Source organism: Pseudoalteromonas sp. SR41-7 (assembly GCF_014163935.1).
Taxonomy (GTDB): Bacteria; Pseudomonadota; Gammaproteobacteria; order Enterobacterales; family Alteromonadaceae; genus Pseudoalteromonas; species Pseudoalteromonas distincta.
Genome location: NZ_JACJEF010000007.1, coordinates 173,015 through 230,685 on the forward strand (window position 1 = coordinate 173,015; position 57,671 = coordinate 230,685).

49 protein-coding genes and 2 tRNA genes (2 of these 51 running past the window's edge) are annotated in these 57,671 nt (G+C 38.1%); 19 read left to right on the forward strand and 32 right to left on the reverse strand.

Annotated features, from left to right (window positions below; translation table 11 throughout):
- The 23 genes from H5092_RS11950 to H5092_RS12060 form a co-directional block, all read right to left on the reverse strand.
- Positions 1–1,878: the 5' portion of an ABC transporter ATP-binding protein gene (locus H5092_RS11950; protein WP_182733570.1), read on the reverse strand. Its footprint begins 36 nt before the window's first position; the window shows 1,878 of its 1,914 coding nt (coding positions 1–1,878); its start codon is at positions 1,876–1,878; its stop codon lies beyond the left edge, outside the window.
- Positions 1,879–1,893: 15 nt separating this feature from the next.
- The gene (locus tag H5092_RS11955; protein ID WP_182733571.1) at positions 1,894–2,133 is read right to left on the reverse strand and encodes a glutaredoxin family protein; all 240 of its coding nucleotides are present in this window, start codon (positions 2,131–2,133) and stop codon (positions 1,894–1,896) included.
- Positions 2,126–4,243 carry a bifunctional 23S rRNA (guanine(2069)-N(7))-methyltransferase RlmK/23S rRNA (guanine(2445)-N(2))-methyltransferase RlmL gene (gene rlmKL, locus H5092_RS11960; protein WP_138489126.1) on the reverse strand — a complete coding sequence of 706 codons (2,118 nt, stop codon included), beginning with the start codon at positions 4,241–4,243 and terminating at the stop codon, positions 2,126–2,128. Before rlmKL ends, H5092_RS11955 begins: the two co-directional genes overlap by 8 nt.
- Positions 4,244–4,334: 91 nt before the next feature.
- Positions 4,335–4,865: a cell division protein ZapC domain-containing protein gene (locus H5092_RS11965; RefSeq protein ID WP_182733572.1), complete on the reverse strand. Its 531-nt coding sequence runs from the start codon at positions 4,863–4,865 to the stop codon at positions 4,335–4,337.
- Between the two features lie 117 nt (positions 4,866–4,982).
- Positions 4,983–5,993, reverse strand: coding sequence for a quinone-dependent dihydroorotate dehydrogenase (gene pyrD, locus H5092_RS11970; RefSeq protein ID WP_182733573.1), 1,011 nt, complete (start codon positions 5,991–5,993; stop codon positions 4,983–4,985).
- A gap of 120 nt (positions 5,994–6,113) precedes the next feature.
- Positions 6,114–10,955: an NAD-glutamate dehydrogenase gene (locus tag H5092_RS11975; RefSeq protein ID WP_182733574.1), complete on the reverse strand. Its 4,842-nt coding sequence runs from the start codon at positions 10,953–10,955 to the stop codon at positions 6,114–6,116.
- Between the two features lie 208 nt (positions 10,956–11,163).
- Positions 11,164–13,485, reverse strand: coding sequence for an RND family transporter (locus H5092_RS11980; RefSeq protein WP_182711197.1), 2,322 nt, complete (start codon positions 13,483–13,485; stop codon positions 11,164–11,166).
- Positions 13,485–14,480 carry a YCF48-related protein gene (locus H5092_RS11985; protein WP_182695649.1) on the reverse strand — a complete coding sequence of 332 codons (996 nt, stop codon included), beginning with the start codon at positions 14,478–14,480 and terminating at the stop codon, positions 13,485–13,487. The genes H5092_RS11980 and H5092_RS11985 overlap by 1 nt, the downstream gene beginning before the upstream one ends.
- Positions 14,481–14,606: 126 nt before the next feature.
- Positions 14,607–15,971, reverse strand: coding sequence for a DUF1329 domain-containing protein (locus tag H5092_RS11990; protein WP_182733575.1), 1,365 nt, complete (start codon positions 15,969–15,971; stop codon positions 14,607–14,609).
- A 13-nt stretch (positions 15,972–15,984) separates the two neighbouring features.
- Positions 15,985–18,084 (reverse strand): DUF1302 domain-containing protein, encoded by a 2,100-nt coding sequence (locus H5092_RS11995; protein WP_182674349.1) that lies wholly within the window; start codon positions 18,082–18,084, stop codon positions 15,985–15,987.
- 252 nt (positions 18,085–18,336) lie between these two features.
- Positions 18,337–18,558 (reverse strand): DUF2835 family protein, encoded by a 222-nt coding sequence (locus H5092_RS12000; RefSeq protein WP_010552655.1) that lies wholly within the window; start codon positions 18,556–18,558, stop codon positions 18,337–18,339.
- Positions 18,559–21,153, reverse strand: a complete 2,595-nt coding sequence (pepN, locus tag H5092_RS12005) for an aminopeptidase N (protein ID WP_182733576.1) — start codon at positions 21,151–21,153, stop codon at positions 18,559–18,561.
- A 47-nt stretch (positions 21,154–21,200) separates the two neighbouring features.
- Positions 21,201–22,664 carry a Na+/H+ antiporter NhaC gene (gene nhaC, locus H5092_RS12010; RefSeq protein WP_002961908.1) on the reverse strand — a complete coding sequence of 488 codons (1,464 nt, stop codon included), beginning with the start codon at positions 22,662–22,664 and terminating at the stop codon, positions 21,201–21,203.
- 181 nt (positions 22,665–22,845) lie between these two features.
- On the reverse strand, positions 22,846–24,870 hold the full coding sequence (gene prc / locus H5092_RS12015) for a carboxy terminal-processing peptidase (RefSeq protein WP_165723491.1): 2,025 nt from the start codon (positions 24,868–24,870) through the stop codon (positions 22,846–22,848).
- 26 nt (positions 24,871–24,896) lie between these two features.
- Complete coding sequence (proQ, locus tag H5092_RS12020) at positions 24,897–25,547, reverse strand: RNA chaperone ProQ (RefSeq protein ID WP_002961909.1); 651 nt, start codon at positions 25,545–25,547, stop codon at positions 24,897–24,899.
- 15 nt (positions 25,548–25,562) lie between these two features.
- The gene (locus H5092_RS12025) at positions 25,563–25,841 is read right to left on the reverse strand and encodes a hypothetical protein (protein WP_002961910.1); all 279 of its coding nucleotides are present in this window, start codon (positions 25,839–25,841) and stop codon (positions 25,563–25,565) included.
- Positions 25,841–26,299: a GAF domain-containing protein gene (locus tag H5092_RS12030; RefSeq protein WP_002961911.1), complete on the reverse strand. Its 459-nt coding sequence runs from the start codon at positions 26,297–26,299 to the stop codon at positions 25,841–25,843. The genes H5092_RS12025 and H5092_RS12030 overlap by 1 nt, the downstream gene beginning before the upstream one ends.
- Positions 26,300–26,427: 128 nt before the next feature.
- A complete protein-coding gene (locus tag H5092_RS12035; protein WP_002961912.1) occupies positions 26,428–26,808 on the reverse strand; it encodes a hypothetical protein in 381 nt (126 codons plus the stop codon).
- 173 nt (positions 26,809–26,981) lie between these two features.
- The gene (locus H5092_RS12040) at positions 26,982–27,230 is read right to left on the reverse strand and encodes a hypothetical protein (RefSeq protein WP_182719810.1); all 249 of its coding nucleotides are present in this window, start codon (positions 27,228–27,230) and stop codon (positions 26,982–26,984) included.
- 13 nt (positions 27,231–27,243) lie between these two features.
- Positions 27,244–28,056 carry a CPBP family intramembrane glutamic endopeptidase gene (locus H5092_RS12045; protein WP_182733577.1) on the reverse strand — a complete coding sequence of 271 codons (813 nt, stop codon included), beginning with the start codon at positions 28,054–28,056 and terminating at the stop codon, positions 27,244–27,246.
- Positions 28,057–28,174: 118 nt separating this feature from the next.
- Positions 28,175–29,071, reverse strand: a complete 897-nt coding sequence (locus tag H5092_RS12050; protein ID WP_259395140.1) for a LytTR family DNA-binding domain-containing protein — start codon at positions 29,069–29,071, stop codon at positions 28,175–28,177.
- 370 nt (positions 29,072–29,441) lie between these two features.
- Positions 29,442–29,532: transfer RNA gene (locus H5092_RS12055), tRNA-Ser, on the reverse strand.
- Between the two features lie 83 nt (positions 29,533–29,615).
- Positions 29,616–29,706: transfer RNA gene (locus H5092_RS12060), tRNA-Ser, on the reverse strand.
- Between the two features lie 251 nt (positions 29,707–29,957).
- Here H5092_RS12060 and H5092_RS12065 point away from each other — a divergent pair.
- From H5092_RS12065 to H5092_RS12095, 7 genes are read left to right on the forward strand one after another with little or no spacing between them, the layout of a single operon-like run.
- Positions 29,958–30,623: a Bax inhibitor-1/YccA family protein gene (locus H5092_RS12065; RefSeq protein ID WP_008133668.1), complete on the forward strand. Its 666-nt coding sequence runs from the start codon at positions 29,958–29,960 to the stop codon at positions 30,621–30,623.
- A gap of 55 nt (positions 30,624–30,678) precedes the next feature.
- Entirely contained in the window at positions 30,679–31,032 is a 354-nt protein-coding gene (gene tusD / locus H5092_RS12070) for a sulfurtransferase complex subunit TusD (RefSeq protein ID WP_024596911.1), read from the forward strand.
- Entirely contained in the window at positions 31,029–31,385 is a 357-nt protein-coding gene (gene tusC, locus H5092_RS12075; RefSeq protein WP_182696472.1) for a sulfurtransferase complex subunit TusC, read from the forward strand. The genes tusD and tusC overlap by 4 nt, the downstream gene beginning before the upstream one ends.
- On the forward strand, positions 31,382–31,648 hold the full coding sequence (locus tag H5092_RS12080; RefSeq protein ID WP_182733578.1) for a DsrH/TusB family sulfur metabolism protein: 267 nt from the start codon (positions 31,382–31,384) through the stop codon (positions 31,646–31,648). The genes tusC and H5092_RS12080 overlap by 4 nt, the downstream gene beginning before the upstream one ends.
- A gap of 3 nt (positions 31,649–31,651) precedes the next feature.
- Positions 31,652–31,981 carry a TusE/DsrC/DsvC family sulfur relay protein gene (locus H5092_RS12085; RefSeq protein ID WP_182733579.1) on the forward strand — a complete coding sequence of 110 codons (330 nt, stop codon included), beginning with the start codon at positions 31,652–31,654 and terminating at the stop codon, positions 31,979–31,981.
- Entirely contained in the window at positions 31,981–32,667 is a 687-nt protein-coding gene (locus H5092_RS12090) for a pseudouridine synthase (RefSeq protein WP_165723496.1), read from the forward strand. The genes H5092_RS12085 and H5092_RS12090 overlap by 1 nt, the downstream gene beginning before the upstream one ends.
- Positions 32,660–33,097, forward strand: a complete 438-nt coding sequence (locus H5092_RS12095; protein ID WP_033028398.1) for an NUDIX hydrolase — start codon at positions 32,660–32,662, stop codon at positions 33,095–33,097. The genes H5092_RS12090 and H5092_RS12095 overlap by 8 nt, the downstream gene beginning before the upstream one ends.
- Before the next feature lies 1 nt (position 33,098).
- Here H5092_RS12095 and H5092_RS12100 read toward each other — a convergent pair whose 3' ends face one another.
- A complete protein-coding gene (locus H5092_RS12100; protein WP_182733580.1) occupies positions 33,099–34,370 on the reverse strand; it encodes a sensor domain-containing diguanylate cyclase in 1,272 nt (423 codons plus the stop codon).
- A gap of 361 nt (positions 34,371–34,731) precedes the next feature.
- On the opposite strand from H5092_RS12100, the gene mnmA reads away from it, so the two are divergent.
- From mnmA to H5092_RS12125, 5 genes are all read left to right on the forward strand, one after another.
- Positions 34,732–35,832: a tRNA 2-thiouridine(34) synthase MnmA gene (gene mnmA / locus H5092_RS12105; protein ID WP_002962705.1), complete on the forward strand. Its 1,101-nt coding sequence runs from the start codon at positions 34,732–34,734 to the stop codon at positions 35,830–35,832.
- A complete protein-coding gene (gene hflD, locus H5092_RS12110; protein WP_007375707.1) occupies positions 35,832–36,434 on the forward strand; it encodes a high frequency lysogenization protein HflD in 603 nt (200 codons plus the stop codon). Before mnmA ends, hflD begins: the two co-directional genes overlap by 1 nt.
- 31 nt (positions 36,435–36,465) lie before the next feature.
- Positions 36,466–37,836 (forward strand): adenylosuccinate lyase, encoded by a 1,371-nt coding sequence (gene purB, locus H5092_RS12115; protein WP_149602566.1) that lies wholly within the window; start codon positions 36,466–36,468, stop codon positions 37,834–37,836.
- An 88-nt stretch (positions 37,837–37,924) separates the two neighbouring features.
- Positions 37,925–39,082: a cupin domain-containing protein gene (locus H5092_RS12120; protein WP_182733581.1), complete on the forward strand. Its 1,158-nt coding sequence runs from the start codon at positions 37,925–37,927 to the stop codon at positions 39,080–39,082.
- Between the two features lie 154 nt (positions 39,083–39,236).
- Positions 39,237–39,695 (forward strand): GNAT family N-acetyltransferase, encoded by a 459-nt coding sequence (locus H5092_RS12125; protein ID WP_182733582.1) that lies wholly within the window; start codon positions 39,237–39,239, stop codon positions 39,693–39,695.
- 61 nt (positions 39,696–39,756) lie between these two features.
- On the opposite strand, the gene H5092_RS12130 is transcribed toward H5092_RS12125, so the two are convergent.
- The 3 genes from H5092_RS12130 to H5092_RS12140 form a co-directional block, all read right to left on the reverse strand.
- On the reverse strand, positions 39,757–40,203 hold the full coding sequence (locus tag H5092_RS12130) for a DUF4826 family protein (RefSeq protein WP_024594685.1): 447 nt from the start codon (positions 40,201–40,203) through the stop codon (positions 39,757–39,759).
- 117 nt (positions 40,204–40,320) lie between these two features.
- A complete protein-coding gene (locus H5092_RS12135; RefSeq protein ID WP_182733583.1) occupies positions 40,321–41,724 on the reverse strand; it encodes a M28 family peptidase in 1,404 nt (467 codons plus the stop codon).
- Positions 41,725–41,898: 174 nt separating this feature from the next.
- Positions 41,899–42,312, reverse strand: coding sequence for a hypothetical protein (locus H5092_RS12140; protein WP_002962719.1), 414 nt, complete (start codon positions 42,310–42,312; stop codon positions 41,899–41,901).
- Positions 42,313–42,461: 149 nt separating this feature from the next.
- Here H5092_RS12140 and H5092_RS12145 point away from each other — a divergent pair, with 149 nt between their 5' ends.
- Complete coding sequence (locus H5092_RS12145) at positions 42,462–43,259, forward strand: hypothetical protein (RefSeq protein WP_182733584.1); 798 nt, start codon at positions 42,462–42,464, stop codon at positions 43,257–43,259.
- A 6-nt stretch (positions 43,260–43,265) separates the two neighbouring features.
- Here H5092_RS12145 and H5092_RS12150 read toward each other — a convergent pair whose 3' ends face one another.
- Complete coding sequence (locus tag H5092_RS12150) at positions 43,266–43,670, reverse strand: GFA family protein (RefSeq protein ID WP_182719801.1); 405 nt, start codon at positions 43,668–43,670, stop codon at positions 43,266–43,268.
- 224 nt (positions 43,671–43,894) lie between these two features.
- Here H5092_RS12150 and H5092_RS12155 point away from each other — a divergent pair, with 224 nt between their 5' ends.
- Together H5092_RS12155 and H5092_RS12160 are read left to right on the forward strand one after the other, a co-directional pair.
- Positions 43,895–44,731 (forward strand): hypothetical protein, encoded by an 837-nt coding sequence (locus H5092_RS12155; RefSeq protein ID WP_182733585.1) that lies wholly within the window; start codon positions 43,895–43,897, stop codon positions 44,729–44,731.
- Positions 44,732–44,828: 97 nt separating this feature from the next.
- Positions 44,829–46,676, forward strand: a complete 1,848-nt coding sequence (locus tag H5092_RS12160) for an ABC transporter ATP-binding protein (protein WP_182724414.1) — start codon at positions 44,829–44,831, stop codon at positions 46,674–46,676.
- A 127-nt stretch (positions 46,677–46,803) separates the two neighbouring features.
- Here the strand turns inward: H5092_RS12160 and H5092_RS12165 are convergent, their stop codons facing one another.
- The 3 genes from H5092_RS12165 to H5092_RS12175 all read right to left on the reverse strand — a co-directional run bounded on the left by H5092_RS12165 (position 46,804) and on the right by H5092_RS12175 (position 51,081).
- Positions 46,804–47,223, reverse strand: a complete 420-nt coding sequence (locus tag H5092_RS12165) for an MAPEG family protein (RefSeq protein ID WP_002963227.1) — start codon at positions 47,221–47,223, stop codon at positions 46,804–46,806.
- A 189-nt stretch (positions 47,224–47,412) separates the two neighbouring features.
- A complete protein-coding gene (locus H5092_RS12170; RefSeq protein WP_182733586.1) occupies positions 47,413–49,800 on the reverse strand; it encodes a diguanylate cyclase in 2,388 nt (795 codons plus the stop codon).
- 177 nt (positions 49,801–49,977) lie between these two features.
- Positions 49,978–51,081 carry an endonuclease/exonuclease/phosphatase family protein gene (locus tag H5092_RS12175; RefSeq protein ID WP_182733593.1) on the reverse strand — a complete coding sequence of 368 codons (1,104 nt, stop codon included), beginning with the start codon at positions 51,079–51,081 and terminating at the stop codon, positions 49,978–49,980.
- A 459-nt stretch (positions 51,082–51,540) separates the two neighbouring features.
- Here H5092_RS12175 and H5092_RS12180 point away from each other — a divergent pair, with 459 nt between their 5' ends.
- The 4 genes from H5092_RS12180 to H5092_RS12195 all read left to right on the forward strand — a co-directional run bounded on the left by H5092_RS12180 (position 51,541) and on the right by H5092_RS12195 (position 57,394).
- Positions 51,541–53,832, forward strand: coding sequence for a peptidase U32 family protein (locus tag H5092_RS12180; protein WP_182733587.1), 2,292 nt, complete (start codon positions 51,541–51,543; stop codon positions 53,830–53,832).
- Positions 53,833–53,842: 10 nt separating this feature from the next.
- Positions 53,843–54,502 carry a glutathione S-transferase gene (locus H5092_RS12185; protein WP_182733588.1) on the forward strand — a complete coding sequence of 220 codons (660 nt, stop codon included), beginning with the start codon at positions 53,843–53,845 and terminating at the stop codon, positions 54,500–54,502.
- A gap of 135 nt (positions 54,503–54,637) precedes the next feature.
- Positions 54,638–55,900, forward strand: coding sequence for a valine--pyruvate transaminase (locus H5092_RS12190; protein ID WP_182733589.1), 1,263 nt, complete (start codon positions 54,638–54,640; stop codon positions 55,898–55,900).
- Positions 55,901–56,194: 294 nt separating this feature from the next.
- Entirely contained in the window at positions 56,195–57,394 is a 1,200-nt protein-coding gene (locus H5092_RS12195; RefSeq protein ID WP_182733590.1) for an Nramp family divalent metal transporter, read from the forward strand.
- A 103-nt stretch (positions 57,395–57,497) separates the two neighbouring features.
- Here H5092_RS12195 and H5092_RS12200 read toward each other — a convergent pair whose 3' ends face one another.
- Positions 57,498–57,671: the final stretch of a hypothetical protein gene (locus H5092_RS12200; protein ID WP_182694343.1), read on the reverse strand. It continues 279 nt past the right edge of the window; only the last 174 of its 453 coding nucleotides appear in the window; its start codon lies off the right edge, out of view — the gene reads right to left on this strand; it ends in the stop codon at positions 57,498–57,500.

A 57,671-nucleotide genomic window follows, 5' to 3' on the forward strand; every position in this document is an offset into this window, starting at 1 on the left:
CTCAAGGGCAGCTTCAAGGTAAGACTCAAGTTGTGCTAAATGGTTCAATGCTTTAGTTGTTACATCACTCTCTTGTTTAAAAAAGTTAGCGTCACTCACTACAGCTTGTTGAGCTTCAATTTCAGCTTCTAGTTTTTCCATTTTATTCGGTAGTTGCTCTAATTCAAGTTTTAATTTGTAAGAGAGTTTATTTGTCTTAGCTGCTGGTTTTGCAGCTGGAGCGGCTACTTTTTCAACTTTTTTTACTGGTTGTTGCTGAATTTTTTTTTCTTGTTCAGCTAAGTAACCTACATAAGCTTCATAGTCGCTATAACCACCGACGATATCTGTTACTTTACCATTGCCTTCAAATGCCCATACACTAGAACATGTATTATCAATAAATTCTCGGTCATGGCTTACAATCAGCACTGTACCTTGATATTGATTAATAATGTCCTCTAGTAACTCTAACGTTTCAATGTCCAAGTCATTCGTTGGCTCATCGAGAACAAGTATATTAGATGGTTTTAAAAACAGTTTAGCTAATAACAGTCTATTTTTTTCACCACCAGAGAGTGCTTTAACCGGGGTTCGAGCGCGGGCTGGAGGGAATAAAAAGTCTTGCAGGTAACCTAAAACATGACGTGAACGACCGCCCATCATCACTTCTTGTTTACCTTCGGCAACGTTATCTTGAACAGTTGCTTCTTCGTCAAGTTTTTCACGGTATTGGTCAAAGTAAGCAAACTCTAAATTAACACCTTGCTTAGTAATACCACTATCTGGTTCTAAATCACCAAACATTAGTTTTAATAGTGTTGTTTTACCAATACCATTTGGGCCTACTAAGCCAATTCTGTCGCCACGCATTACAAGTGTCGAAAAATCATCAGCAATAACTTTGTCTTTAAATGCATGGCAAAGGTTCTTAGCTTCAAATACCAACTTACCTGAGCGATCAGCTGTTTCAATATTAAAGTCAGTTTTTCCAACTTGATCAACACGTTGCTTGCGCTCATTACGTAGCTGTTTTAGCTCTCGAACACGCCCTTCGTTACGCGTTCTTCGCGCTTTAACACCCTGGCGAATCCACGTTTCTTCTTCAGCTAAACGCTTATCAAACAATGCATTTTGCGCTTCTTCTACTTTTAAATCATGCGCTTTTTGCTCTAGATAAGTCGCGTAATCACCTGGGTAGGAAATAAGTTTACCGCGATCTAAATCTAAAATACGCGTAGCGACAGCGCGAATAAACGCACGGTCATGCGATATAAATACAATGCCGCCTTTAAATTCTTTTAAAAACTGTTCAAGCCACATTACACTTGCCATATCTAAATGGTTTGTTGGCTCATCTAGTAATAATAAGTCAGGCTCACTTACAAGTGCACGCGCAAGTGCTACTTTACGTAACCAGCCACCAGAAAGAGACTCAAGCTTAGCCTCTGGTGTTAATTCTAATTGTGTCAAAACTAATTGAATTCGGCTATCAAAACGCCAACCATCAGCGGCTTCAAGTTGGTTTGATAAACGTTCAAGTTTATTTAATAACTTATCAGTACATTGTGTTTGCAGTTCGTTGCTAACATGATGAAAATCAATGAGTAGGTTAGCGATTTCTGGCATACCCTGTGCGACGTAATCAAATACAGTTCCGCTTGCACCTTTTGGTGGATCTTGCTCTAAACGAGAAATTCGAATACCACCAAGCTGATTTATTTCACCATCATCTAAAACAACTTGTCCATCGAGTACTTTTAATAACGTTGACTTACCCGCGCCATTTCGACCAACTACACACACTCTTTCGCCACTTTCTATAACAGCGTCTGCTTTGTTAAGCAAAGCATGTGTACCAAAAGCAAGTTGTGCTTTTAAAATTCTTATTAAATCCATAGTTCTTATTTGCTCTTATTCTGCTTGTGCTAAAAATTTGCGCACAGAGTGTAAAGTAAAAGGCCAATATAATTTCTCGCCTTTTTCACTTTTTAATACAGGAATAGTAATTTGATACTCAGCAATAAGCTGCTCATCAGTCATAATATCGATTAGTAATAACTCACTGTTGTCATTTAGTACATCAGTGATAAGTTGCTCAGCCTGTTCGCACAAGTGGCAACCATCAGTATGATATAAAATCCATTTAGCCATGCGTAATTAGCCAGCTATTATGGATTTTTTTATTACGTTTGAAGTCTGGTGATAGCGTTTTATCTGAGATATTAACGGCTTTTAAACCTAAACCAATCAGGCCAACTTCATCCATTACAAAACCACGTTTGTTATTAGAGAAAATCAAAGTACCTGATGGACTTAAGATCTTTTTAACCCACGTTAATAATTTAATGTGATCACTTTGCACATCAAACGCGTCTTTCATACGTTTTGAGTTTGAGAACGTTGGAGGGTCTAAAAATATCAAATCATATTGTGCTGTCGCATGCTCTAACCATTTTAAACAATCTGCTTGTTCAAAACGGTAACGTGTATTACTGATATTGTTTAAATCGAAGTTATCTTGGCCCCATTTTAAATAGGTTTTAGATAAATCAACTGTTGTAATTGCTTTAGCGCCACCAAGTGCAGCATGCACAGAGGCAGTACCTGTGTATGCAAACAAGTTTAAAAAGCGCTTATCTTTCGCATTTTCTTGAATATAACGACGCATTAAACGGTGATCTAAAAACAAACCTGTGTCTAAGTAGTCAAATAAATTAACTTTAAACTTAGCACCAAACTCTTCAACTACCATAGTGCGGTTTTGTTTAGACATGGCCGTATACTGCTCTTCGCCCTTTTGCTTTTTACGCACTTTTACAGCAATATTTTCAGGTGAGATATCAAGTTGTTGCGAAGTCAATGTTATTACGTCTTGCAGGCGTTTTTCTGATGTTTTTTCATCAATTTCTTTAGGCGCTGCATATTCAAAAATAACCGCAGAATCACCGTAAATATCTACAGCAACATTGTACTCAGGGATATCCGCTTCATAAACACGATAAGCGTCTACTTTATTTTGTTTAAGCCAGTTTTTTAAGCCTTGCTTATTCTTTTTCAATCTATTTGCGAATGACGTAGAGCCCTCAAAATTAAGCGCTTTTTTATCATCGGTAGTCAAACTTACTTGCTTATCATCTAATTGATATAAGTTAAGTTCAACATCAAGTGGGCCATTTTTAAACTTATAACGCTTAAGGCGCACAAGTTTTAAAAGTTTAAATAAGCTCTCGTCCATACCTAGTAAGGCAAGTTTCCAATGATTAAAGTGCTTTTTAAAGCCAACACCTAAATTACGGTGTAAATCAACAAGCTCAGCCATAGAACCAATACGTTCACCATAAGGTAAGTTTGAAATTACAACACCCGGTAATTTTGCAACAGCAGTAAGTTTAGTTGCGTCGCTTTGCTTAAACTTAATAACATCATCAAGCTCAGCACGTTTGGCATTATCAATCGCTTTATTTAAAACTTGTTCATCGTAATCGTGGCCAATTAACCACAATTTAGGATCGGTAATGTTAGCAAGTAACTCTTCTTTAAGTTCTTTAAATTTAGCGGCTCTAAAACTAGGTAAACGCTCAAAAGCAAAGCCTTCACGAAATAATCCCGGTGCTTCGTTTCGTGCCATCCCAGCCGCTTCGATTAAAATAGTACCCGCACCACAACATGGATCGAATAAAGGTTGTTTTACATTATCAAGCCAACCACTTCGTTTAATTAATGCAGCAGCTAAATGTTCTTTAATTGGTGCTTTACCTTGACCTTGACGGTAACCACGTTCAGACAAACGAGGGCCCGAATAATCTATATACATAGAAACGCCGTAACGATTTAATCGTGCAACAACACGCACATTTGCATCTTGCTTATCAACGTTAGGACGCTGCTCGTATAAATCATTAAAGTAGTCAACAATCGCATCTTTTATTACAAGACCCGAAAATTGTGTGTTTTTTAATGAGTCATTGGTACCGTTGAAGTCGACAGCGAATGTTTGAGTTGGTCCAAACCACTCTTGCCAAGGTTGCGAGCGAGCAAAATTATACAGGCTATTCTTGTCATCTACGCCTTCTTTTTCTTCAATAAGCATAAGCACACGCGTTGCAAAACGACTTGATAAACAAACCTTTTGCGCCAGTAATGAGTCAGCCTCAAAACGAACAGAACCAACAGTTTGCTTAGACACAGTTGCGCCAAGTTCTGTTAGTTCATCAACCAATAAATTTTCGATTCCGATAGAAGTAAGTGCGATAAATTGCAAAGTAATAACCCTTAATAGCTAATTGCGCAGGATTATAACATAGGTTGGGCGACAAACACGCCATAAAGACACGCTTAAGACTTAAATTTGGTTAGGCGGTTTGATTTTGATATTGCTGATTTAGGATGGGGTGGACTCGATTATTCAAAATACGGATTACTTCAAATTGTGCTAAAGATAAATTTTCGTCTAATTTAAAGGTTGCGCTTAAATTTAAGCAAATAGATGCATCAGGGCAATGCTCTACAATTAAAAAATCGCCAGTCTGCGATTTAGATATTAATTTTACTATTGCTTCTACACTTGGCTCTGTTCCAGTGTACTCTTCAAAAAACCAGCTTTTTGATAAAACGGGTTTTAAGTGATACTTAACGGCGGTTGCATTTAGCGATATTTGACAAATTTGAGCAGCAGACCACAATTCAAACCCATCTAAATAGTTATAAACTTGTTCATAAAATGCAGCATCTTCTAAACTAAAACGTGGATTTTTAAAAACAGAATCGGTGAGTTGTCTTAACTTATAGGGCGTACATAATTGCATGTCGTCATTTAAATCAAGTAACAAACGATTTTTATTAGGACAAGTAATCCACTGCCATTGCTTTGATGCTTGTAACATTTACTCCTCCTTGGGTATGTTGAATAATTATTGCTCACAGTATAACCGCTTTTGACCACTTTTAAAATGCTTGCTTAGAACATTTATCGAACGATCAAAAGCTTAGATAACTGATCCTTATAAGCCGTTAACGATCGACTTTACCAATTGTGGACCTTTGTAGATGAACCCAGTATAAACCTGGACTAAATTTGCGCCTGCATCGAACTTTTCTTTTGCTGATTGCGCATCATCTATTCCGCCTACTCCGATGATTGGTAACTTACCTTGTGTTAAGCGTTTCAATTCACTCACTACCTCTGTAGAACGCATTCTAACTGGGTGACCTGATAAACCGCCGGCTTCTTCTGCATATAGCTGGCCCATAACTGCAGCTCGCTCAAGCGTGGTGTTGGTGGCAATTACACCATCGATTTTATTATTTAAAAGTGACTCACTTACTTGCTCTATTTGAATTTGATCTAGATCCGGTGCAATTTTTACAAGCATAGGCACTTGTTTATTGTGCTTTGCAACTAAATCTAGCTGTTCGTTTTTAAGACTTTGCAGTAAATCATCAAGTGTAGCGCCATATTGCAAATCACGTAAGCCAGGTGTATTTGGTGATGAAATATTTACCGTAATATATGAGGCATGTTCAAATACTTTACGCATACAATGAATATAGTCATCTTTACCTTGTTCATTTGGCGTATCTTTATTTTTACCAATATTAATACCGAGTATGCCGCTGTATTTTGCTGCTTTTACATTTGCAACTAAGTTATCAACGCCTTTATTATTAAAACCCATACGGTTAATAATAGCGTTTGATTCTGGCAACCTAAAAATACGAGGTTTATCATTACCAGCTTGAGCACGCGGCGTAATAGTGCCAACTTCAATAAAACCAAAGCCCATTTGGCTGAATGCATCAATACATTCCGCATTTTTATCAAGGCCAGCTGCTAGCCCTACAGGGTTTTTAAATTTCAGACCCAAAAAATCGACTGGCTTATCAGAAATATTTTGCGACCAAGCTAAATTTAAAGGTGTATTGGTAAAACGACGAAGATTATTAAGTGCAAACTCATGCGCCCACTCCGCATCACGGGTAAACATAAAACGGCGAGCTAAATCATAAAACATCAATATAATCCTCTTTTTAAATTTTAGACAAAAAAATACCTCAGACAAGGCTGAGGTATTGTATAACAATTTTAACAATCAGTTATTTATTTACTAAACAATTAACTGGTTAAAGCTAAATTATTTTCCTGATGTATCACAATTGTGGCTTAACAACATAAGTTCACGAAGTGCGACCGAGAACTTAGCAAAGTCGTGGCTTTGTGATGTTTTAAACTCAGCCAGCATTTGTTTCCAGCGTTGAAGTAATAAATCTTGGCTATCCATCCACTCGTCTATTTGACTATCAACATCGCTCTCATCACCTTCAAAGCTATTTAATACAACTTCAGATAACGTACGTTGCTGCCAATCAAGCTCTTCTCGATAAGACGAGCGAGCAAGTGCTTGCCAATGATTTGCTACTGGTTGCTTAGTTATTTGCTCTAAGAACCAATGCAGACCCATTCTTGCACCTAGTTTAAAGTAAGTATTGGACACCATCGAAATACTCTTACCTGAACTATTCGCAACTTCTGCTAAATCCATCACAGAGAATAAGCTTGATAAAGAAACAATACGATTAGCTATATCTGTTGGAACGCCCGCGTCAATTAACTTATTGGCCTCAATTACAATACGATCATTTTCTTTTACAATCATATACGTATTTAAGTTATCGCTTAAATCTTTAAAGGTTGGCGCAAAGAATTCAATTCCTTGTTCAATAGTTTGTGACTTATTACGGTGACGTAAGAACCAACGCGTTGCACGGCGCACAGTACGACGAAGTTGGTAAAGCATTTCAGTTTGAACTGCTGCTGGTATTTTATTATCAAGTGCACTAATAGAAGACCATGTTTCACGCATTTCAAATATTTCGCTAGCAATTGAGTAACACATTGCTATCTCAGCTTCATTAGCACCAGTTTCTTCATGCATACGTACCATGAAGTTTAAACCCATATCGTTAACGATACTGTTAGCAAGTTTAGTTGCAATAATTTCTTTACGAAGTGGGTGGTTGTTCATCGCATCGTTAAACTTCTCACGCAATGGACGTGGGAATGACTTAACAAGCAATTGGCGATAGTAAGGGTTTTCAGTAATTTCATCACTTACTAAAGACTCTTTTAATACCATTTTTGCGTAAGACACTAGCACTGAAAGCTCAGGACGAGTTAAGTCTTTACCTGCAGCGGCGCGTTCTGCCAATTCTTCATCACTTGGAATAAATTCGATAGCACGGTTTAACTTGCCTTCTTTTTCAAGCGCATGAATAAAGCGAATCTTTTCTTTGAGCGTTGAAGTTCCTTTAGACTGCGTAATTGAAATAGTATGTGTTTGACGGTAACAGTCTTTTAATACTAATTCAGAAACTTCATCTGTCATTGAGTAAAGTAGCTCATCACGTTGTTTACGTGTTAGGTCACCTTCAGCGACTAAGCCATTAAGTAAAATCTTAATGTTAACTTCGTTATCTGAACAGGCAACACCCCCTACGTTATCAATGAAGTCAGTATTAACACGACCACCTTTAGCTGCAAATTCAACACGACCTAATTGCGTTGCACCTAAGTTACCGCCCTCACCTATTATTTTAGCGCCTAAATCTCTACCATTGATACGTAGTGCATCGTTTGCACGATCCCCTACATCGGCATCAGTTTCTTTAGAGTGTTTAATGTATGTACCAATACCGCCATTCCACAGTAAATCAAACTCCATCATTAATGAGGCTTTCATTAACTCATTTGGTGTCATACTAGCTTTTTTAGTGCCCAACATTTTTTTCATTTCTGGGCTAAGCGTAATTGATTTAGCTGCACGAGAGAACACACCGCCACCGGCAGAAATTAGCTCTTTATTGTAATCTTCCCAAGAAGAACGCGGCATATTAAATAAACGTTCGCGCTCAGGGTAAGATGTAGCAGCATCTGGATTAGGGTCAACAAAAATGTGCATATGGTTAAAGGCAACTTGTAGACGAATATGCTTAGATAACAGCATACCATTACCAAATACATCGCCTGCCATATCGCCAATTGCTACGACTGTAAAGTCGGTAGATTGACAATCAATATCCATTTCACGGAAATGTCGTTTAACTGACTCCCATGCGCCTTTTGCTGTGATACCCATTTTCTTATGGTCATAACCAACCGAGCCACCAGATGCAAATGCATCACCTAGCCAGAAATTGTATTCGTTAGCAATGCCATTTGCGATATCAGAGAAAGTAGCGGTTCCTTTATCGGCTGCAACTACTAGGTAAGCATCATCTTCATCGTGACGAACAACATCGCGCGCTGGTACTATTTCACCACGCTCAATATTATCAGTAATATCTAAAAGACCACGGATAAAGATTTTATAACACTCTTGGCCTTCTTTGATAAACGCTTCACGCTCAGTCGGTAGTTGTTTACATACAAAGCCACCTTTAGAACCTACAGGTACGATTACCGTATTTTTAACTTGTTGTGCTTTAACTAAGCCAAGTACTTCAGTACGGAAGTCTTCACGACGATCTGACCAACGCAGACCACCACGTGCTACTTTGCCGTAACGTAAATGCACACCTTCTACGCGCGGAGAATAAACAAAAATTTCAAACGCAGGTAAAGGAAGTGGTACATCAGGAATTAAGCTAGGTTGTATTTTAAACGACACATAAGACTTAAACTGTCCGGCATCGTCTTTTTGGAAATAGTTAGTACGCAGCGTCGCAACAATCATATCTACGTATAAACGTATAATACGGTCATCATCAAGGTTTGCTACATTTTCAAGCTCTAAATAAATTTGCGTGCTTAGCTTTTCAAGTGTTTTAGCACTTGCAGGGCTTTTAACTGAGAACTTTTTAGCAAACAAGTTAACAATTTGCGCTGCGATATTTGGATAATTTGCAAATGTACTTTCTATGTAGCTTTGTGAGAAAGTTACACCAATTTGACGCATGTACTTAGCGTACGCACGTAAGATAGATGCTTCGCGGCCTGTTAGGCCACCCATTAACACTAAACGGTTAAAACCATCGTTTTCAAGACGGTTGCCCCAAACATTTGTTAATGCAGCACGAAAACGTGCTGAGATTTTATCAAAATCTGCCATCCCTTTGCTGTCAATAAGCATCGAGAAGTCCATGATCCAGTTGATACGACCATCGCTAGTTTTAACTGAATATGGTGTTTCACCAACAACACGAAGGCCAAAGTTTTCAAGCATTGGCATGACATCAGATAAGTGAATCGGCTCATCTTTATGGAATAAGCTTAATCGTACAATATTGCTGTTTGCTTCTTCTTGAGGACGATAAAACAGCATTTCTAGTTTGTTTTCATCGCTAAGTAGTTCTAACTTTTCAATATCAACAACCGCAGCACTTGGAAGCACTTCATCTTTGTATGAGCGTGCAAACGCGTTACAGTATTTACGATTTAAATCGTTACCACGAGCTTCACCCGCAGACTCTAAAAGAGCAGATTGAAGTTTATCTTCCCACGTACGTGCAGCTTCTACTAAATTGTTTTCGATGTCTTTCACGTTATATTCGATCTTGTTGTCGGTCACACGAACGGTGTAATGAGTACGCGCCAGTGTTGACTCAGAGAAATAAGTAGTAAATTCGACTTTATCGTCAGAATTAAATGCATTAGCTAATATATCTTGCGTTTCACGACGAAGAGCCGTGTTATAACGCTCGCGAGGTACATAAACCATACAAGATAAAAAACGACCATACGCATCTTTACGTACAAACAAGCGACACATATCGCGCTCTTGTACTTGTAACACACCCATAGCAACTTCAAGTAGCTCACCTTCGCGCGCTTGAACTAGCTCATCACGTGGGTAGGTTTCTAAAATATTTAAAACAGCTTTGTAAGCGTGAGTACCTTTAGCAAAATCACACATTTCCATAATGCGATTAATTTTACTTTTTAACACAGGTACATCAGTAGCACTGTTATTGTAAAAGCTTGATGAGAATAAACCGATAAAGCGGTCTTCACCAATTACATTGCCTTCATCGTCAAAACGCTTAATGCCAACATAATCAATGTAAGCTGGACGATGAACACGAGAAACAGAGTTAGTTTTTGTTAAAATCAGTAGGTTGCTGCTACGAGCTTCTTGACGTGCAACTTCAGGTAATTCTGATAATAAGCGAGTGTGTTCTTCAGTAGAGTTTTTCATCAAGCCTAGGCTTGTATCCATTTTACCTTTTAGTTGGTAATCACCTTGAACTGGGCTTAACTCATATTCACGGTAACCCATTAGGGTAAAATTATCTTTAGCTAACCAATCTAAAAACTCAGTTGTTTCTGAAACTTCATCTTTACTTTTATTATGATGACGTTTAGGTAACTCTTTAGTCACTGCAATTAATTTTTTACGGATTGGTTGCCAATCATCAACAGCAACTGATACATCAACTAGCACAGACTCTAATTCTTTTTTGAAAGACTCAATCACAGAAGAATCTGTTTGACGGTCAATTTCAATAAAAAATACTGTTTTAGTAGATGAAGATTCTTGCTCTGCTTTTAAATTTGATAATCCAGAAATTTTAGCGTTTTCATCACGCTTAATTTTTAATGGGCAGTGAAGTAATAAGTGAGAGGCGATATTTTCACGAGTCATGGCCATACGAACAGAATCAACTAAGAACGGCATATCTTTAGTGATAATTTCAACGATTGTATGTGATGACTGCCAGCCATCTTTTGCCACTTCTGGATTGAAAACGCGGATAACTGCGTCGTCAGTAGTATTTTTTTCTAGCGAGTTCCAAAGGCTTAATGCTGCGCCATATAGGTCACTATCGTTGCGGTTTGCCAAATCCTCTTTAGACATATTGCTGTACAAGGCTTTGGCGAATTTCTCAACGAGTAACACATTATCAGCGCGAACTTTTTTCTGGATCAGCTTACAGACATTATCTAGGATAACCGAGGCTTGGCCTTCATTTCGTGTCATTGTATGTTCCTTAATCTATTACTGCTAAAAGCAGAATATTTGTACAGCGTATTATTAGCGTGGAGTCAGTTAAATTCTAACCCTTTTACAGCTAATAAACAGCCTTTTCGATGAAAACATTTTAAGCATTTCAGCTATTTGGTCATCTATTCACAAAATATAGATATAAATGGCCATTACTGGCCATTTAGGAGCAAAAGTATTCACATTATTTTTTCTGGTCAGTCCAGAGAAGGCTACCAATTGCGGGTAATAACAACACTGCACCTAACATATTCACTAAAAACATGAAGGTTAATAGTATACCCATATCAACTTGGAATTTAAGATCTGAGAATATCCAAGTGCTCACACCAATAGCTAATGTAATACCAGTAAATAGAACCGCGCTGCCACGCTCAACAAGCGCATTACGATAAGCAACACTAAGCGGTACGTTTTGCTTAAGCTGCCCCATCATCGACGACAGTATATAAATACCGTAATCAACACCAATGCCTACACCTAATGCAATTACAGGTAAAGTAGAAACTGTTAAGCCTATTTCCAGCTGTACCATAAGTGCTTGGGCAAGGGTTGATACAATATAAAGCGGTAATACTACGGCTACTGTTGCTTTTACGCTTCTAAAGCTCATTAAACATAAAATAATAACGGCACCATAAACGTAAAGCATCATGGGTATTTGTGCTTCTGATACAGACTCATTAGTAGCCGCCATTACGCCCACAGGTCCTGACGCTAATTTAAATGCTAGTTTTTCAGTGCCCTCTTCTTGTGCAAATTGCTTAACACTCTTAATTACGGTATCGATAGTTTGTGCTTTATGATCATCTAAGAATATAATCACTGGCATAACTGAACAATCACCGTTAAGTAAGCCTGTACTAGTTTCAACTCGAGACGTTGACTGTACTAAGCTTGCTGAATTTCGTGGCAAACTCTGCCATTTTAAATTGCCTTCGTTGTAGCCCGCGTTAACCGATTGAGCTACAGAGCTCAAACTTACAGCAGACTGCACACCGGCCACATTCTCAACTTTGTATTGAAAACGGCTTATACGCTCCATCACATCATGCTCAGTACATGCTGCAGGATACGCCTCTACAATTACTTTTAAAATATCAGACGAGATAGTGTACTTATCCGAAATTAAAAACGTGTCTTGGTTATAACGGGCATCTTGATGCAGAGATGGCGCGCCTGCGTGTAAGTCACCTATACGCATTTTATCTGCTTGCCAGTAGCCTAGAGCAAATAAAACAAGGGTAAAACCGATAATCATTTTAGCGATTTTAGGATCGGTTGCTTTTACTAAAATGTCTCTGATCTTATCAAGTATATTAGGCTTCTCAGCATCACCAGATTGAATATGTACACTGTTTTCAAAGTTCATGTACGACGCCCAAACTGGCAGCAAAATTAAATTTGTAAATATAATTACTGCCACACCTAAACTCGCTGTAATAGCAAGTTCGCGGATAATACCAATATCAATAGTAAGTAATGTTAAAAAGCCTACGGTATCTGAAAGCAGTGCAATACCACCAGGTATTAATAAAGCCCTGAAACTTGACTGACAACAAATTCGCGTACTTTTTCCTTCACCTACTTTTTTGCCAATCGCATTGATCATCTGCACACCATGGCTTACACCAATAGCAAACACTAAAAACGGCACCAAAATGGACATAGGGTCTAGTCCAAACCCTAAACTTGAAAGCAGGCCTAATTGCCAAATAACAGCAATAATAGAACACGCGATTGGCAAAATAGTTAGCTTTAAACTGCCACAAAATAGCCAAACCATAATAAAGGTAAAGGCGATAGCAATGGCAAAAAATACGACTACCCCTTTTGCGCCTTCAGCTATATCACCAGCCATTTTTGCAAAGCCAATAATATGAATACTTACTTTGTCTGTACTTAAAGGCTCTCTTAAATCACTTTCTAGCTTTTGTGCAAAAGCTAATGTGTCTAATTTTTGCTGTGTTTGAGGATCTGTTTCTAAAAGTTGAGCCGTTACCATTGCACAAGAGTAATCGCTGGCAATCATACGCCCTACAACTTTTGCTTTTTCAATGTTTTCCTTTACTACACCTAATCCACGCGTATCTGCTTTAAAGTTTGCAGGAATAATTGGACCACCGGCAAAGCCATCCTCTACTACTTCTACAAAGCGAGCACTAGGTGAAAATATAGAATTCACTAAAGGACGATTTACACCAGGAATAAAATAAAGCTGATCGTGAACCGCTTTTAATTGAGTAAAAAATTCTGGATTAAATATATCTCCGCTGTCGTCACATACTGAAATTAAAATACTGTTTGCACCACCAAACTGTTTTTCATGTTTAGTGTATACCTTCATGTAATCGTGATTTAACGGGATATTTTTATTAAACGATGCATCAAGTTGAATTTGAGTCGCTTTAAATACAAGTAAACAGGTTATAAGTGCAAAACTTATAAGCATAATTAAGCGATGTCTAAAAATCGCCTTTTCAATAAAATCGAGTAACTTATGCATTAAGGGGTTAACTCCTTCACTTTAATGCCATCTTCTGTAGCCATGATCAATCTGTTATCTAAAATTACACCATCAAGAATCGCTTTACCGTCAGCAAGCTGCTCATGGGTGAGTAACCCATCTTGAAGATGAAAAATAACGCCACTATTAGCGAGCATGAGCCATTGTTTGTTATTATAATTAATGATGTTGTTAATCGTCGCTGTTTTAACATTTTCAAAATGCTGCCACTGCTTTTCGCCACTTTGCTTTGCAAAAACATTACCTCGTAGCCCCGCCACAATTTCTTGAGTGCTATCAGAGGCAACTGCAAAGAATGAACCGGGATAAACTTCTTCTATTCTTTGCCAAGTTTGACCATCGTCAACGCTTCTGGCCATTAAACCCATTTCACCAACGAGCATTAATCCATTGTCTGTTTTTTCTATACGATTAAAGTGCGGTAAGATAGAAGCAGTTTCCGCTTCGTATCCTTGTGGGTCATTTTCTTTTAAATCGTTTAAGTAATCACGATCATCACTAAAAAGTAGCGAATCTAAAAAGCGTTTTTGCCAATGTTGACCACCGTCTGTAGTTTGATAAAACATGCCATATGCGCCAACTGCAAAACCTTTTAAGTCATCTTCAAATAAAATATCTAAACATGGTTTGTCTAATTCAGGTAATGCTTGTTGTAGCTGCCAATTAACGCCACCGTCAGTAGTATTTATGATTGTTGCATCGTGGCCACACGCCCATCCATTATTTTCGTTACTAAAATCAACGGCAGTTAAGAGCACTTGAGTTGGAACTAGCTCAGCTTGTTGCCATGAATCACCCGATGTACTTTTAATAACAGTACCGTGTTTACCAACAGCAATTAAGCCATTACCCGTGTTAGTTATATCGGTGAGTAAGGTTTTAGCTGCATTTGTTGCACTGATTGCATAGTTAGGGGCTTCTTGTGCAACACTCGCACCGCTTATTATCAGGCTGGCATATACCAAATACTTCATAAATTTTAATCGCCTTGTACGAGAGAGTTGTTTGTCTTTTTACTAGGGAGTGCGTTGCGCGCTGTAAGACAAACGCGATGAGAAAGGAAAAGGCACTTAACATATTGTTAAGTGCCTAGTTTAATACTATCTACCTGCGCGACGTAAAGCGCTTGAAGTAAATTCGTTATCGTTAAACGACTGTGAAAAATCGTACATTTTTTCTTGGTTATCTAAACCAATTGCTAAATAACGACGAGAATTCAAATCATGATAAACCTCAAGGGTACTCCACTGTGTAGGAACTTCGTAATAGTTAAGGCCATAAGCCATGGCTACACGGTAAAGTTGGTCGCGGTTATCATAAATATCAGTTACCTGTACTTGCCAGCTATCTTCATCAATGTAAAACACACGCTTTTTATAGATATGGCGTGTATCATCTTTTAAGTTAGCTTCAACAACCCAAACACGATGTTTTTCGTAACGTGTATGTTCTGGGTTAATATGGCCAGGCATTAAAATATCATCGTACTCTAGCTTGTCGCTATGAAGTTTATAGCTGTTGTAAGGTATGTATAACTCTTGCTTACCTTTTAGCGTCCAGTTGTAACGATTTGGTGAGCCATTAAACATATCAAAATCATCGGTAGTGCGCAGGCTATCTGCAGCTGTGCCTGGTGCATCATATGCAACATTAGGTGCACGACGAACACGACGTTGCCCCGAGTTATAAGTCCATGCTTGGCGCGGCGTTAATATTTGGTCCATTGTTTCATGAACTAATAATGCAGTACCAGCTAAACGTGCAGGCTCTGTAACGCTTTGTTTAAACTTAAACAAAATGTTTGAGTCTTGTAGCTCTGCTGGTGTAGCGCTTGGGTCTGAGTATTTAACTAATAGCTGCTCATCAAAACCAACATAGTTGTAAGAGCCAGATGCAGTCGGTGCAGCTTGACCACCAAAGCGCTCAATAGACTGGCCACGGTAACGTAATAAGTGATTCCAAATTGCCTCTAAACCTGTTTTAGGAATAGGGAAAGGAATACCTATCGCGGTATTTTTAATACCGTTACCGCCTTCGATTAATTCAGCAGTCGGTGCAAACTTTTTAGTCGCGTCATAAACAAACTGAGGGTACGAAGCTGAGCGGCGTGTTTCATACACTGGCATTTTAAATGTGTCTGGGTATGCTTCAAATAAAGCAATTTGACCCGGACTTAAATTGGCTTTGTACTTTTCAATATTACTTTTATCGATAGTGAAAAGCACTTTATCAGCTGTAAATGGGTCAAGATGATGCATACCAGCTTCATAACCTGCAGGCGCTGTTGTAATTCCGTTATTCCACGCTGGAATAGAACCATCAGCATTCGCAGCTTTTTCTGCACCCATTGGCGTTAAGTTTTGACCTAATTGAGCAACTTCATCAGCGCTTAATTTAGCCAAAGCTGCGCTGCTTGCAAACAAACTACAAAATGCTGTAGCGATGAGGGTAGGTTTTTTAATCATAGTAATGTTACCCCTAAATAGAATATTTTAAGTTAAAAGAAACGTAATCGCGGTCTGAGAATGTATTAACACCGCCACCGCCCCAAAACGAGTTATAGCTCACATCAAGTGACCACGCATTTTGGTAGTTAAAGTTCATCGTAGCACCTAAAGATTTACGATCTTCAATAAATAAGAACATAGGATCTGGTGTATTACCGTTTACGTCATGAGAAAATACAAAACGTGGTGAAAAGTTAATACCTTTGTAAAAGTTGAAGTAATCGCCTTTAGCAATTAGGCGGTAACCCCAAGAAGATGCTGTAGCGAATGATTTTTCTTCAGCGCCATTTGAAAGACCAAGTTGCAATGTTGAATAATCAGTAGTACCTGGGCCTGTTATTGTGCCACTACGGCCAGTGCCTGATACATTTAAACGCATTTCGTCATAGTCAGGCATATCGTGAATTTTAACTACACCCACTTCACCAACTACAGCCCAGCTATCAGCACCTAATGAAGGACCAAATAAATGTGTTGCTGTAAATTGAATTTGTGATGTATCACGTTCAATGTAGCCTTTGGCAACTTCACCTGCACCAACTGAGCTTACCGCATCGCCTATACTCATTTGCGAAATACCCGCAAAATCAGGACGAATACCAGCAACCGCCAATTGCTCAGGCATAGCTGTGTAAAGTAACTCTACGTCATCAATTTGTAGCGGTTCATCTTGGCGAAAAGCAAATTCACCCGCGAAGGCTGTTTCGCCAATAGTCGTATTAAAACTTAAACCATATAACTTAATATCTTCAGGGTACTCGTTTTCAGCTTTAGAAAAAGCAGTTAAATCAGCAACATTATCTGACGTGATTTCTGTTGTCATGATCATAGCTAAATCTTGGGCAATTGCAGCTTGTGAAAAGTTTGATACGCGACCAGATATAAGCGGACGACGGCTATGATAATTCACGTGATAGAGTGCAATTTCAGTATCATTAAATTCAGGTAAAAATACACCTAAACGTAAACCATACTGACCGCCATCTTCAGGCTCTGTTTTACCATTATCTCCTTTACCTTTTAAAGCAACTTTAGTTGGGTATGCAAGATACATTTGAGCTAATAAAGCACTTCCTTCTGCACTTGAAGGATCAATACCTTGTGCTGCTGCGGCCAATGCAAAATCAGATGTTAAGTTATTCAAGCTATCTGTTAAAAAAGCGACATCAATATCAGGATTAGACGTAAAACCTAATTGAACATTCTGCTGATAACCATTTTCTGCTGCAAAGTCATTAGTCGAAAAATACGTACCAGCTGCTGGTAAACGCGTTTCTTGCCATTGGTATTGGTAGAAACCTTCAAGGGTAATGTTGTCAGTAATGCCAAGCGATGCCCAAAGCATGCCTACAGGTATGAATGCTTCTTTAAGCTCAGCACCTGGCGCTTTCAATCGGTCAATATCAACTGGGTTTACGTTAATACCATGAGATATAAGTGTACTCTCACCCCAGTTAACTACTTGTTGACCTAAACGGACAGATAAAGGGTTATTACCATCATTTAAATCAAAATCAGCCCACACAAACGCATCTAATAAACGAATATCTGCACAGCTTTGCGCTTTAGTGTCTTTATCATCACACGGATCAACCCCCTGCCCTGATGTAGGATTTGAATATGCATGATAGCCATCCATCAACGCAAAGTCATAAAAATACATGAAGCGAGTGAACAAACCGTAGTTATCTTTATTTATTGAAAGGTCGTGTGTTCCCTTCAAAAGTTTTGAAAATGAGTCACCACTGTCAAAATTTAAATTACCAGCATCACCATTATTTGAATAAGAGCCAGGTTGAGCCCATACATCTTGAGATGAGTAAATAGTGTTGTTTAGCGCAGGGTTGTAACCTGTCCAATCAAATGCCGGATTGTTACTTTTACCAATTAGGCTAAAGTCTCTGTCTTCTACGCGAACACTTTGCCCATATGAAAAGGTTGAATCGAAGGTAATGTCAAAACCTCCAGCTTCAAATGTTACAGCTTGTGTACTTGCTGCAGATAAACCTAAGCTAGCGGCTGCTATACCTATAGCGATTCTATTTTTAACAAAAAGCGATCTTCTTATCATTTTGGTTCCCCCCTGTCGCGGGTCATTTTGTGTGATCAAGTTATTGTTTTTAGTGTAATCATAACGATAGAAGCGAATCAGTGAAATTACAAATACTCGCTCTAATCTTCCGTATACTTTATGTTTTGGTTGACGCTTACGTATTGGTAAGACGTCGTACCAGATAATTTATACACGTAATTTAACAATAGGACAAATTGAAATTAACAAAAATACAATATTTTTATGTATATATAACATAAAAACCGAGTGTCAGGCCACTCGCTCTAGGCGGATAAACTTGTTTTCGGGGGTTAATAAGAGTCTAAAACGGCCACGTACACCTAAACTTGAAATGAAGGGCCTCAAATGTGTAGCAGCAAAACGAATCGTTTTACCACCATCTTCTACAACTTGTAAAGAGCTAAAACGGCCATGGTAGTAATCCATGCACTCGTTATAGCTCAATCTTAAGGTAAAATAATACTCAATCATTTATGCGAGCGCTTTTTCAACCTTTTCATACAAATCAGCACTTAGCCCATCTAGATTAGCTAAGCGTTGTAATTGCAGTTTCATTGCTTGAGAGCGAACATCATCGTAACGCTTCCATGACATGAACGGTGTTAGCATACGAGACGCATTTTGTGGATTAATTGCATTAAGTTTTATTAACAAGTCACCTAATAACGTATAGCCTTGGGCATCTGAGCGATGAAATTGTGCTGTATTAAAGTGACTAAAGCTTCCTACAAGTGCACGTACACGGTTCGGGTTTGAAAAATCAAAACACGGATGTTCGTAAAGTGCCTTAATATTATCTATAGCTTTATTGCCTGACTGCATAGCTTGCAGTGCAAACCACTTATCCATCACTAAAACATCATGGCGCCATTGACTATCAAAATGATTCAAAAGCTCTTCTTGTATAGGGTGGGATGCTTTTACCACTGCGCTTAGTGCACCAAGTACATTGGTCATATTAGTCGAACTTGCGGCTTCTTTAATAAAACTTACAGCCTCTGGCTTTTGAGTTTTAGCCAAATAATGCAAGCATATTTGTTTTAAAGCGCGTTTAGCAACGGAGCTTGCACTTATACTGCCATCATCTTCAAGAGATTCGTAACAAGCAAGCAGTTCATCAGCAAGTTCGTCAGCAATTTGTTGCTCAAACTTTTCTGTTATTTCAATAATCTCATCAACAGGTATTACTTCAAATTCAGCGGCTAATGTATCAAAACTTGGCAGTTTAAACAGCTCTGCAATTAAGGCTAAATCACCCTCTTTGGTATTTATAAGTACACGTAGCGCATTTATAGTTTCGCTGCTTAACATGCTATTAGTTGTATCGGTAATCTGAGACTTAATCGCCTTAATAAATAGCTGCTGTTGTGCATCCCAACGTGAAAAATCACTGCGTGCAAAACGCATAATATGTAATAGTTCGGGCTCTGTTGTTTGCTGATTTAAAATACAAGGTGCAGAAAAATCTTCGAGTAAAACCGCAACAGGCTTTTCTAAGATATTATCAAAGCTAAATGTTTGAGTCGTACTTGTTACATCAAGCACATGATCTAGTTTTTTACCATTATATTGCGGAGCAATACTTTTCCCATTCGCATCAAGTAGTTCAATAGCAAAAGGTATATGAAGTGGTTTATTGTCTGGCTGATTGTCCGGTGCTGCTTGTTCTATTGTCAATGTATACGTATTTGAACTGCTATCAAAATGTTGTATTGCATTTAAGCGCGGTGTACCCGATTGGCTATACCACAGCTTAAATTGCTCTAAATTAACACCTGATGCATCGCTCATTGCACTGACAAAGTCATCACATGTTACTGCTTGCCCATCGTGGCGCTCAAAGTAAAGTGTCATCCCTTTTTGAAAATTAGTTTCACCCAGTAACGTGTGCATCATACGGATAACTTCAGCACCTTTATCGTATACTGTTACAGTATAAAAGTTATTCATTTCAATAACTTTTTCAGGACGAATTGGATGCGCCATAGGGCCTGCATCTTCGCTAAACTGATGCGTACGCATTACTTTAACTGCATCAATTCGGTTAAGTGCACGAGAGCCTAAATCACTACTAAACTCTTGGTCTCTAAATACGGTTAACCCTTCTTTTAGCGATAACTGAAACCAATCTCGGCACGTTACACGATTGCCCGTCCAGTTATGAAAATATTCGTGCCCTACAATGGATTCAATCGTATGGTAGTCTTTGTCTGTCGCTGTTTCTTGATTGGCTAATACACATTTACTATTAAAAACGTTTAGCCCTTTATTTTCCATCGCGCCCATGTTGAAAAAATCGACGGCAACAATCATATAAATATCAAGGTCATACTCTAAATTAAAGCGTTCTTCATCCCATTGCATTGCTTTTTTAAGTGAAGCAATAGCATGAGGTGTTTTAGATAAATTACCCTTATCAACAAATAATGCTAACTCTACGTCTTTGCCGCTTTTAGTCGTGTACGTATCTTTCAAAACATCAAAATCGCCCGCTACAAGTGCAAATAAATAGCTCGGTTTTTTAAATGGGTCTTGCCATTTCACAAAATGACGACCATCTGATGTTTCACCGCTATCTACTTGATTACCATTAGAAAGAAGTTGTAGATACTTTTTATCCGCAATAATAGTTACATCAAACGTGGCAAGTACGTCAGGGCGATCCATGTAATAGGTGATTTTTCTAAACCCCTGCGCTTCGCACTGTGTGCAATACGCACCGCCCGATAAATATAAACCTTCTAAAGAAGTATTCGTCTCAGGTGATATCTCGGTCACAATACTTAATTGGCAACTATCCGGTAGGTTATTAATTATTAGCTGCTCACCAACAATTTCATAATCCGTTATATCAACTGTATCAACAGATAAAGACAGTAAACGCAAATCAATACCATCAAGCACTAAAGGTGCTTTTTTATCACCAACTCGGGTAAGTGTTAGTAAAGAGCTTACTTTGGTTGATAAAGGCTGTAAGTCAAATGTTAGCTCTGTGTGGTCAATTAAAAAGTCAGGAGCTTTATAGTCTTTAAGATATTGTGCTTGGGGTTTACTTGATTCAGTCATAGATACTCCAAAGCAGCTCCTTTTAAGTTAAAAGGAGCTGCTTAAAATTAGGCAGATTGTTTTGGCTTAATACGTAAAATTTTAATGCCTAAGTAGGCATAAACAACCGCTAAAACAGGGTTAATTAAGTTAAAGAAAGCATAGAGTGCATAATCAAAAGGGTTTATAAGTAAAACGCTTTGCATGTATGCGCCACACGTATTCCATGGAATTAGTGGGCTAGTAATTGTACCGCCATCTTCCAATGTACGAGATAAGTTAACAGGCTTCAAACCACGTTTTTCGTATTCATCTTTAAACATACGTCCCGGTACAACAATCGCTATATATTGATCGGCCGCTATTACGTTAGTTCCTATACACGTAGCTATTGTCGCCGCAATTAACGACCCCGTGCTTTTAGCTATTTTAAGTATGCTTTTTACAAAAATATCCAAAAGACCTGTTTTTTCCATAATGGCACCAAACATCAGTGCAGTCATAATCAGCCATGTAGTTGTAAGCATACCAGCCATACCGCCACCGCTGAGTAAGGAATCCATCTTATCATCGCCGGTACTTATGCTAAAACCATCAAAGAAAGTAGTCCAAACAAGTTTGAAGTAGCCAACTAGCTGTCCTTGAGAAACATCAATTTGGCTAGCAATTAGATCAGACTGAAACAACATAGCCCAAACAGCGCCCACAACAGCACCAATTGAGATAGCAGGAAATGCTGGCATTTTTTTAATAGCTAAAACTAAAAGTACGATTAACGGGATCAGCATTTCAAAACCAATATTAAAGTTTTGCTGTAAAATAGCCGTTATTTCATCAATGCGCCCTGCTTCGCTTGAAGCTGTTGCATTAAAGCCCATGAATATAAATATAATTAGTGCAATTACAAAACTCGGTACTGTCGTCCACAGCATATGTTGAATATGCTCAAACAAATCAGCGCCAACAACTGCTGGTGCTAGATTGGTTGTTTCTGACAGCGGGCTTAGCTTATCACCAAAGTACGCGCCAGATATAACTGCACCTGCGGTTACTGTTTGCTCAAGTCCAAGACCCGTAGCAACACCCAATAAAGCAACACCTATCGTAGCAGCCGTGGTCCAAGAACTACCAATACTCATTGCTACAATGCCACAAATTAAACAACTCGCTGCATAAAACCAACTTGGATTTATAACTTGTAAGCCATAATAAATTAGAGTTGGTACAGTCCCAGAAAGTAGCCAAGTACCAATTAATGCACCTACCATAAGTAAAATTAAAATAGCACCAAGTGAAAGCGTTATGCCTTCTATCATAGCTTGTTCTAATTTTTTCCATGTGTAACCGTTTTTAAGACCAATTAAAGCCGCTGCAAAAGTGGCAAATAAAAGTGCTATTTGGTTAGGACCGGATGAAGAGTTGTCACCGAATAAGTATACAGCCGCGCCAAGTAAACAGATTAATACAGAGATAGGAATTAATGCATCAAAAAACGAGGCAGGTTTGATTGGTTTATCTTCCAATGGCTTCAAAATAGAGACTCCTACACACACTTGCTGTGTGTTTAATTATTATTTTTAGCACGTAAAGCGCATTAATTGAGCGTCATTAATCCAGCTCAAGTTTATGTAATCGAAGATTATAACAATTTAGTAAATTTTAGGTAGTAAAAAAGGCGCCAATGCGCCTTTTTTACAGAGGTAAAACCAGTTATTACTTTTTAGCTATACGACCATAATTAATATAATCTTGAGTAATTAATGCAGCCTCTTCCAAAAATGGGTCAAGCTCTTCGATTACTTCTGGTATATCGTCTAAGTTTTCTACCGGATCTTTACCTAAACGCTTAAGACGTTCGTTAGTACGTACAAGTGCACGTGCTTCACCTTCATCTTTTTCTTTAATACGGTCTGCTTCAACTAAAGAGATAGTTTTACGGTCTTTCTCTTCGTTGTATAAGGTAATGTCATTAAATACATAACCAAATTCTGGCTCTGATTTAATTCGTACTTCGTGTTGTTTTTCAAGGTACGTAATAATAGGTGTTAAATTACCTAGTTTTTTATATTTCGCTTTAACAATGCTGTCCCAAGGAAGTGCATTATCTTGCTTACTTTCGCCCCACTGTGCAGGATCAATTGCTGATGGAAACGAAATATCAGGGATAACACCTTTATGTTGCGTGCTACCACCGTTAATACGATAAAACTTAGCAATAGTATACTGTACACTGCCTAGCGCATTATCGTATAGGTCATAAGCACGGCCTAAGCCTTTGTGCTGCTGTACAGTACCCTTACCAAATGTTTGCTCACCAATAATTACAGCGCGACCGTAATCTTGCATTGCTGCTGCGAATATTTCAGAAGCAGATGCACTGTAACGATCAACTAACACAGTTAAAGGGCCGTCATAGTAAGTTATACCATCACGATCTTTTTGCTCTTCTATACGGTTATTTAAGGTATGAATTTGAACAACTGGGCCCTGGTCAAAAAATAAACCTGACAATTGTGTTGCTTCATATAATGAACCACCACCATTTTGGCGCAAGTCGATAATAATGCCATCAACCTTTTCTTCTTTAAGCTTGGCAAGTTCTACTTTTACATCTTTCGAAAGATTATTGTAAAAGCCAGGAATTTCAATCACCCCAATTTTACTTGTTAAATCAGAATATTTTGCTTCAAATACTTCTGATTTAGCCGCTCTATCTTCAAGTCTGATTTTATCGCGAGTAATTTCTACAACTTTCGGAGCGCCGTGAGCATCAACACCTTTTAAATACTGTAAACGTACTTTAGTCCCTTTAGGACCTTTAATTAAATCAACTACATCATCTAAACGCCAGCCAATTACATCTACAAACTCTTCGCCATCTTGAGCAACACCAATAATGCGATCATCAGCTTTAATTTGATCTGTTTTATCTGCAGGGCCTCCCGGCACTAAGCTGCGAATAACAGTGTAATCTTCATCAGGGCTTAATACGGCACCAATGCCCTCAAGCTCTAAGTCCATATCCATTTTGAATTGCTCTGCACGACGTGGCGATAAATAAGACGTATGCGCCTCAATGCTGCGTGCTAGCGAATTCATAACAATTTGAAAAGCATCTTCTGAATTTGATTGTACTAAACGTTTTTCTGCATTTTTGTAGCGTTTGGTCAGCACCTCTTTAATGCCTTCCCAATCTTTACCCGTCATTTTTAAACGCAGTGCGTCGTACTTTACACGCTCACGCCAAATTTCATCAAGCTCAGCTTGTGACGCAGGCCATGCTGAATCTTCGCGGTCAAAAAAGTATTCATCTTCTTTATCAAACGTCATCTCTTTTTCAAGCAGAGTAAGTGAATACTCGTAACGTTCAAAACGGCGTTTAAGACTTAAGTTAAAAATATCAAACGTAAAGTCTAATTTACCGGTAGTAATAGCGTTATCAAAGTCATCACGATATTGCTCAAATGAGGCTATATCGCTGGCTAAGAAAACGCTTTTATTAAAATCAAGGGATTCGATATAACGATCGTACACTTTACTAGAAAGCTCATCGTTAAATTGAACCGGTGTATAGTGTGAACGAGCAAATAAGCTAGCCACTCGTTTGCTAGCAGTACCATGTTGACTCTCTTGCTTGAGCTGGGGTAAATCGTCAATAGTGACGGCTTCTACAGCAGCAAATAATGAACCTGAAAACAGGGCAGCAACTAACGGAATGAGCGTAAACTTTTTACTCATACACAACTCCTTAATTTATTTACAACTTAAACAATGTATAAGCTGTCAGCTTTGGTTTTAACTTGCATACCTGTTACTAACTCAACATGAACATCATCTTTGTTCACTTCAGTTATTACTGCATTTACAAGTGCTTGGCCAAGTTTAACCTTAACCTTATTATTAACCTTGACCTCAGTTGCTGGCAAAGGTTCAATTTTTCCTGAACGCTTAGCCGGCGCTGCTTTAGCAGGTTTGTTAGCTGCAGGAGCGTTTTTATCGCCTGGTTTGCTAGCATGAGCTGGTTTTTTCTTGAAAGATTTAGAATCAGAATCTTGGCGAGGACGCTGTTGTTTTTTGCGTTTAGCCATTTTAGCGCGGCTTTCTTCCAATGCTTTTTGTGCATGGTCGATATGCTCTTGCTCAACTTTTTCACCTTGATTACCATCAAGATCAATACGAAACTCTGACTTGGTCACAGCTTCTAAATAACGCCAGTTAGACGTGTATTTTCTAAGCGCTTGACGAACTTGAGTCTTACTTACTTTTTCAGACCCTTCAATACGCTCAGCAATATCTTTAAAAATACCTACTTTAAGCGGCTTGATGCCATCTTTTTGTTTAAAACATTGTGGGAATTCTTGATATAAAAATTCCAACACTTCATTAATATCTTTTAGCTTGTTTGTGGTTTCCATTTTAGAACCTATTTTTCACATCTTTTCATCAAGGGACGAATCGACGTAGTGTGTTACCCAGTCGACCAACTCTTCGAAATCGGCTTCTATAACAGCCATATCACCTCGAAGGTGTTCCCAAATACCATTTATTGTTTCATCAATAAATTCACATTCTGAATCATCTGGAAGACGATCCCATGCAATATGAATCAAATCATTGAGCGTTTCCGCTACATGTTCTTCTTCGCCTTCCCAATCGCCAACATCTTGTACAGCAAATAGGTAGTCTTGAACATTTAGCAAATCTTTCATTACAAGCTCGCCTCTAAGCATTTTACTAATGCTTCTAGACCGGCTTTATCGTCAGCATCAAATCGACCAATACTCGGACTATCAATGTCTAGTACAGCAAATACTTTACCATGTTTCATGATAGGTACAACCACTTCAGAATTAGACGCTGCATCACAGGCTATGTGGCCGTCAAAAGCGTGAACATCTTCAATTAATTGTGTTTCTACGGTTGCCGCAGCAGTTCCGCATACACCTTTTCCTACTGGAATACGAATGCATGCAGGGTTACCTTGAAACGGACCAAGTACTAATTCAGTAGGAGAATCCATAAAGTAAAAGCCCGCCCAATTTACATCCTCTAAAGAGGTAAATAACAGCGCGCTTATGTTTGCCATATTGGCAATTACATTGGATTCACCAGCTATCAGCGATTCAGTTTGCTTAACTAATGACTGGTAAAAATCGTGCTTTTGCATACCAAACTACTTCTTATTAAACATACAGTAGCTAAAGGTACTCTTTGTCGTGAAAAATTGGAACCTTTTGGAGGTAAAAAAAAGGAAATCACACCGTTTATCAGTGCGCTTGGTTAATAATGCTGCGATTATTTTTTTGCCGTTTTACGAAGACCAAACAAAAACAGCCCAGCAGCGAATGCTGACATTACACTATTGATCAAAAATATCTCCCCTGTTGTGGCACTTAATAAGTAACTAAATATCGCTCCGCCTAGTAGTCCAAGAGTTAATACCCCTGAATAATTAACTTTAGAATACTTAAACATGAGTAAATACCCAGGCACAACAAAAGCAGCCATTGTTAAGCCTACTATGTGTGCATTTGATATAGCAGTCATTAATAAGGTAAGAAATATTGATACAAACTCGCCTTCAAGCGTAAGTGAGTAATAAACACCAAGTAAACTGCCTACAATAACAGGCGATAATAACGAAAGCCCTACGCTTTTTGCTAGCTGATGTTTCATTTAAAATCCTTAATACACAAATCTAAATTCTATGTATAAAGCATGCACCAAGATCTAAAGGTTAGAAACAGAGACTATGGTCGTAATTTATGATTAAAAATAAACCTTATTGCAGTATGAGCCTATTACTTTATTAATAGGCTCATAAGTTTGGGTCACACTTATCAAAATGTTTATAACTTAGCTATTTTATTTGATAACTCAAAATGGCTAGATGTTACTATTTCCTCAAGCACTGCCACCCTTTTGCTCAACATCGCTGTTTGTTCCTCTAATTTTGTTATCTTGTTATTATTATTTAGTCCTTTAAATTTTGCGTGCGCTGCCATTATTGTAGTTTTATAGGTGAAATAACGTTTAGTAATAGTAAGAATCAAAAAGGGTGAGCTAAATATAATTATTACAATAAATAATTCTAGCATGGTCGTTTCCCACTCAGTTTAAGTTAGCTTGTTGCGTGTAAAGGCCATTTTTAGTGCATTGAAATAATTTTGATAATGTAACTTCGCGCTGCTTTCCTCGTCGAATTAGCATCTCAACATACACAATACTTAACACAATGGCTGTTGCTTTAAATAAGTTACCTTGTAGATCACCTACTGCGCCACCCGACATACCAAATATTCCGTAAGCTGCATTCATAAAAATATGCATCCACATAGGAAACCAAATACGATAACCACATTCACAATATAGCCACGCAAACCATGTACCTGCTACAGTAGTGATTGCAACCGCCATCAATGCAGAAATCGCATCATTGCCTTGATAAATATGGCCCAGACCAAATATTACTGAACTAATTAATGCCGCAGGCACAAAGCCCCATCTACAATATTTAAATAAAACACCAAACAATGCAGCCCTAAAAATTAGCTCTTCAAAAAACCCCGCATAAACTGAGCCAGTTATTATTGCTGGTATTGATAGGTTAAGTTCATCACTCAAAAATCCATAACCTATTGCCATTGGAGTACAACAAATAATTGCTGCGAGTGCATAGTTAATAAAACCAGAGGAATTAAGCCCTATAGATTCAAAAGGCTTACTTTGTTTAAACAAAATAATAGCCGCAATAACTAACGGTCCATATAAAAAAATATATTTAGCGGGGGTAAATAAAATGCCAGTTAGATTATCAAGTTCAGACAACCAGCTAGACCAACCTTCTCCCCAAAACTGCCTCATTACATAGTGGCAAAATACAAATATAGAAATTATTACAAATGCCTTGATAGCGTATTTCATATCTACTTTTCTCGTTAAGTTGTAAATTTCAACTTAATCTTGGCAATAGTAAAAATACAAAGCGACCTATTAGGTCTCAATTACAAGACGAGGTATAAAGCCCATGTTTTAGGGGGGATTAACATGTTTTTGGGATTAATGACAAAGCATCTTTTATTACTTTTACATAAGAACGAGACACAGGAATTTTAATATCAATTGTATGTAGCGATAATTGCAACCCTCCAGCATTACCACTGTAGTGTTGAATGTTTTGCAGGTTGACCGCATAAGAACGGTGGCATCGTAATATAATTGTTTTTTCTGGAAGCTGCTTTAATAAACCGCTAAGAGATACACGTAATAGTTTACGTGAAGTTGAAGCTCCTTCTTGTATTGTTATTTCACAATAGTTGTCTGAAGATTTAATAAATAAAATATGGTGAGGAGCCGTATTAATTTCGTCGTTTTTGTTATCGCCTTTGAGAGTAATTGTCTTTAACTCAACTTCTCTCAACTGCTCTTGAGCAACGCTAACTGTACTTGGCTTAGTTAAATCTATTACATGCCTATTTACCACAAGTAAAAAAATAAGAGGAAATACACCAATACAAAAAATATACCCTACAAAAAGTAATTGATTCTGCCAATGCCAAGATCCAAGTACAGCAACCACAAAATACCCATGATTGAATATCGCAGTAATTAAAATATATGTGATAGGAATAATAATTAAACGGTTTAATTTACTTAGCTTAAACTTAAGTAACACTATTTCTATGAAACCTGACAATAGCAAAGCACAAAAGGTTACTAACCCATAGCCAAAAAGTCGCAGAAACTTGTAAGACTCGGTATCGCTTGAAGTGCCAAAAGGTTGAAATACAAAAAGTACAAAAAGCGTTATAAACGAAAACATGACGGCACGATATACAACTAACTTTCTCGAATCTAGATCATCTTTGAGCCACAACATCCTATTTTGCATACCTTTAATCCACCAATATTTAAAAATAACACACATTAATATGTGCATTCCAACTCATTTAAAGTTTTTTGTGATGGTAGTTTTATTAAAAACAAAAATAGGAAGAGAACATCAACGTTTTTTAACATCAGAAGATGATGTGTGAGCAATTCTATCTGCTTTTAAGGTTTTACTAATAAGAGATAAGAGATGTAATACCAATTCGCTTAATTAAGTGATCTATTTAGAGGGCGGATAAACGTGTTTACAGCTAGCCAATAAATTCGCTATTTAGTTGTTCAAAATGAGAATTTTTTAACGCAGGGAGCGACACGTTTAGCCACGCAAAATGATTAAGTATTATTGCGGGTTGGTATAAGTGTACTGATATTGTTCCAAACACAAAAAACCCGCTAAGTTAGCGGGCTATTCTGTTATATGGTGGAGAGATAGGGATTTGAACCCTAGATGGGCTATAAACCCATGCCGGTTTTCAAGACCGGTGCATTCGACCACTCTGCCATCTCTCCGATACTGCTAAGTTAAAAGTAAGAGTGTACTAATAACTATTTAAATGAATGATATTTTAATTACCACACACTTATTAAATAAGTGGTGGAGAGATAGGGATTTGAACCCTAGATGGGCTATAAACCCATGCCGGTTTTCAAGACCGGTGCATTCGACCACTCTGCCATCTCTCCGCACGGCCTGCATAATAGGGAAACCCATCCCTTTTGTGAAGCTTTTTTTTAAATTAATTGTTTAAGTGCCTAAAAAACAATTGATTTGTTTAAAGTTAAAACAAAATGTTTTTAATTTAGCCATCAATATACTTTTATTTAAATATTTAACTCTATTGATCTACAAAGGTTTGCCCAAACATATAAGAGTTGGTAATCTAATTTTAGTTAAATTATCGAAACACACACGTTTCACTTAAAGGAGCTCTACAATGGCGTTTAATCAATCGTACAATACCGCGAAACCGGTAATGTCTACCATTGAAACAAACAAGGTACTTAAAAACACCTACTTTTTACTAGCTATGACACTTGCATTTAGTGCAGTTACAGCCGGTATTTCAATGGCACTACAATTACCTTACTTTATGGGAATTGTGTTTACACTCGTTTCGTTCGGTTTATTATTTGTTGTAAATAAAAAAGCAGATACAGCATCTGGTGTATTTTGGGTGTTTGCTTTCACAGGTTTAATGGGGGCAGGCTTAGGTCCATTGCTTAACCATTATGCTGCATTACCTAATGGCCCAATGCTTATTATGCAAGCCTTAGGTTCTACAGCGCTTATCTTTTTTGGTTTATCTGCTTATGCACTAAATACTAAAAAAGACTTCTCATTCATGGGTGGCTTTTTAACTGTTGGCTTAATCGTTGTGATTGTAGCAAGCATCGTTAATATTTTTATTGGCAGTTCATTGATGTTTATGGTGCTTAATGCAGCAGTTGTACTGATTATGTCTGGTTTGATTTTATTTGATACAAGCCGAATCATAAACGGTGGTGAAACTAACTACATTCGCGCAACAGTGTCTTTATACCTAAGCGTATATAACTTATTTACTTCTTTGCTTGCTCTACTTGGCGCAAGTGATGACTAATTAAATAGTTCTGTTAAAATAGCCCCTTTATTGGGGCTTTTTTATTGGAATTGTTTTGGCACGCTTTGTTCTTTCATTACATACACCACCATCCGATCACGATACCACGCAACGCATAGTTAAATTTGCGAATGCATGTTTAGCCCAAGGGCACACCATTGATGCTATTTTTTTATACCAGCAAGGTATTTATCATGCATCTACCCACTTTGATTTATCCTCAGACGAACTTCAAATTTCAGCACTTTGGCAGCAACTCGCTGATCAAAAACTAAATTTAATGCTGTGTGTTACCGCCGCACAAAAGCGCGGGTTAGATATTAAAAACACAGGTGTATTTAAAGTCGCAGGGTTAGCTGAATTTGCAATGCTTGCAAGCGACGCAGATAAATGGGTGCAATTTAAATGATAAACGTATTAGTAATGAGTCAGTGCAGCCCATTTGACGATTTAAATATTCGTGATGCACTAGATATGACATTGATTTTTGCTGCTGTTGACCAAAATGTAAGTTGGTTGTTTAGCGGCCCCGCCGTTTTAGCTTTAAAAAAGCATCAGCAACCAAACAATATTGGCTTAAAAGACCTTTTTAAAAATATTAAAACACTCGAAATTTATGATGTTGAAAACATTTTCGTGTGTGAAAAATCATTGCTTGATTATGGTTTAAATAAACATGATTTACTCATAGAGGCAAAAGCTCTTAACTTTAGTCAACAACAAACACTAATTAAAGCGCAGCAACATGTGGTGAACCTATGAGTACGTTACATATTTTTTCAAAGCCGCTTAACTATTACTCGGCAAATCAGCTTGAGAATTTAATTTTATCAGGCGATAAGGTACTACTTGTTGGTGATGCCTGCTTTGCAAAAAAACAATTTAGGCAATTTGCAGATACACTGTTAATACTTGAACAAGACGCGCAAGTACGTGCAATAAAATTAGCAGATAACGATAAAGCAATTAGCTATGAAGACTTTGTGGCACTCATTTTATCAACTAATCAATCAATTACGTGGTAACTCATGCTTGAATTTAACAACCAACAGATTGAAACCGACAAACAAGGCTACTTGCTCGACCATACTTTATGGTCAAAGGAGCTGGCGCCTGTAATTGCTACTCAAGAAAACATCACACTTAGTGAGCAACACTGGGAAATCATTAATTTTGTTCGTGATTTTTACATTGAATATAACACCAGCCCAGCAATTAGAATGCTTGTAAAAGCAATGGCTAAAGCACTCGGTGAAGATAAAGGAAATAGCCTTTATTTATATAAATTATTTCCTAAAGGCCCAGCCAAGCAAGCAACAAAAATTGCCGGATTACCAAAACCAGCTAGGTGCATATAATGAGAGCTAAATCAGGCAATAATCAAGCAACACAAACCAAGCCAAAAAGAAGTACTGGGCGTACTTATTCACGCAGTGCACTTAACAAAACGCCATCTGGTAAAAGAGAAATAAAGCCGCAGATAGCATCTAAAGACAGAAAAATTGTGTTATTCAACAAGCCGTTTGATGTGCTATGTCAATTTACGGATGACGCAGACAGAAAAACGCTTGCAGAGTTTATACCTATTAAAGAAGTTTACGCAGCAGGAAGGTTAGACAGAGACAGTGAGGGTTTATTGCTTTTAACAAACTGTGGGAAACTACAAAACACCTTAACTGCTCCTGATAAAAAAACGAATAAAACCTACTGGGCACAAGTTGAGGGTGAACCAACGAGTGAATCAATTAATGATTTATGTAATGGCGTAGAACTTAAAGACGGGCTTACACTCCCCGCTAACGTTAAAATAATTGATGAGCCAACAATTTGGGCGCGTAATCCCCCTGTACGCGAGCGAAAAGCAATCCCTACCACTTGGCTAAGTATTACCATTAATGAAGGTAGAAACAGACAAGTTCGTCGAATGACCGCGCATATTGGACACCCTACACTTCGCCTCATCCGCTATAGCATTGGCAACTATACGTTGGATGATATTAATTGTGGTGAATACAAAGTAATTAAGGGCGTAGTTGATGCATAAACCGCATGTCACGGTTGCAGCAATAGTAAAAAAGCAAAATGAGTTTTTACTTGTAAAAGAGCGCGATAAATTTACAAAGCAAATTTGTTACAATCAACCTGCGGGTCATTTAGAGCAAAATGAGACACTTGCACAAGCTGCAAGCAGAGAGCTACTAGAAGAAACAGGCTTAGCGCTTGCGCCTATTGGTTTTTTAGGTGTTTATAATTTGCATGCCGATAACGCAGTGCACTATTTGCGATTCTGCTTTTTATTTGAAGCACCTAATAATATAAAAGCACCAACACCAATAGATTCTGACATTATCAGCGCTAACTGGCATACATTAGAGCAAATAAAATCATTACCGCTTAGGAGCCCTTTAGTGCTCAAGTGTATTAACGACAGCCTGAATCGACCAGCGTTAAGCTTAGAAACTATTTATAATTGATTTACTCAGAGCTTAGCGCTATACAATTACGCCCTTGTTTTTTAGCATAATACAGGGCGTTATCAGCGGCTCTAACAAAGCTGACTTCATTGCTATTTGTATAGTTGCTGATGGTATTAATACCCATACTTATAGATAAAAATCCGGTAAAGCTATCCTGGTGAGCAATAGCTAAGCTTTCTACAGCTTTTTGTATTTGCTCAGCTATAAACAACGCTCCTTGCCTATCCGTTTGTGGAAGTAAAACAACAAATTCTTCTCCACCATAGCGAGCCACAAAATCTTCTGGGCGACTAACCGTTGAAGCAATTTTTTGAGCCACGTCATATAAGCACGTATCGCCCGCTACATGCCCATACCGGTCATTAAATTGCTTAAAATGGTCAATATCAATAATAATCATCGATAGCATGCCTTCGCATTCTTTTGCTCGTTCAAACTCATGCGTTAGCTTTTCATCAAACCGACGCCTATTCGCAATTTTGGTTAATGCATCCAAAAAGGCCATATCCCTGAGTATATCTTCTGCTTCTAAGCGCTCTGTTGCATCATTAAAAACAGCTAAAAACTCTTCACCTATATCAATCCCTGAAATTTCCATCATCACTTGTGAGCCATCACGACAAGAAACTCGATAGTTATTTGCGGGTATGTCGTTATTGTTACTTAGTGCCTTTTCAAGTGAGTCTTGCCACAGCTCTTTTGCAAGTGCTCTGTATTGGGGATCTGGATACGCTTTTTCCCACCATGATTTAAGATTTGGCACATCTTCTACTGTATAACCAAAAACATCTACAAAACGTTGATTAACTTTCAAAATATCACCCGTCTTGGCACATACATTACATACAGGCATTGGCAAAACGGTAAATAACCTAGCGTAGTGACTTATCTCATGTTTGCGCATAGGGTTGAGTGTACTTTGAGGTAAGTAACTCATTGGCATATCACTTTTTTCTATACTAAGCTTTTCGTCCATTTCTAAAGCGAAATACCATTCAAGCCACCAGTGCTCTACATGATCAAGCACCTTTAACTCAACGTTTTTTTTAACTGTTGAACCTTTTATTAAGCTAAATAACTCATGTACATGGTTTGGCTCTTGGTAAATATGAGGGTTTTTGAGTTTTATTAACTCATAAAAAAGATGATAGGCTGATTTTTTAAACTCTGTCGTTTTGCTAGAAAGTAATTCGCTATCCACAAAATCAGGTTTTCGTGTGTAATGCTCAACTAAAGAATTTATCTTGTTTATTTGATAGGCATAATTCATATATTCATTCCATTGACTATATTTCAAGCGGCTTTAAAGTGGTTTACATTCATATACTCACCACTATTTTATTTTTATTAAGTGTATATTTACTCTAGTAGTTTTAAAAGAAAATACTATTAATAAAACTCAATAACTACATGAATTATTCTATAGTCTTAATTTATTAGTAAAGATCACTTTAATATTACTAAAGTTACAGCCTGATAATGCGTTTAAGTCTAGTTTGCTATTTGTTATACAAATAAAATAGTGACAAATTATGTCCTTTGCCGCCCTACGCTCTTTAAGCACAAACAAAATACATGCTATAATCGCGGCCTTTCCAAGTTAACAGCAATCTGTATAAGCGAAATTATTCATGAGCGAAAATAGTCACATTAAAGTCATTGTTGGCATGTCCGGCGGTGTTGATTCTTCTGTATCTGCATATTTATTACAACAACAGGGCTACCAAGTAGAAGGCCTGTTTATGAAGAACTGGGAAGAAGACGACAATGATGAATACTGTGCCGCCGCTGATGACTTAAAAGATGCACAAGCCGTGTGCGACAAATTAGGCATTGAGCTTCACACAGTAAACTTTGCTGCTGAATACTGGGATAATGTATTTGAGTACTTTTTAGCAGAGTACAAAGCAGGTCGTACGCCAAACCCAGATATAATGTGTAATAAAGAAATTAAATTTAAAGCCTTTTTAGAATTTGCGGCTCAAGCACTCGGTGCTGACTTTATTGCAACCGGACACTACGTTCGCCGTGAACTTCGCGATGACAAATACGTAATGTGTCGCGGACTTGATAACAATAAAGATCAAAGTTACTTCTTATATACCCTAAGCCATGAACATATTGGCCAAACGTTATTCCCTGTAGGCGATATCGAAAAACCAGAAGTGCGCCGCATAGCAGAAGAACAAGACCTAATCACTCACGATAAAAAAGACAGCACCGGAATTTGCTTTATCGGTGAGCGTAAATTTAAAGACTTTTTACAAAAGTTCTTACCAGCGCAACCTGGCGTTATCGAAGACACTGACGGTAATAACGTAGGCGAGCACGAAGGCTTAATGTACCACACACTTGGACAACGCAAAGGCTTGTTAATTGGTGGTATGAAGGAAGGTTCTGGCGAACCATGGTACGTAGTTGATAAAGATTTAGAACGTAACGTACTTGTTGTTGGCCAAGGCAAAGATCACCCTCGCCTATACAGTAATGGTCTTAATGCAAACCAATTACATTGGGTAGACCGCGTTGGCCCTAAAGGTACCACTCGCTGCACAGTTAAAACACGTTACCGCCAAGAAGACTTAAGCTGTACCCTACTTGTAGGTGAAGACGGCATGGCTCGTGTATTATTTGATGAACCACAAAAAGCAGTTACGCCAGGTCAATCTGCTGTATTTTATGCAGAAGATGTGTGTTTAGGTGGTGGTATTATTGACTCGGTGATTAAGTAATGAATGAACACCAAGTCATGGCGCTTGCCGCCATGTGCCAGGTTGCTAAGCAAGTTCAAAAAATTGCCCAGTACGGCAGTAATAATGAGCACGACTTAGAAGTATTACTTTCAAGCATTATTCAAACATCACCGGCATCGCCAGAAGATGTTTACCAAGGTACTGACAACTTACGTGATGGCTATAAAACATTAATGGCGCAGCTAACTGCTGGCGCTCAAAAAGATGTTGAAATAGTAAAATACGTAGGTGGTTTGATGCAGCTTGAGCGAGCACTAAGTGCAAACGACAAAAGCTTAAACGAATTAGGCAAACGAATTGATGATATTCATCGTCGTTTAGATCATTTTGCTATTACCGACGAGAGCGTTGTTGCCGGTTTAGCAGATATATACTCGTCGGTGCTGAGCCCCCTTGGGCACCGAATACAGGTTTATGGTAAACCCGAGTTATTAAAACAGCAGCTCACTCAAAATAAAATCCGTGCGTTATTATTAGCCGGCATTAGAAGTGCAGTATTATGGCGACAAATGGGCGGTAAACGCCGTCACTTTTTCTTTGCAAAAAGAAAAATACTCGCCATTGCTAAAACAAAAATTTAACTATCGTTCAAACTAAAATTTAGGAGTTATTATGGAGCTTTCAGCGTTAACGGCTATCTCTCCAGTGGATGGTCGCTACGGCAGCAAAACCACTGAACTACGCAGTATTTTCAGCGAATTTGGCTTAATTAAATACCGCGTAATTGTTGAAGTGCGTTGGTTGCAAGCGTTAGCTGCAGCAAGCGATATAAAAGAAGTACCTGCATTTAGCGAAGAAGCTAATGCACTTCTAAACGCCATTGTAGATAACTTCAGCGAAGCTGATGCACAGCGCGTTAAAGATATTGAACGCACTACAAACCACGATGTTAAAGCGGTTGAATACTTATTAAAAGAAAAAGTAGCCGATAACAGTGAGCTTCATGCAATCAATGAATTTATTCACTTCGCTTGTACTTCAGAAGATATTAACAATCTATCTCATGGTTTAATGCTTAGCGAAGCACGTAACAAGGTTTTGCTTCCTTATTGCGATGAGCTTTTAAGCGCAATTAAAGAAAAAGCGATTGAGTACAAAGCAATCCCAATGATGACTCGTACGCACGGGCAACCAGCTACACCATCAACGATGGGTAAAGAGTTTGCTAACGTATACATGCGTTTAAAGCGTCAACGAGACCAAATTGCTCAAGTAGAAATGCTAGGTAAAGTTAACGGTGCTGTTGGTAACTACAACGCTCACCTTAGTGCATACCCAGATTACGACTGGCATACTCACGCAGATAAATTTGTATCAAGCTTAGGTTTAACACTTAACCCATTTACTACACAAATTGAACCCCATGACTATATTGCAGAGTTGTTTGACGCAATTGCACGTTTTAATACTATTTTGCTCGATTTTGACCGTGACATGTGGGGTTACATCGCACTTAATCACTTTAAGCAAAAAACAATTGCGGGCGAAATTGGCTCATCTACAATGCCGCATAAAGTTAACCCAATTGATTTTGAAAACTCAGAAGGTAACTTAGGTTTAGCAAACGCTATTTTTGCTCATCTTGCACAAAAATTACCAGTTTCTCGCTGGCAGCGTGACCTTACCGATTCAACGGTATTACGTAACTTAGGTGTAGGTATGGGTTATGCGATCATTGCATACCAATCAACACTTAAAGGTGTAAGCAAGCTTGAAGTAAACGAGCAACGTTTAGCTGACGAGCTTGATCAAAACTGGGAATTGCTAGCCGAGCCGATTCAAACAGTTATGCGTAAATATGGTATTGAAAAGCCATACGAAAAACTTAAAGATTTAACACGCGGCAAACGTGTAAATCAAGAAATAATGGCTGACTTTATCGATGGTCTTGACCTTCCAGAGCACGCTAAAGTAGAAATGAAAAAACTAACACCTGCTAATTACATTGGTCGTGCTGTTGAGTTTATTGATGATTTAGTTTAAAAACTAAATTGCTCTTTTAAAAAGCGAAAGGATCATCCTTTCGCTTTTTTTGTTTTAACCCCATTGCACTAACTAGTAGGCATAATGTATGTATCATTTAAAAATAAATAATTTGTCTGAGCAAGAGTTTTTAAGCCATTTTTGGCAAAAAAAGCCGCTTTTAATCAAACAAGGTTTTGCTGATTTTCAAGACCCACTTGATGCTAATGAACTTGCCGGTCTCGCAATGGAAGAAAGCATAGAGTCACGTATTATCACCAATCATAAAAATGATTGGCAAACGCACCAAGGTCCATTTGAAGACTTTGAGCAATTAACAGACGATCATTCTACATTGCTCGTGCAAGCAGTTGATCACTGGCATAGCGAAGCTGCACAACTACTAGAGCCATTTAGGTTTATTCCAAACTGGCGCATAGATGATTTAATGATTAGCTATTCAACGCCTAATGGTGGTGTTGGCCCACATTTAGACCAATATGACGTATTTATTATTCAAGGCGAAGGTAAACGTCATTGGCGCGTAGGTCTGCCCGATCCAACACTTAAGCAGTTTGCTCAAAACAAAAAATTACTGCAAGTAGAAGCATTTGAAGCCGTAATCGATTGCATATTAGAGCCTGGCGATATTTTGTATATTCCACCAGGGTGCCCTCACGAAGGTTACGCTGTAGAAAACGCACTAAATTATTCAGTTGGTTTTAGGGCGCCAAATCAACAAGATTTATTGTCGAGCTTTGCCGATCATATTATTGATACCGAGAGCGGCCAAAAACGTTATACCGATCACAACATCACATTAAGAAAATCAAAGGGTGAACTTACAAACCTTGAAGTTGATAAAGTTAAAACACTGATGGCAGCACTTTTAGAAAATGACGATTTATTTAAACAATGGCTAGGCTCAACGCTTAGTCAGCCCAAACATGAAATGGATTTAGCGCCAGTAGAGCCTCCATTTACGTCAGAGCAAATAAGCGATGATTTAGGTAATGAAGAAGCAGTGTTTGAACGCTTAGGTGGCACACGCGCTATTTATCAGCAACTCGATACAGAAGTTTTACTAAGTGTTAATGGCGAAAATTACGCTATGCCGTTAACCGACTTAGCGGCGGTAAAACTACTTACCGATAATACTGAGTTTGAAAGTTCAGCATTAAATTTAATAAAGCCAAGTTTAGTTTTTACTCAAACTTTTACTACACTTGTTAATGAGGGGATCTGGTTTAATATAGACCACGACTAATAATACCAATTTTATTAATAATGATGAGCACGTTACAGCGTAAAATATTATGTATACAGGTCAGTTAAAATTTTTAATTTTCATCTGATATTGGCTTAAATAATTTTGCTGTGATTTCTTACTCATTCTAATTTGGTATCAATAGGAGTTTGCAATGGGCTATCTGGTTGATAAGGTTGAATGGGATATAAAAAAAGATATGCTACAAAAAATTCGAGAGCGAGTTTTTGTTTACGAGTTACATATCCCCAAGCATATCGAATTTGATAGCCTAGATAAAATTGCATTACATGTACTTGTTACAGACGATGCAAACTGCCCAATAGCAACAGGTAGATTATGTAAAGATGGCTTGATCGGCAGAATAGCTGTATTACCTGAGCACCGTAATCGCAAAGTGTATAAATCGCTTCTCAACTTTATTGTTGAATTAGCCTCAAACCAAGGTATTGAAGAAGTAAGCATTAATTGTATTTTAAATGAGGTAGAACGTTTTAAGCGAAATGGCTTTATTCAGCAAGGGAATGTATTTATGGAGGCGGGAATTCCTAGGCAACGTATGCAATGCCCTATTTCAGCGTTTAATACTACTCCCTTCACACTTGTGCATTAGATAAAGAAAAGGGCGATAAATAAGCTATCACCCTCCACTTTTTACTTAACCCAAACCGTCGTTACTTTGCCTCATTTGCCCATAGCGGCTCATTATCATACATTTCGTACAAGCCATGTGCTCTATTGATAAGTAAGTTAGCAAAGTCTACCTGTGTTTTATCACGAGCGCCTGTACTCATAATCTGATCCGCTTTTAATTGCCACTGCAAAGAAAAGTAGCGCATTGCATCACGAGCATCTGTAGCTGCACTTACTTCAGCATGATCTGTAGGTAACCGCCCTGTTACTACCCAATATGTTTTACCGTTCTGTGCTTTAAATTTCCACATTGCACAAAGTGGTGCTAAAAATCGACTGTCTTTATCAACTACTGATTTTGGCATAATGCCCTTTTCGGCTAAATGCTTTTGCGCTGTTTGAAAACATTCGCGTTGCCACTGCATTCTTTGCTCATCAGTTATAACTTGCTCTTTTGCTGTTAACGGCTTTTTTTCTTGTTGCTGCATTTTTATTAACCTTTTACTTCTTTTTTAACACTCTAAGGGCTTAGTAAATAAGGTGCAAGTATAAAACGGTCATTTGCACCTTAAAGCGCTCTGTTTGCTGTGTTTTTAGCCAAACTATTATTTTATATTGTGATCAAACGAACCCACATCACCCGGAAATACTACTGGCGACTCAACACCGTCTTTACTGACAGAGGCTACACCAAAGTAATAATTATCAATCACTACGTTTTTAAGTGTGTACTGTGAAACCTTACCAACGTATTTACTAAACTGCCATTGCGGCTCGCTCGTGTAACGCCAATAAATTTTATAGCCAGCAATATTTTCATCACTGCTTTGTTGCCATGAAAACGACGTATCAGCTGTAACAGCTCCCTTTATTTTAACTTCTTTTGGTGGTGCGGGCGCCCACGCCATAGATGCCATCGTTACCGCATTAAGTGAAGTTAACTTAGCTGTATAATCAAAATCAACGCCTTCAATAGTATCGCCATACTCAACGCCATTTTCAGTACGTAAATCTTGATGCTGACGATCGTAGTGCTCGTTAGTTTCCATAATACGCACTGCTGCAAAACCTGCATCATTAAATGGACGATGATGCCCACCACGGCCAAATCTATCTAATCGATATACAAGCATTGTATCTAGGTTAGGAATGTATCTGTCAGCAATAGTATCTATGTAGCGCGCTAAATTTCGACTCGCCGAATCAACTTCACCACCCGTAAAGCGGCGAGTATTAGCTTGCTCTTTTGTTTCTACAACACGGGTACCTTCTGAAAATATACGCGCAGTTGTATTATCAGTTACCCCATTAATACCGGTAATATTGCCAATCATATCGTTGTTTAAAACGCCATGAACTTGCCAGTCATGCTTTTGCGCATAAGCCGTTAATATTTTTCCGCCAAACAAACCCTGCTCTTCGCCCGAAAGCGCCGCGTAAACTACCGAACCATTAAATTTGTATTTACTTAAAACACGAGCAGCTTCAATTACTCCCGCTACACCTGATGCGTTATCATTTGCCCCAGGTGAATCACTCGTAAAGTCCATAACATCACTTACACGAGAATCTATATCACCCGACATAATCACCATGCGATTAGTTTCGCTTGACCCTCGTTGAATAGCCACAATGTTAACCACTTCAACAGGATTAGGAATGCGTTTTTCGCCCGATATAGTGTCCTTTACCTCAATAATTTCCAGACAACCGCCACACTGCGCGGATATTTTTTCAAATTCATTTTTTATCCAGCGCCTAGCCGCACCAATGCCTCGAGTATCCGATTTAGTTTCTGAAAGCGTATGGCGAGTACCGAAATCCACCAGCGTTTGAATGTCACTACCAATACGTTCGGCTGATATTTGAGCTGCTATATCATGTAATTTTTGCTGTTCTGTGTATTGAAGTTGTGTTTTCCCATGTGCTGATAATGCAAGTGTGCAGGCGCCTGCAATTGCAGTAAATTTAAGTAACGTTGTTGTGATTTTCAAAGGTGTTTTAAGCATCTATTAGCTCCTAATTATTATAGTGTAACCATTACTTAACTAAGATTTTATGGCAATACATTTGAGGTAGATGCAGAAAGGATCACGCTAAAGCGCATTTACAAGAGGTTATTAGGATAGTAAAAAGCCCACTACCTTTTATAGGTACTGGGCCAAAATTTATTATGCATACTTTTAATGAGTGGTTTTAATATCAAATTCTTTCAAAAAGGCCTCATGTCCTCCTAAGCTTGCAAGCACACCAGCAGAAAACATAAATATTAATACAAATGCTAAACAGCTCAAAAACTCCGAACTATTTTCAGGCTTAATATAGTAGTTAAGTAAAAAACCACTCAATACACCTATAAAAGCTATTTTGCTAAATAAAAAGTAACTTGGGATCTCAAATGCCCAAACTGAGGTATTGTTTACAAACTGCCTATATCCATACGTCATAAAAGCCAACATACCAACAATACTAATTGCAAAAGTAGACACTGTGGTTAACACGCTCATATTTTTATAAATAAGCACATACCCTAATCGTAAAGAATAGATAAATACCGCAAACCACGCTAAAACAGCAGGCCCTAAAATCAATCCCATTTCCAATCCTTGAATAACGTCTAAGTGATTAATTGCTAATACAATATTATATTTAGAGGTTAAATTACAAACCTTGTTACACAATAATCTATAAAAAAATGCGATTTTCGTGGCACACTGTGATTGTGTATACATTAATAGTTTAAGTTATGCGTCAGCTAAAAGAAGATACAATTACAAGTAACCTTATTGAGTCGCAGCAAAGTGCATACGGCCCCGTATGCGTGTATCAAAATAAAGAATACCGATGGTTAACGCTTGCACAAAAAACCAATGAAGACATAACAATTCAAGGCGTTATGAACCTTATACACCCTGAGCAAGTAATCGTACCGGTAAACCAGTGTATGATGTTATTTTTACTTAAACCGGTAGATACACTAAATATATTAAATTTAGGTTTAGGCACTGCTGGGTTTGAGCGAATTATGTATCACTTACAAAGTAGTACGCCTTACATAAACACCATCAATACATTTAACACGGTAGAAATAAACCCAAACATTGCCTTAATCGCCGCCCAGCACTTTAAGTTACCAATTAAGCACAGGAGCTATTTACAATGCGCCGAACAATATATTACCCAATGCTCTGATCACTTTAACGTAATCACTATCGATATTTTTAGTGGTGAATATCATCAGCCTTTTTTAACCAGCGATAGCTTTTGGCAAAATATAAATCGCTGCAGTAAGCAAAATACGCAAGTAATCATTAATTTAAACCCACAAACAGGCCAAGAGCTGCAAATGCTTTTAGTACTTTTAAGGCAACATTTTAAGTGCTTAGCGATAATAGAGTTTAACGAATACAAAAATATAGTGATCATACTAAGCCAGCAAACATTAATGCATATAAACGTTGATGAAATACAAAACTCACCGGTGTTTATAAACTTTGCACCAAACCTTTATAAAAGTATTAACAGCATTTACCACATTGAATAAAACGCTTTATCGACCAGGTTCATGTTTTTCATAGCACGGTAAGCTTGTTTCTAACTGCTCCCAGTTAGCTTTAGACGTAACAAAATTATGCGATAATACCTGCTCAGTAATATCGGTATCGAATATTCCTAAACGAATTCGTATTCTGCTTTTGTCATCACTGTTGCTACTGTAAACAGGCGAGCCACAACATCTACAAAAATAACGTGTGCGCCCTGCTTTAAAACTATACTCGCTTAGTAGTGCCTGCCCTTTGGTTATTGTAAAGTCATCTGTATTTACAAAGCCATTGGTTGCAAATGCAGTCCCGCTGTTTTTTCTACATAGTGAACAATGACAATGAATAATGCTAGTTATACTGCCCGACACTTCAACGTTTACTTCACCACACAAACACGAACCCGTATACATATAACATCCTAAGTATTAAATTATTTTTATACTCAGTTAAAATTTGCTGAGTTGATTTTATAAATACAATAACAACATTATATTTCTCAAGCTCTATTAAACCATAACTTTTGTTTTAGTGATTGACATAAAAAAATTAAATTGGTTATATAGTTATTAATAAAAAGCTATAGCCAAAATCTAAATTGGTTAACCAAATATCAATAATATTACGAGAGCCAATTATGCATTTCAAACATATTCTAATTCTTTGCTTATTCAGCACGCTCTCAGCGTGTTCAAACATTCACAAAAATACATCGAGCGATTGGCTGCTTATTGATAATTTTGAAAACTCTCTTAGCGACTGGCAAAGTGTCGATACCCAAAATGAAACTAAGCCACAGGTCAAAAACCCTCAAATCACGGTTATACAATCAGAACAAGCAAACTCATCAATAAATCATTATTTACTAAAAAAGCCTGCAGCTGAGGGCATTGTAGGAAATCGTAAAGCGCTTTCTTATACAAAACTTCCACAAGCGGTTGAAGTTGGCGCCACCTACACATTTTATATGCGTATAAACGTGGCTGCGTTTCCTAATAACCATGCTTTTGGATTGAGTAACCTTACTCCAGCGCTAATAAATAAACATGCGTACGATGCGTTTGAGCCAACACTTCGCGTAACCGATAAAACAGAATCAAACGGGTTTGTAAACGATGGCGCTTTAATGGTTAAAACCGACAGCGGATATAGCAACATTCAAAACTACACTACAAACCAGTCAGCTAAACCTCTGCAAACAAATACTTGGTACGACATATGGTACGTTGTGAATAACGCAGCAGCCTCAGAGCAAGGTCAGCAATATGATGTTTACGTAAAAGGTGGTGAGTTTAACAGTCAAACCCTGGTATATAAAAATGCACAATTTAGAATGAAGCGCGAACAACCTCTTATATACTTTTTAGCAAACTGTAATACAGGCCCAATTAAAAAGCCTTACGGAAATGGAGGTCTCAGATATGACGATTTATACATGAGCGAAGGAATAAACCTAAGTAACCCAACGCAATAAATAAGAATAATACTCATAATTAATGCCCTACAAACCTGCATTTAAAAATACTTAAATGGTATGATACTCGTCATTATTTGCCATTTAAGTTTTTAAAATGTATCGATTATTTGAAAAAATGACAAAAGCATTTCCTGAGGACCAACCCACTCAGCCGCCTTCTACTTTATTTGCTTTTTGTCGCCACTACACCAAAGGAATGGAACTGTCGTTGCTGCTTATGTCAATCAGTGCCGCCATGCTCGCTATTTTAGAGGTTTCTTTATTTAGCTACATGGGCCAACTTGTTGATTGGTTAACCGCCTACACGCCCGAAACTTTGTTTATAGAGCAAAAGTCTGAACTTATTAAAATGGCTGTCATGCTGTTATTAGTATTGCCCATTGTTGTCTTTTTCCATTCTGCTATTTTGCACCAAGCATTGCTTGGCAATTATCCTATGTCAATTCGTTGGTTAGCACATCGTTATTTACTGCGCCAAAGTGTTAGCTTTTATCAAAATGAATTTGCAGGAAGAATAGCCACTAAAGTACTGCAAACTTCTTTAGCCGTTCGCGAAACAGTGACCAAACTACTCGATGTATTAATGTATATCGTGGTTTATTTTGGCTCAATGGTATTTTTAGTTGCCGAAGCTGATTGGCGCTTAATGATCCCTTTATTAGTTTGGTTGGTTTTATACATTTGCGTGCAACTTTACTTTGTACCGCGCCTTAAAAAAATTGCCAGCTCACAAGCCGATGCGCGCTCAGAAATGACTGGTCGTATTGTTGATAGTTACACTAACATTTCAACTATTAAATTGTTTTCGTATACCCAGCGTGAAGAGCAATACGCAAAACAAAGCATGGATGTATTTTTACAGCCTGTGTACAAGCAAATGCGCTTAGTAACCAGCTTAAACTTTGTTATTCAAAGCTTAAATTACATATTAGTATTTTCGGTTGCCGCTGTATCACTTTATTTATGGTCGCTTAGCGTAATTAGCGCCGGAGCTATTGCTGTTGCTGTTAGCTTAGCGCTTAGATTAAACGGTATGGCGCAGTGGATCATGTGGGAAATAAGCAGCTTGTTCGAAAACATTGGCACCGTAGCCGATGGTATGAAAACACTGTCGAACCCTATCGAAGTTGCCGATAAACCAAATGCTGATACGCTTAACGTAAGCCAAGGTGCTATTGAGTTTAACAACGTACACTTTAACTACGGCAAAGCTGCAAAAGAGACTAATCGCAGCCCTGTAATGAACGGTTTAAACTTAAATATTAAACCTGGCGAAAAAATTGGTTTAGTCGGTCGCTCTGGCGCGGGTAAATCAACACTTGTTAACTTATTACTGCGCTTTTACGATACCGACTCTGGAACAATAAAAATTGATGGGCAAAACATCACAGACGTTAGCCAAGAAAGCCTACGCCGCTACATAGCAATGGTAACGCAAGATACCTCCTTGCTTCATCGCTCAGTAAAAGACAATATTTTGTACGGTCGCCCCGATGCAACCCACGATGAGATGATCAACGCGACCAAACAAGCTAAGGCGCTTGAGTTTATAAACGACTTGGTCGACAGCAAAGGCAATAAAGGCTTTGATGCACAAGTGGGCGAACGCGGTGTTACGCTTTCAGGCGGTCAACGCCAACGTATTGCTATTGCACGTGTACTACTTAAAAATGCCCCCATACTTATACTCGACGAAGCCACCAGCGCACTCGACTCAGAAGTAGAAGCCGCAATTCAGGCAAGTCTTGATGATTTAATGACAGGTAAAACAGTTATTGCCATAGCGCACAGGCTATCAACCATTGCACAAATGGATAGATTAATTGTACTTGATGACGGCGGCGTAGTTGAGCAAGGCACTCATGAACAATTAATCGCTAAGGGTGGAATATACGCAGCCCTATGGACACACCAAACAGGCGGGTTTATAGGCGTCGATTAGCCATTAATATTACATTACGGTAGAGGTAGTTTTATTCTGCTTCTACTTTAAACAAAAAAGCGAAGATGCCTTAAAGGCTCTTCGCTTTTTTTATCGTTATAAATAAATTTTATAACTTTTTTATAAATTAAGAGATTAGCCTTAACCCTATCATTATCAGCATAACCACATTAGCAAGTACGCCGATTAAAAAAAAGTAACTACGTGGGCTTGGGTTTTTCTCCGTTGCTATAGCGTAGTACAGCGCCATGTGAATTAAACGCGCAATTAAATACACCCAAATACACATTGCAAAAATCGGGCTTTGATAATTAATTACAAACGCAAATAACACCGTACCTATAAATAATGCACTGTTTTCAAGCGTATTATGAAACGTACGATGTGCTCTAAATATAAAGCTGTCGTGCGATAAATCCTCGTCAATTTTACCTGGTACAGCATTTGGTTCTTTAGCTTTGCTAAAAGTAGCCACAGCCCACTGTACAAGCAACATAATTAAATAGAGGTAAAATGCCAAATAGGCCGAAAGTGCAACTTCAGTCATTATTAAATCCCTTGTTTTGTTTTTAACTTAGTATTGATTGCAATTTTGAAGCCTAAGCTAACACACTGATATTCAAAGGGTTAATCTAATAGACCTAATTACATATGTAAGTAACACACAGCATTGTATAAAATTTACTTGTTATAATTTTAAAAAATAACATCAAAACTAAACTGTATACTGCTGGATTTACTCCGATCTATAAAGTTTAAACTCTTCAAGCGAAGCATCCCATAACGCTACCTGATTACGCCCCAAGGACTTAGCCTCATAAAGAGCTAAATCAGCCTGTTCAATCAACTCAGAAGGTGTTCTGGCTTTAAATTTAATAGACGTAACCCCAAAGCTACACGTAACAGGAATATCATCAAATGTCGCTTTTTCAACTTTAATACGAATAGCCTCAGCTATACGTATTGCTTGCTCTTGAGTTGTGTTGGGCAAAATAATACAAAATTCTTCGCCACCAAAACGGGCCACGCTATCACTTTTACGTATATTAGCTTGTAAAAGTTCGGCTACGCCACAAAGTACTGTGTCGCCAATGCTATGCCCATAGGTGTCGTTAACGCTTTTAAAATGATCAATATCGACCATTAAAATACAGTACTCTCCAATCTGAGGTAAATCCAAAAAGTCGCGATTCATAACCTCAAATAAAATACGACGGTTATAACAATTGGTTAAAGGGTCTCTTGCTGCCAAATAGTCTAACTCTTCATTACGTTTTTTAGAGGCAATAAAACTTCTATAAACCAGTAATACAATAGCTAAACAAGCGGCTAATAAAAATGCTAGCGCAATACTGGCGTATTTATTCTTTGAAAGCTCTAGCTCTGATATAACTCTAGCTTGGGCGGCGATTTCAATTTGATTATTTTTCTTTTCAAGCTCAAGCTGATGGCGTTTTTCTTTTTCTCTTAACGTCTCAAGCTCTATTTCCATTTTGTACGAATGCAAATGTGCTTTTTCAAGCGCCAACTTATCTTCACTTCTTTCATTTTGAATAATATCGGTTAGGGCTATTTCTTCTTCTGCATAACGAAGTGACTCTTCTATACGACCACGCAATTTTTCTGCTATTCGAATTTCACGATAGGCATATAGCATATGTAATTTATCATCTATTTCGGTTGATAAAGCGAGTGACCTTTTCAGTAAAGAAACCGCCTCATTTGTATCAATACCAATTAAAATGCCCGCAAGCGCAGTAAGCGACTTTACCTCATAAAGTTTACCACCTGTTTCTCTGGCAAACGACAATGACTCTTTGTAATACTCTATAGCCTTGTTGTTATTTCCTTCGGCACGATAAATATTACCAATAATACGTGCTGTTGTAGAAATGTACGATGTAAGGTTTTTGTTTTTATAAGTGATATAAGCTTTTTTAGCATATTGCATCGCTGATACTAAATCGCCAGATTCGAGGTTAATAACAGCCATTTCTCTTAAAGCTGAAGCGAGCGTTTTTTCCTCGACCATACCTTTTGGCAAATCGATAGTTATTTGATAGAAAAATTCGGCCTGATCAAACTGCCTTAATCGTGTATACACCAGTCCCATTTGATTTGATGTTTTAGCAATCCCAAGCATGTTATTTACTTTCTTATAATATAAATATGCCTCATTTATATGTTCAAGTGATTTCTCATAAAGATTAATATGACGATAAATAATACCCGCCCCTAGTAATGCTTTAGCAAAGCCAACAGGATCGTCAATGTCTTTATATATTTCTAATGCGCGAGTGGAGTAATCAAGGGCTAAAACTAAGTTATCTAAATAACGGTGTGCTTCTGCTAGTGTATTTAAAGTACGCGCCATTAGCTTTAAATCACCTAAACTTGTGTATATTTCTAAAGTTTTTGTATAAAAGTGAGCCGTTTGCTCTCTATTTTTGAGGCGTTTATATGACTGAGCTAATTTTTTATACGTTTCACCTAACTGTCTTTGTATTAATTCGTCTTCGTCAACAAGGTATTTTAAAGCAGATGTGTATTGCGCGTTCGCGTTATCGTACTTTTTTTGTTCATAAAACGAATCCCCCTTAGTAAGGAGCACTTGCGCTATAAAAAAGTCATCGCCATACACAAGGGTTGTTGGTAATAAATTTTCAATGCGGGTAGTAAGTTCGTCATAACGTTTTTCTTCTAATAATATATTTATATAATTAATAGACGCCTTTATTTGGTTTCGTGAATCATTTAATTTGCTGTAGTAAACAGAGGATTGTAAAAAGTGCTCGAGCGATGCATTAATATTGTTATTTTTTTTATTCGCCCTACCTAGCAAGTTATGTAGCTTTGCGCTGAGTAACGTGTCATCAGCACTTTGCGCTTGTGACAACAACGACTTACTTAGTTCAATACTTGTTATAACGTCAGTATCTATAAGTAATTCAGCTCTTTTAAGCAGCCCTGCATTAGATTCATTAGTTAAACTGTATGAGGTGGTTTCTTGTGCGTAAGCGCTGTTTAAGCTAACAAACAAAGCAAAAAGCAAAGCTTTCACTAAAAATGTAAAATTATAAATTCGCTTTACAATGAAACTATGTATTTGCGAAGGTAAATCCATATTTCGCTTATGATTCAAGTAGGTATAAAATTCCATATTTACCATTTTAGTAATTTATTATTAATACAATTCAAAAGGCTGATGATAAAATATACAAACCGGCGCAATACATCAAGTATTGCTGCTATATGAATACTTTTAATTTATAACTTTAGCATAATTATGCATAGAGCAAGCCTAGCTTCTTAGTTTTAGTGTAACTAACACAATACCATGATCGGTACTTAAATCATCACGCTCAAATTCGGGGTTAATTAAGTGACGATCATAAGTATTATACTCAATCACCTCAAAAAAACTGCCAAGGTAGCTGGCATCAAACTCACAAGATAATAAAATATAATCAAGCACGGAGCTGCTCGCGCCATAATAATGTGTTGGTGCTCTTAAGGGCATAAGCTTAGTTGCATTAACATTTTTTGCTTCGTTTTCATCAGCTAAATCAAAAATGCTATTGCTTTCACTATCGCTTATTTCATCGCTAGTCATTGCCTCACCATTAGACAGTTCATCTTCGCTTAGCTGCGACTTAACAAACAAATCCCATGAATCATTTAAACAATATTTAGCGAGGTAGGTTTTAGCATCAAATGCAGGCGCAAAGCGTAGCGTACTCGTCAGTAAATGGCTTAATACGCCATCCGCTAGTTCATTATTAAAGTCCCCCATTAATAGCATGGGTTGTTGCGTAGCTTCGCGACGGGCAATCATTTGTATCATTAGTAATGTAGCTTCACTGCCACGCTGAATAGTTGAGCCCCACCCACCCGCTACATTCGCTTTTAAAATTTCAATTATGTTTTGCTCGGGTGTAAGCTCTTTATTATGCTCATCGACATTAATCATTGGGCGCTTAGATTTAAAATGCACCACGTAACAATCAGTATTGCCTATATGCGGCAGCGTTATAGTTGCTCTTAGTACTTTACGACTAAAAGTAAACTCACTATTAAGGCCAAGCGCATTTGCAAGCTCACTATCGTGCTCAACCACTGCTACTTCAACTATGGGGTATTTAGAGGCGATTGCCACTACAGGGCGTTTATAAATAAAGTCATCAATCACCTCTGGCGTATCAACTACAGCAAAGTAATTATAACCTTGCTCGCCTACTAGCTCTTTTAATGAGTCAATGCTAAACACTTCCTGAAAACCAATCACATCAGGGGCATGTTCTGTTAAGTAATCAACAATCCAACGCTGCTTTTTAGCCCACTGCTGCACAGTATAAATTTTCTCAAACTCATAGTATGCATTGGGCGGCTCAAGATAGTTAAACAGGTTAAATGTGGCTATTTTTAGTTGGGTGTTAATAATTCCAGATTCATCACTTTTTAAATCTGTATCTAACTGTTTAAGATCTTGATTGCTGATGGGGTTCGCCTAAGTAAAGTTGAAAGTGTTGCTGGCTTATAAACTATCATTTTATTACATGTTTACGTAATAAATCAGCCAGCTTAATTGTAATTTTATACACTCTTTTACTTTATACCAATCCGCAATAATACTTAATCATTTTGCGGGGCTAAACGTGTCGCTACCTGTGTTAAAAAATTCTCATTTAGAACAACTAAATAGCGAATTTTTTGCCTAGCTATCAACACGTTTTTCCAGCCTCAAAATAGATCACTTAATTAAGCGAATTGGTATTAGTCTTTATTATATCCCTCAATAAATAGCATTAACGTGCTTAACCATATAAAATTCGCGGCAATTAAATATGAGCGAAGCGACATTGTAATGAGTAGAAAGATTGAACTATTAGCCCCAGGCGGTGATGTTAACGCGGTAAAAGCCGCCATTGTAGCCGGTGCTAATGCGGTTTATTGTGGATTAGATACCTTTAATGCACGTAACCGAGCGTCTAATCTTTCGTTTGATGAGCTTAACGGCGCACTTCGCCTAGCCCATGAATACGGCTGTGAAATATTTTTAACGCTAAACGTAGTTATATTAGAGCACGAAATGGGCGCGCTATTTAAGCTACTTAACCAACTCGTAAATACCACGCTCGATGGCATTATTGTGCAAGATTTAGGGTTATTCAATATAGTTAAAAAGCACTTTCCTACTTTGCATATTCACGCATCAACTCAGTTAACCACCCATAACGAATCACAGGTTGAGTTTTTAGCGCGCATTGGCGCTACACGTGTAAATTTATCGCGCGAGCTTAACCTAACTGAAATTAAAATATTGACCGACGTAGCGCACAAATGTGATGTATTAACCGAGGTGTTTGTACATGGTGCATTGTGTATTGCGTTTTCGGGGCAATGTTATTCAAGCTCAGTAAGTGTGGGTAACTCAGGTAACCGTGGTCGTTGCTCACAAGCATGTCGTGATGAATACGAGCCAACGGCTATGGGTAACAAACATCCGTTAAACTTAAAAGACAATTCAGCCTATTTTGATTTACCAGAGCTGGTAGCCGCAGGTGTTGACTCGTTAAAAGTAGAAGGTCGCATTAAAGGTGCTAACTACGTTCATACCGTTATTGATAGCTGGCGCAAACAAATAGATACCTTTGTACAAACAGGTAACTTAATTGAAGACGATTCAAGCTTATACAAAGTATTTAACCGTAATTTTACTAATAAGTTTTTGCAAGGTGACATGACAAAAAACATGTTTACCGACAACCCGCGCGACCATAGCTTTGATCACGCTAACGAAAAGAGTAACGCGATTTCGGTTGTGCAAATTTACTATGCACAACAAGAGCTCGCCGCAGAAAAAAATGACATTGATACGTTAGTTAAAAAGAAAATTGAGTTTTTAGATATTTCAAAGCGAGAACTATGCTTTGAGTTTAGCGGCCAATTAAACCAGCCATTTACAGTAACACTGACAATAAACGATAAACACGACAACACCCTAGCAGAGCAAAGCGCTCTGCAACCTCTACGCTTTGAAGTTCAATCGCAAATGCCTATGCAAACCGCCGATAAATCGATTGTGGACATTGCAGCTATTGATAAACGCTTTAAAACCTTTAGTAATGCCAATTTTGAAATTAAAAATATGGATTACTCAAACTTAGGCAACAACTTGAGCATTCCGTTTAAAGAGCTTGCCCGTATTAAAAAGCAAGTCGCGTTTTTATTAAACGAAGGCAAAGACGTACTCGCCCCTGTTGAACTGCCAAAACTAGTAAACCACCCTAAAGCCGATAACAAAACAACACTCTCTATTTTAATATCGGACATAAAAGACGTTCATCTATGTGATTTAACAGATGGCGATGTTTACTTTAAATTACCAGAGAGCTTTAGAACCGATAACGATAAATACATTAATGTATTTTTAGAGCACCCACATTTAATTCCGTGGTTTCCGGCGGTGTTAATTGGTAAAGATTTTGAAGAAGCGGTACGTTTGCTAGAGGTTGTAAAACCTAAGCTTATTATTAGTAACAACACAGGCGTTGCATTTAAAGCAGTACAAATGGGTATTGACTGGATTGCAGGCCCGTTGTTAAACACCACAAACTCTTATGCGTTACTTACACTACAAGAAGATTTAAACGCAAAAGGCGCGTTTATTTCAAACGAAATAAACAAACCACAAATGCGTAATATTAAACGCCCTAACAACTTTAAAATGATGTACAGCATTTATCATCCAATACTAATGATGACTAGCCGACAGTGTTTTTTCCAACAAACCGTTGGCTGTAAAAAACCACGTATTGACGCAAGCTGTATGCTGAGCTGTAAAAAAGAAACCACCGTTACCAATGTTAAAGGTATTAGCTTTGCTATTGATAAACAAAAAGGCGGCTACCCAAGTATTTACAACCATGAGCAATTTTTAAACATGGATATTGTGAGTGACTTTGCCGACAAATTTGACGAATTTATGATTGATTTAACCGACATTGGTTCAGGCGATAAAGAAAAACTGGATAAAGCCGTGTTACTTGCGCATTTTCAAGATTTAATTAACGGGCAAACACAAGCGGTTGAACACTTAAATAGCTTGGTTAAAGTACAAACCCGCCAGCAGTATATTGAAGGCCTTAACAGCTAAGGTAACTAACATGACATTGCCATTATTATATTCATTACAACACTGCCCATACGCAATGCGTGCACGAATGGGTATTTTAATGGCAGAGCAACAAGTACTACTACGCGCTATAAAAACTAAAAATAAACCGCCGCATCTGTTGCAAATATCGCCTAAAGGCACTGTGCCTGTTTTATTACTGCCTAATAACCAAGTGATAGATGAAAGCCTCGATATAATGCTCTGGGCTTTAAAGCAAAACGATCCGCATTATTTACTGCATACTCAAGACCCATTAGCACTTGAGCGCATGCTTGAGTTAATTAAGCTAAACGATACACAATTTACACCCGTACTCGAAAAGTACAAATTTTATGCTCGTACAAAAGACATGGCACAAATTTATTACCAAAAAGCCTGCGAAGAGTTTATTAAGCAATTTGAAGCAAAACTAACCACCCATAAATACTTAATGGGCGATGAAAAAAGTCTAGCCGATTATGCCCTGCTGCCATTTATTAGACAGTTTGCCCGTGTAGATAAACACTGGTACTTACAAAGTGAATATACGCATGTTCGTGCATGGTTAAACGAGTTTTTACACGCCCCTATGTTCACCAAAGTCATGGCCAAATTTGATTTGTATATGGACTGCGGCGAAGAGTTTTTATACGGCGTTAAAAAGCCTTAACTTAGCCTTTGTTTTATAAGGAATTACATTACTATAACTAGCTGTAAATCTTAGCATTGAATTATTCTCATCATCGGATTTAAGCCCTATATTTACGCTATACTGCCTCCCCATTATTAACAAACGCTATGCATTATGAACTACTCAAACTTTGGCACTAAATTTACACAACCCAACGGCATTACCCAATTAATGGAAGACTTAGGCGGGGCTAAAAACAGTAACAATCCTAATATTGTTATGCTGGGTGGCGGTAACCCCGCATTAGTACCACAAGTAAATGAGGTTTTTTTAAGTGAATTACAAAAACTTGTTGCCAGCAATAAAGTATCGCAAGTATTTGGCCTTTACGATGGCCCAACCGGTAACGACGAGTTTAGAGCAGCATTAGCTGGCCAGCTAAGTAAAGAGTACACATGGGATATTAGCGCCGATAACGTAGCACTCGGTAATGGCAGTCAAGCTAACTTTTTTGTGCTGTTTAATATGTTGGCAGGCGAAATGCCGGATGGCAGCCATAAAAAGATTTTATTCCCCCTCGCGCCAGAGTATATAGGTTATGCCGATCAAGGTTTATCGGCTGATATGTTTGTTGCCATAAAGCCTGATATCGAAATTTTAAATACAGGCAGCACATCAAAACAGTTTAAATACGTCATTGATTTTAGAGCAGTTGAAAAAACACTAGCAAACGACAGCAGCATAAGCGCGCTGTGCGTATCACGCCCTACTAACCCAACAGGTAATGTAATTACTGATGATGAAGTAAAACACCTTGATTTGCTCGCTAAGCAATATGGTATTCCACTCATTATTGATAACGCATATGGCGACCCGTTTCCAGGTTGTATTTACACCGATGCAAACCTAACGTGGAACTCAAACATTATTTTATGTATGTCACTTTCAAAACTGGGCCTACCGGGTTTACGCAGCGGTATTGTGGTTGCCAATAATGAGATTATTAAAGCAATTGGCCGCGTAAACGGCAGCATGGTGTTATCGCCAAATAGTATTGGCCCAAGCTTAGTGACACGCTTAATTAACGACAACGAACTACTGCCACTGTGCCGTAATGTTGTACTGCCTTTTTATCGTAATAAAGCACACATAGCGATTGAGTTGTTTGACGAAGTATTTGCCGAACTGCCTGTTTATTTGCACAAAGTTGAAGGTGCATTTTTTATGTGGCTGTGGTTTAAAGATGCAAAAATAACAAGCGAGGTATTGTATCAACAACTTAAAGAGCAAGACGTGTATGTGATCCCTGGTCATAACTTTTTTATCGGCATTGACGATGATTGGGCGCACAAGCACGAGTGTATCCGTATTAACTATGCTACCGATGCAGATACCCTAAAAAAAGGCTTAGAAGCGATTAAAAGCCTAATAAAGTAAATATACTGATGCCGATATAAATATCGGCATCATTCATTTAATTCGCTTATATATTCGTTTAAAATTCATGCAAACGCACTGTATTCCCTTTAAATTTATATACAAGTTGGTATCCTACGCGCCCTTTTTTAACATATGCTTATTAAAAAAGAACCAGTCAAGGGGCGACTATCGCTGCAGGGCACTTAGTTTAAGTGGCAGCAATAACACAATCGGCATCGCGTATAAATATTGGTTTTAAACGTTAGATGTAACTTTAAATAGCAACATGCAATAGCACTATTAAGGTCAATTATGCGATTAGGACCAGGACTACTCGTCACCGCTGCCTTCATTGGACCAGGGACCATTACTACCGCCAGCGTGGCAGGTGCAAACTTTGGTTTTGCACTTATATGGACGTTACTGTTTTCAGTAATTGCCACTATATTATTACAATCCATGGCGGCGCGCCTTGGCGTTACTACCGGGCAAGATTTAGCACAAGCTCTTAGAGCAAATATTCAAACGCCTTTATTTAAATCCTTGGCGATATTTTTAGTTATTAGCGCCATTGGCGTAGGCAGTGCAGCTTATGAAGCGGGTAACTTAAGTGGCGCTAGCATGGGGTTAATTGAAATATTCCCTCAAATTAACTCCCAACTATGGACACCACTTATTGCTTTTTTAAGTGCTGCTTTACTGTATAGCGGCAAACATAAAGTAGTTGAAAATGCGCTAATTTTACTCGTTATTTTAATGAGTTTAGTGTTTATCTCAACACTTGTAATGGCAGCACCTTCACTAAGTGATGTATTTGCCGGTTTTATCCCTAGTATGCCTGAAGGTTCTATTACAACTATATTGGCATTAGTCGGTACGACCATTGTGCCGTACAACTTATTTTTACACTCAGGCGTGCTCGCTGCCAGACACGACAGTAACAGCGATATGCAAAAAATGATTAAAGAAACAAATGTTGATACAGGCCTATCAATCACCTTAGGCGGTGTGATCACTTTAGCTATTTTATCTACAGCTTCAGTTGCATTTTATGGCACCGATGCGGGGCAAATTAGTGCAGCTAACATGGCCGTGCAGCTAGAGCCATTGCTTGGTGACGCCGCTCATTACTTTTTTGCTATTGGTTTATTTGCTGCAGGTTTAACAAGTGCTATTACAGCGCCACTTGCAGGTGCTTACGCCGTGTGTGGCATGTTAGGTTGGTCAAACGATATGGGGAACTCACGTTTTAAAGGCGTTGCTATTGTTATTTTATTGTTTGGTGCTGCGGTGGCGTCACTCGGTTTAGATCCTGTCGCGGTAATTATATTCGCGCAAGCGGCTAACGGGTTATTACTCCCTATTGTTAGCACCTACCTTGTATGGCTGGTTAATCAAAAAGGGGTTATGGGAAACTACACTAACTCTTTGGTGTTAAACCTGGTAACCCTACCCGTTTTAATCCTAATTTTTGGGCTAAGTAGCTACAAACTAATTAGTTTAATTTTTTAATTAAATTCTAAAGGTCATATTTAAAGGCCGCTGTTTACAATAAACAGCGGCCTTTATTTATTAATCGCTAAATAACGTATAAGCCGTATTTATATTCACACATCTAACACGCTTTTTGGGTTTTAGTTGCCTTAACTAATTGCGAAAACGCCAAACCACCTACCGCGCCTGCAAGCAGTTGAGCATAAAAACCCCAGCCTCTTGCGCCCGCTATAATATGAATATTCATAATTGATTCAATAGCAATTAACACAATAGCAAATGCCACAATGCCAGC

Coding starts and splice junctions, on each gene's coding strand:
- H5092_RS11985 (WP_182695649.1), bottom strand. CDS start 14,480: ATGAAGTATTTGGTATATGCCAGCCTGATAATAAGCGGTGCGAGTGTT.
- H5092_RS12140 (WP_002962719.1), bottom strand. CDS start 42,312: ATGGGATTGATTTTAGGGCCTGCTGTTTTAGCGTGGTTTGCGGTATTT.
- H5092_RS12030 (WP_002961911.1), bottom strand. CDS start 26,299: ATGCAAAAGCACGATTTTTACCAGTCATTAGTTAAGCAAACTGAATCG.
- H5092_RS12150 (WP_182719801.1), bottom strand. CDS start 43,670: ATGTATACGGGTTCGTGTTTGTGTGGTGAAGTAAACGTTGAAGTGTCG.
- H5092_RS12080 (WP_182733578.1), top strand. CDS start 31,382: ATGAGTACGTTACATATTTTTTCAAAGCCGCTTAACTATTACTCGGCA.
- H5092_RS12180 (WP_182733587.1), top strand. CDS start 51,541: ATGAGTAGAAAGATTGAACTATTAGCCCCAGGCGGTGATGTTAACGCG.
- H5092_RS12125 (WP_182733582.1), top strand. CDS start 39,237: ATGGGCTATCTGGTTGATAAGGTTGAATGGGATATAAAAAAAGATATG.
- pepN (WP_182733576.1), bottom strand. CDS start 21,153: ATGACTGAATCAAGTAAACCCCAAGCACAATATCTTAAAGACTATAAA.
- proQ (WP_002961909.1), bottom strand. CDS start 25,547: ATGGAAACCACAAACAAGCTAAAAGATATTAATGAAGTGTTGGAATTT.
- H5092_RS12185 (WP_182733588.1), top strand. CDS start 53,843: ATGACATTGCCATTATTATATTCATTACAACACTGCCCATACGCAATG.
- H5092_RS12170 (WP_182733586.1), bottom strand. CDS start 49,800: ATGGATTTACCTTCGCAAATACATAGTTTCATTGTAAAGCGAATTTAT.
- H5092_RS12035 (WP_002961912.1), bottom strand. CDS start 26,808: ATGAAACATCAGCTAGCAAAAAGCGTAGGGCTTTCGTTATTATCGCCT.
- H5092_RS11975 (WP_182733574.1), bottom strand. CDS start 10,955: ATGACACGAAATGAAGGCCAAGCCTCGGTTATCCTAGATAATGTCTGT.
- H5092_RS12165 (WP_002963227.1), bottom strand. CDS start 47,223: ATGACTGAAGTTGCACTTTCGGCCTATTTGGCATTTTACCTCTATTTA.
- H5092_RS12040 (WP_182719810.1), bottom strand. CDS start 27,230: ATGCTAGAATTATTTATTGTAATAATTATATTTAGCTCACCCTTTTTG.
- mnmA (WP_002962705.1), top strand. CDS start 34,732: ATGAGCGAAAATAGTCACATTAAAGTCATTGTTGGCATGTCCGGCGGT.
- H5092_RS11995 (WP_182674349.1), bottom strand. CDS start 18,084: ATGATAAGAAGATCGCTTTTTGTTAAAAATAGAATCGCTATAGGTATA.
- tusC (WP_182696472.1), top strand. CDS start 31,029: ATGATAAACGTATTAGTAATGAGTCAGTGCAGCCCATTTGACGATTTA.
- H5092_RS12130 (WP_024594685.1), bottom strand. CDS start 40,203: ATGCAGCAACAAGAAAAAAAGCCGTTAACAGCAAAAGAGCAAGTTATA.
- H5092_RS12045 (WP_182733577.1), bottom strand. CDS start 28,056: ATGAAATACGCTATCAAGGCATTTGTAATAATTTCTATATTTGTATTT.
- H5092_RS12050 (WP_259395140.1), bottom strand. CDS start 29,071: ATGCACATATTAATGTGTGTTATTTTTAAATATTGGTGGATTAAAGGT.
- purB (WP_149602566.1), top strand. CDS start 36,466: ATGGAGCTTTCAGCGTTAACGGCTATCTCTCCAGTGGATGGTCGCTAC.
- H5092_RS12145 (WP_182733584.1), top strand. CDS start 42,462: ATGCGTCAGCTAAAAGAAGATACAATTACAAGTAACCTTATTGAGTCG.
- H5092_RS12095 (WP_033028398.1), top strand. CDS start 32,660: ATGCATAAACCGCATGTCACGGTTGCAGCAATAGTAAAAAAGCAAAAT.
- H5092_RS12085 (WP_182733579.1), top strand. CDS start 31,652: ATGCTTGAATTTAACAACCAACAGATTGAAACCGACAAACAAGGCTAC.
- H5092_RS12025 (WP_002961910.1), bottom strand. CDS start 25,841: ATGAAAGATTTGCTAAATGTTCAAGACTACCTATTTGCTGTACAAGAT.
- H5092_RS12160 (WP_182724414.1), top strand. CDS start 44,829: ATGTATCGATTATTTGAAAAAATGACAAAAGCATTTCCTGAGGACCAA.
- H5092_RS12155 (WP_182733585.1), top strand. CDS start 43,895: ATGCATTTCAAACATATTCTAATTCTTTGCTTATTCAGCACGCTCTCA.
- H5092_RS11980 (WP_182711197.1), bottom strand. CDS start 13,485: ATGCATAAGTTACTCGATTTTATTGAAAAGGCGATTTTTAGACATCGC.
- H5092_RS12000 (WP_010552655.1), bottom strand. CDS start 18,558: ATGATTGAGTATTATTTTACCTTAAGATTGAGCTATAACGAGTGCATG.
- pyrD (WP_182733573.1), bottom strand. CDS start 5,993: ATGTTTTATGATTTAGCTCGCCGTTTTATGTTTACCCGTGATGCGGAG.
- H5092_RS12120 (WP_182733581.1), top strand. CDS start 37,925: ATGTATCATTTAAAAATAAATAATTTGTCTGAGCAAGAGTTTTTAAGC.
- H5092_RS12065 (WP_008133668.1), top strand. CDS start 29,958: ATGGCGTTTAATCAATCGTACAATACCGCGAAACCGGTAATGTCTACC.
- H5092_RS12190 (WP_182733589.1), top strand. CDS start 54,638: ATGAACTACTCAAACTTTGGCACTAAATTTACACAACCCAACGGCATT.
- H5092_RS11965 (WP_182733572.1), bottom strand. CDS start 4,865: ATGTTACAAGCATCAAAGCAATGGCAGTGGATTACTTGTCCTAATAAA.
- H5092_RS11955 (WP_182733571.1), bottom strand. CDS start 2,133: ATGGCTAAATGGATTTTATATCATACTGATGGTTGCCACTTGTGCGAA.
- H5092_RS12100 (WP_182733580.1), bottom strand. CDS start 34,370: ATGAATTATGCCTATCAAATAAACAAGATAAATTCTTTAGTTGAGCAT.
- H5092_RS12195 (WP_182733590.1), top strand. CDS start 56,195: ATGCGATTAGGACCAGGACTACTCGTCACCGCTGCCTTCATTGGACCA.
- hflD (WP_007375707.1), top strand. CDS start 35,832: ATGAATGAACACCAAGTCATGGCGCTTGCCGCCATGTGCCAGGTTGCT.
- H5092_RS12135 (WP_182733583.1), bottom strand. CDS start 41,724: ATGCTTAAAACACCTTTGAAAATCACAACAACGTTACTTAAATTTACT.
- H5092_RS12090 (WP_165723496.1), top strand. CDS start 31,981: ATGAGAGCTAAATCAGGCAATAATCAAGCAACACAAACCAAGCCAAAA.
- H5092_RS11990 (WP_182733575.1), bottom strand. CDS start 15,971: ATGATTAAAAAACCTACCCTCATCGCTACAGCATTTTGTAGTTTGTTT.
- prc (WP_165723491.1), bottom strand. CDS start 24,870: ATGAGTAAAAAGTTTACGCTCATTCCGTTAGTTGCTGCCCTGTTTTCA.